The 56,435-nt window shown below is 65.3% G+C and carries 48 protein-coding genes and 2 pseudogenes (1 of these 50 running past the window's edge); 23 read left to right on the top strand and 27 right to left on the bottom strand.

Annotated elements, in window-relative coordinates; all coding sequences use genetic code 11:
* From AC1RDS_RS07150 to AC1RDS_RS07120, 7 genes are all read right to left on the bottom strand, one after another.
* Positions 1–1,028, bottom strand: partial view of an MFS transporter gene (locus AC1RDS_RS07150; RefSeq protein ID WP_348682776.1) — the 5' portion only. It extends 346 nt beyond the left edge of the window; the window shows 1,028 of its 1,374 coding nt (coding positions 1–1,028); the start codon lies at positions 1,026–1,028; its stop codon lies off the left edge, out of view.
* A gap of 77 nt (positions 1,029–1,105) precedes the next feature.
* Positions 1,106–1,882 carry a 1,6-dihydroxycyclohexa-2,4-diene-1-carboxylate dehydrogenase gene (locus AC1RDS_RS07145; protein ID WP_092697400.1) on the bottom strand — a complete coding sequence of 259 codons (777 nt, stop codon included), beginning with the start codon at positions 1,880–1,882 and terminating at the stop codon, positions 1,106–1,108.
* 14 nt (positions 1,883–1,896) lie between these two features.
* Positions 1,897–2,934 (bottom strand): benzoate 1,2-dioxygenase electron transfer component BenC, encoded by a 1,038-nt coding sequence (gene benC, locus AC1RDS_RS07140; protein ID WP_092697399.1) that lies wholly within the window; start codon positions 2,932–2,934, stop codon positions 1,897–1,899.
* Between the two features lie 17 nt (positions 2,935–2,951).
* Positions 2,952–3,440, bottom strand: a complete 489-nt coding sequence (gene benB, locus AC1RDS_RS07135; RefSeq protein WP_092697260.1) for a benzoate 1,2-dioxygenase small subunit — start codon at positions 3,438–3,440, stop codon at positions 2,952–2,954.
* Entirely contained in the window at positions 3,437–4,801 is a 1,365-nt protein-coding gene (locus tag AC1RDS_RS07130) for a Rieske 2Fe-2S domain-containing protein (RefSeq protein WP_092697259.1), read from the bottom strand. The genes benB and AC1RDS_RS07130 overlap by 4 nt, the downstream gene beginning before the upstream one ends.
* Before the next feature lie 115 nt (positions 4,802–4,916).
* Positions 4,917–5,852 (bottom strand): catechol 1,2-dioxygenase, encoded by a 936-nt coding sequence (catA, locus tag AC1RDS_RS07125; RefSeq protein WP_348682774.1) that lies wholly within the window; start codon positions 5,850–5,852, stop codon positions 4,917–4,919.
* 68 nt (positions 5,853–5,920) lie between these two features.
* Positions 5,921–7,117: a muconate/chloromuconate family cycloisomerase gene (locus AC1RDS_RS07120; protein WP_092697257.1), complete on the bottom strand. Its 1,197-nt coding sequence runs from the start codon at positions 7,115–7,117 to the stop codon at positions 5,921–5,923.
* Between the two features lie 142 nt (positions 7,118–7,259).
* Between AC1RDS_RS07120 and AC1RDS_RS07115 the strand changes: the two genes are divergently transcribed.
* A complete protein-coding gene (locus AC1RDS_RS07115; protein ID WP_092697256.1) occupies positions 7,260–8,234 on the top strand; it encodes a LysR family transcriptional regulator in 975 nt (324 codons plus the stop codon).
* A gap of 69 nt (positions 8,235–8,303) precedes the next feature.
* Here the strand turns inward: AC1RDS_RS07115 and AC1RDS_RS07110 are convergent, their stop codons facing one another.
* Positions 8,304–9,356: a recombination-associated protein RdgC gene (locus tag AC1RDS_RS07110; protein WP_092697398.1), complete on the bottom strand. Its 1,053-nt coding sequence runs from the start codon at positions 9,354–9,356 to the stop codon at positions 8,304–8,306.
* 300 nt (positions 9,357–9,656) lie between these two features.
* On the opposite strand from AC1RDS_RS07110, the gene AC1RDS_RS07105 reads away from it, so the two are divergent.
* Entirely contained in the window at positions 9,657–10,208 is a 552-nt protein-coding gene (locus AC1RDS_RS07105; protein WP_348682773.1) for a Spy/CpxP family protein refolding chaperone, read from the top strand.
* Between the two features lie 374 nt (positions 10,209–10,582).
* Positions 10,583–10,977, top strand: a pseudogene (locus AC1RDS_RS07100) (YkvA family protein).
* 525 nt (positions 10,978–11,502) lie between these two features.
* On the opposite strand, the gene AC1RDS_RS07095 reads toward AC1RDS_RS07100, so the two are convergent.
* The 3 genes from AC1RDS_RS07095 to AC1RDS_RS07085 form a co-directional block, all read right to left on the bottom strand.
* Entirely contained in the window at positions 11,503–11,685 is a 183-nt protein-coding gene (locus AC1RDS_RS07095; protein ID WP_348682772.1) for a hypothetical protein, read from the bottom strand.
* Between the two features lie 75 nt (positions 11,686–11,760).
* Complete coding sequence (locus tag AC1RDS_RS07090) at positions 11,761–12,870, bottom strand: 3-deoxy-7-phosphoheptulonate synthase (RefSeq protein WP_092697253.1); 1,110 nt, start codon at positions 12,868–12,870, stop codon at positions 11,761–11,763.
* 34 nt (positions 12,871–12,904) lie between these two features.
* Positions 12,905–13,846: a LysR family transcriptional regulator gene (locus AC1RDS_RS07085; protein ID WP_092697252.1), complete on the bottom strand. Its 942-nt coding sequence runs from the start codon at positions 13,844–13,846 to the stop codon at positions 12,905–12,907.
* A 107-nt stretch (positions 13,847–13,953) separates the two neighbouring features.
* Here AC1RDS_RS07085 and AC1RDS_RS07080 point away from each other — a divergent pair, with 107 nt between their 5' ends.
* The 5 genes from AC1RDS_RS07080 to AC1RDS_RS07060 are packed head-to-tail and all read left to right on the top strand — an operon-like array spanning position 13,954 to position 19,618.
* The gene (locus AC1RDS_RS07080; RefSeq protein WP_092697251.1) at positions 13,954–14,931 is read left to right on the top strand and encodes a Bug family tripartite tricarboxylate transporter substrate binding protein; all 978 of its coding nucleotides are present in this window, start codon (positions 13,954–13,956) and stop codon (positions 14,929–14,931) included.
* 5 nt (positions 14,932–14,936) lie between these two features.
* Positions 14,937–15,995 (top strand): 4-hydroxythreonine-4-phosphate dehydrogenase PdxA, encoded by a 1,059-nt coding sequence (locus AC1RDS_RS07075; protein WP_092697250.1) that lies wholly within the window; start codon positions 14,937–14,939, stop codon positions 15,993–15,995.
* Between the two features lie 53 nt (positions 15,996–16,048).
* The gene (locus AC1RDS_RS07070) at positions 16,049–17,221 is read left to right on the top strand and encodes an L-rhamnonate dehydratase (RefSeq protein ID WP_092697249.1); all 1,173 of its coding nucleotides are present in this window, start codon (positions 16,049–16,051) and stop codon (positions 17,219–17,221) included.
* 8 nt (positions 17,222–17,229) lie between these two features.
* Positions 17,230–18,159, top strand: a complete 930-nt coding sequence (locus AC1RDS_RS07065) for a dihydrodipicolinate synthase family protein (protein WP_092697248.1) — start codon at positions 17,230–17,232, stop codon at positions 18,157–18,159.
* A 10-nt stretch (positions 18,160–18,169) separates the two neighbouring features.
* Positions 18,170–19,618 (top strand): aldehyde dehydrogenase family protein, encoded by a 1,449-nt coding sequence (locus AC1RDS_RS07060; protein WP_092697397.1) that lies wholly within the window; start codon positions 18,170–18,172, stop codon positions 19,616–19,618.
* A 37-nt stretch (positions 19,619–19,655) separates the two neighbouring features.
* Here the strand turns inward: AC1RDS_RS07060 and AC1RDS_RS07055 are convergent, their stop codons facing one another.
* From AC1RDS_RS07055 to dinG, 6 genes are all read right to left on the bottom strand, one after another.
* Complete coding sequence (locus AC1RDS_RS07055) at positions 19,656–20,159, bottom strand: C40 family peptidase (RefSeq protein WP_348682771.1); 504 nt, start codon at positions 20,157–20,159, stop codon at positions 19,656–19,658.
* Between the two features lie 202 nt (positions 20,160–20,361).
* Positions 20,362–20,943, bottom strand: coding sequence for an NnrU family protein (locus AC1RDS_RS07050; RefSeq protein WP_348682770.1), 582 nt, complete (start codon positions 20,941–20,943; stop codon positions 20,362–20,364).
* Between the two features lie 142 nt (positions 20,944–21,085).
* On the bottom strand, positions 21,086–21,700 hold the full coding sequence (locus tag AC1RDS_RS07045) for a 3'-5' exonuclease (RefSeq protein ID WP_348682769.1): 615 nt from the start codon (positions 21,698–21,700) through the stop codon (positions 21,086–21,088).
* A gap of 92 nt (positions 21,701–21,792) precedes the next feature.
* On the bottom strand, positions 21,793–22,635 hold the full coding sequence (locus tag AC1RDS_RS07040; protein WP_287879595.1) for a DMT family transporter: 843 nt from the start codon (positions 22,633–22,635) through the stop codon (positions 21,793–21,795).
* A gap of 103 nt (positions 22,636–22,738) precedes the next feature.
* Positions 22,739–23,098 (bottom strand): zinc ribbon domain-containing protein YjdM, encoded by a 360-nt coding sequence (locus AC1RDS_RS07035; RefSeq protein WP_348682768.1) that lies wholly within the window; start codon positions 23,096–23,098, stop codon positions 22,739–22,741.
* A gap of 50 nt (positions 23,099–23,148) precedes the next feature.
* Positions 23,149–25,323 (bottom strand): ATP-dependent DNA helicase DinG, encoded by a 2,175-nt coding sequence (gene dinG / locus AC1RDS_RS07030; protein WP_348682767.1) that lies wholly within the window; start codon positions 25,321–25,323, stop codon positions 23,149–23,151.
* Positions 25,324–25,457: 134 nt separating this feature from the next.
* On the opposite strand from dinG, the gene AC1RDS_RS07025 reads away from it, so the two are divergent.
* Positions 25,458–26,363 (top strand): BRO-N domain-containing protein, encoded by a 906-nt coding sequence (locus AC1RDS_RS07025; protein ID WP_348682766.1) that lies wholly within the window; start codon positions 25,458–25,460, stop codon positions 26,361–26,363.
* Between the two features lie 123 nt (positions 26,364–26,486).
* Here AC1RDS_RS07025 and AC1RDS_RS07020 read toward each other — a convergent pair whose 3' ends face one another.
* Positions 26,487–26,888 (bottom strand): YkgJ family cysteine cluster protein, encoded by a 402-nt coding sequence (locus AC1RDS_RS07020; RefSeq protein WP_287879663.1) that lies wholly within the window; start codon positions 26,886–26,888, stop codon positions 26,487–26,489.
* 150 nt (positions 26,889–27,038) lie between these two features.
* Here AC1RDS_RS07020 and AC1RDS_RS07015 point away from each other — a divergent pair, with 150 nt between their 5' ends.
* Positions 27,039–28,304 carry a M20 family metallopeptidase gene (locus AC1RDS_RS07015; protein ID WP_348682765.1) on the top strand — a complete coding sequence of 422 codons (1,266 nt, stop codon included), beginning with the start codon at positions 27,039–27,041 and terminating at the stop codon, positions 28,302–28,304.
* Complete coding sequence (locus tag AC1RDS_RS07010) at positions 28,301–28,930, top strand: trimeric intracellular cation channel family protein (RefSeq protein ID WP_287879667.1); 630 nt, start codon at positions 28,301–28,303, stop codon at positions 28,928–28,930. The genes AC1RDS_RS07015 and AC1RDS_RS07010 overlap by 4 nt, the downstream gene beginning before the upstream one ends.
* 87 nt (positions 28,931–29,017) lie before the next feature.
* On the opposite strand, the gene AC1RDS_RS07005 is transcribed toward AC1RDS_RS07010, so the two are convergent.
* The 7 genes from AC1RDS_RS07005 to dnaA form a co-directional block, all read right to left on the bottom strand.
* On the bottom strand, positions 29,018–30,193 hold the full coding sequence (locus tag AC1RDS_RS07005) for a Wadjet anti-phage system protein JetD domain-containing protein (protein ID WP_348682764.1): 1,176 nt from the start codon (positions 30,191–30,193) through the stop codon (positions 29,018–29,020).
* Entirely contained in the window at positions 30,190–33,627 is a 3,438-nt protein-coding gene (locus AC1RDS_RS07000) for an ATP-binding protein (protein ID WP_348682763.1), read from the bottom strand. The genes AC1RDS_RS07005 and AC1RDS_RS07000 overlap by 4 nt, the downstream gene beginning before the upstream one ends.
* Positions 33,624–34,346, bottom strand: coding sequence for a DUF4194 domain-containing protein (locus AC1RDS_RS06995; RefSeq protein ID WP_287879673.1), 723 nt, complete (start codon positions 34,344–34,346; stop codon positions 33,624–33,626). The genes AC1RDS_RS07000 and AC1RDS_RS06995 overlap by 4 nt, the downstream gene beginning before the upstream one ends.
* Entirely contained in the window at positions 34,346–35,842 is a 1,497-nt protein-coding gene (locus AC1RDS_RS06990) for a DUF3375 domain-containing protein (RefSeq protein ID WP_287879675.1), read from the bottom strand. Before AC1RDS_RS06990 ends, AC1RDS_RS06995 begins: the two co-directional genes overlap by 1 nt.
* A gap of 12 nt (positions 35,843–35,854) precedes the next feature.
* Positions 35,855–38,479, bottom strand: a complete 2,625-nt coding sequence (gene gyrB, locus AC1RDS_RS06985; RefSeq protein ID WP_026435633.1) for a DNA topoisomerase (ATP-hydrolyzing) subunit B — start codon at positions 38,477–38,479, stop codon at positions 35,855–35,857.
* A gap of 126 nt (positions 38,480–38,605) precedes the next feature.
* On the bottom strand, positions 38,606–39,724 hold the full coding sequence (gene dnaN, locus AC1RDS_RS06980) for a DNA polymerase III subunit beta (protein WP_026435632.1): 1,119 nt from the start codon (positions 39,722–39,724) through the stop codon (positions 38,606–38,608).
* Between the two features lie 216 nt (positions 39,725–39,940).
* Positions 39,941–41,365: a chromosomal replication initiator protein DnaA gene (dnaA, locus tag AC1RDS_RS06975; RefSeq protein WP_051248733.1), complete on the bottom strand. Its 1,425-nt coding sequence runs from the start codon at positions 41,363–41,365 to the stop codon at positions 39,941–39,943.
* 353 nt (positions 41,366–41,718) lie between these two features.
* Between dnaA and rpmH the strand changes: the two genes are divergently transcribed.
* The 7 genes from rpmH (at position 41,719) to AC1RDS_RS06940 (ending at position 47,406) form a co-directional block, all read left to right on the top strand.
* Entirely contained in the window at positions 41,719–41,853 is a 135-nt protein-coding gene (gene rpmH, locus AC1RDS_RS06970) for a 50S ribosomal protein L34 (protein ID WP_005798102.1), read from the top strand.
* Between the two features lie 63 nt (positions 41,854–41,916).
* Positions 41,917–42,393, top strand: coding sequence for a ribonuclease P protein component (locus tag AC1RDS_RS06965; protein WP_092697234.1), 477 nt, complete (start codon positions 41,917–41,919; stop codon positions 42,391–42,393).
* The gene (gene yidD, locus AC1RDS_RS06960) at positions 42,390–42,683 is read left to right on the top strand and encodes a membrane protein insertion efficiency factor YidD (RefSeq protein ID WP_092697233.1); all 294 of its coding nucleotides are present in this window, start codon (positions 42,390–42,392) and stop codon (positions 42,681–42,683) included. Before AC1RDS_RS06965 ends, yidD begins: the two co-directional genes overlap by 4 nt.
* Positions 42,680–44,383 (top strand): membrane protein insertase YidC, encoded by a 1,704-nt coding sequence (gene yidC / locus AC1RDS_RS06955; protein ID WP_348682762.1) that lies wholly within the window; start codon positions 42,680–42,682, stop codon positions 44,381–44,383. The genes yidD and yidC overlap by 4 nt, the downstream gene beginning before the upstream one ends.
* Before the next feature lie 81 nt (positions 44,384–44,464).
* Positions 44,465–45,886, top strand: a complete 1,422-nt coding sequence (mnmE, locus tag AC1RDS_RS06950) for a tRNA uridine-5-carboxymethylaminomethyl(34) synthesis GTPase MnmE (RefSeq protein WP_348682761.1) — start codon at positions 44,465–44,467, stop codon at positions 45,884–45,886.
* A gap of 80 nt (positions 45,887–45,966) precedes the next feature.
* Complete coding sequence (locus AC1RDS_RS06945; RefSeq protein WP_092697230.1) at positions 45,967–46,458, top strand: Crp/Fnr family transcriptional regulator; 492 nt, start codon at positions 45,967–45,969, stop codon at positions 46,456–46,458.
* 108 nt (positions 46,459–46,566) lie between these two features.
* Positions 46,567–47,406 carry a hypothetical protein gene (locus AC1RDS_RS06940; protein WP_348682760.1) on the top strand — a complete coding sequence of 280 codons (840 nt, stop codon included), beginning with the start codon at positions 46,567–46,569 and terminating at the stop codon, positions 47,404–47,406.
* Here AC1RDS_RS06940 and AC1RDS_RS06935 read toward each other — a convergent pair.
* Positions 47,375–47,747: pseudogene (locus AC1RDS_RS06935) on the bottom strand (purine phosphoribosyltransferase family protein); the annotation flags it as partial. The gene AC1RDS_RS06940 and the pseudogene AC1RDS_RS06935 sit on opposite strands and share 32 nt — an antisense overlap.
* Positions 47,748–47,849: 102 nt before the next feature.
* Between AC1RDS_RS06935 and AC1RDS_RS06930 the strand changes: the two are divergent.
* On the top strand, positions 47,850–50,906 hold the full coding sequence (locus tag AC1RDS_RS06930; RefSeq protein WP_348682759.1) for an EAL domain-containing protein: 3,057 nt from the start codon (positions 47,850–47,852) through the stop codon (positions 50,904–50,906).
* A 208-nt stretch (positions 50,907–51,114) separates the two neighbouring features.
* On the opposite strand, the gene AC1RDS_RS06925 is transcribed toward AC1RDS_RS06930, so the two are convergent.
* The gene (locus tag AC1RDS_RS06925; RefSeq protein WP_092701635.1) at positions 51,115–53,100 is read right to left on the bottom strand and encodes a monovalent cation:proton antiporter-2 (CPA2) family protein; all 1,986 of its coding nucleotides are present in this window, start codon (positions 53,098–53,100) and stop codon (positions 51,115–51,117) included.
* A gap of 48 nt (positions 53,101–53,148) precedes the next feature.
* Between AC1RDS_RS06925 and AC1RDS_RS06920 the strand changes: the two genes are divergently transcribed.
* The 4 genes from AC1RDS_RS06920 (at position 53,149) to AC1RDS_RS06905 (ending at position 56,215) form a co-directional block, all read left to right on the top strand.
* On the top strand, positions 53,149–54,144 hold the full coding sequence (locus AC1RDS_RS06920; protein ID WP_092701632.1) for a KpsF/GutQ family sugar-phosphate isomerase: 996 nt from the start codon (positions 53,149–53,151) through the stop codon (positions 54,142–54,144).
* A gap of 123 nt (positions 54,145–54,267) precedes the next feature.
* The gene (locus tag AC1RDS_RS06915; RefSeq protein ID WP_492226739.1) at positions 54,268–54,816 is read left to right on the top strand and encodes a KdsC family phosphatase; all 549 of its coding nucleotides are present in this window, start codon (positions 54,268–54,270) and stop codon (positions 54,814–54,816) included.
* Entirely contained in the window at positions 54,813–55,406 is a 594-nt protein-coding gene (gene lptC / locus AC1RDS_RS06910; RefSeq protein ID WP_092701626.1) for an LPS export ABC transporter periplasmic protein LptC, read from the top strand. Before AC1RDS_RS06915 ends, lptC begins: the two co-directional genes overlap by 4 nt.
* A gap of 26 nt (positions 55,407–55,432) precedes the next feature.
* Positions 55,433–56,215 carry an SDR family oxidoreductase gene (locus AC1RDS_RS06905; RefSeq protein WP_348682758.1) on the top strand — a complete coding sequence of 261 codons (783 nt, stop codon included), beginning with the start codon at positions 55,433–55,435 and terminating at the stop codon, positions 56,213–56,215.
* Positions 56,216–56,435 lie beyond the last annotated feature (220 nt).

Genomic DNA, 56,435 nt, shown 5'->3' with positions numbered 1-56,435 from the left:
AACAGGGGCATGGGGCTGTTGAAGCCCAGCAGCGCAATGGCCACGGTACCCACGGCAAAGAACGCCAGCACCACCTTGGGCAAGCTGAAGCGGTCGCCCAGCCAGCCCCCGGCAATGGCACCGGCCATGCCGCCAAAGTTCAGCGCCAGCAGGAACGACAGGCTGGAGCCCAGGCTGTAGCCCGCACCCGCCATCAGCTTGGGCAGCCACGAGCCCAGCGCGTAAACCATGAGCAGGCAGCAGAAAAACGCCAGCCAGATCATGAAGGTGCCTACCGCGCGTCCGTCCTTGACCAGGTCGAGCATCGGAACGCCAGCGCCCTTGGCGTCGACAGCCACCAGACGTGCGTCGGCGTCGATCTTCACATCGGGGCTCACCCGGGCCAGCATGTCGCGGGCCTGCTTGTCCTTGCCCTGGCGCACCAGAAAGCCCACGGACTCCGGCAGCTTCCACATGATCAGCGGCAACAGCAGCATGGGCACGGCGGCAGCAAAGAACATGGCCTGCCAGCCGAACCGCGGCAGCATGTAGATGCCCAGCCCGGCCGACAGCATGCCGCCCAGCGAGTAGCCGCTGAACATCAGCGCCACCAGGGTGCTGCGGGCACGCTTGGGCGCGTATTCGTTCATCAGCGCCACGGCATTGGGCATGAGGCCGCCGCAGCCCAGCCCCGCGATGAAGCGATAGATGCCGAACTCGGTGGGTGTCGTGGCAAAGCCATTGAGGAAGGTGGCGAGGCTGAACATCACGAAGCAGATCGCGATGCCCTTCTTGCGGCCGATGCGGTCGGCCAGAGGTCCGAAGATGAAGGCACCAAACATCATGCCAAACAGCGCATAGCTGCCCAAGGCCCCCGCTTGCACGGGCGTCAGGCCCCACTCGGTCATCAGCACGGGCAGCACCACGCCGTAGATGAACAGGTCATACCCGTCAAAGATCAGCAGCAGGGCGCACAGCGCCACCACCATCCAGTGAAACCGGGTAAAGCGGGCATTGTCAATGATGGGATTGATTTCAATTGTTTTCATGTTTGTCTCCTCAAAAAGGATGGGCAGACGCCCCAGGCCCCCACCGACAAGCGGCGTGCCCCGGACGCACACTGGGATCAGCCCTGGTCGCCACCGCCCACGGGAATCACCGTGCCGGTGATGTAGGAGGCCTCGTCCGAAGCCAGGAACAGGATGGCGCTGGCCTGCTCATCGAGCGTGCCGTAGCGCTTCATGAGCGTGCTGTCCACCGTCTGGTCCACGATCTGCTGGTACCAGGCCTGCTCTTTCTTGCCGGGCTTGGCGCTGTTGCGCGGAATGCGCCGTGGCGGCGCTTCGGTGCCGCCCGGGGCCACGGCGTTGATGCGGATGCCGCGCTCGCCGTTCTCGAAGGCCAGGCAGGCCGTCATGGCATTCACACCGCCCTTGGCCGCACCGTAAGGCACGCGGTTGACGCTGCGCGTGGCGATGGACGACACGTTGACGATGGCGCCCTTTTTCTTCTTGAGCATGTAGGGCAGCACGGCGCGGCAGCCCCACAGCGTGGGAAACAGCGAGCGGCGCACCTCGGCCTCGATCTCCTCGGGGCCGTAGTGCTCGTAGGGCTTGGTCCAGATGGTGCCGCCCACGTTGTTCACCAGCACGTCGATGCGGCCAAAGGCCTTGTGCGTGGCTTCTGCGGCCTGCAGTGCGCCCTCGAACTTCTCCAGGTCGGTCTCGATGGCGATCACGCGGGTGGTTGCGGCCAACCGGTCACGCAGTTCAAGCACCAGGGGTGACCGGTCCACCAGGGCCAGCGTGGCGCCCTCCTGGGCGGCACGCTCGGCCACGCGCTCGCCAATGCCTTGCGCGGCGCCGGTGATCAACATCACCTTGCCTTCAAATCGCTTGTTCATGCCTTGCTCCTGGGTCACGCAGCCGCAGCCACGGGCGCGGCAGCCTGGGTGGGGGTGAACTTTTCGTAATGGAAGCTGGCGGGCGCGATGCCCGCCGCCTTGAAGTGGCGCTGCACGGCATCGACCATGGGCGGCGGGCCGCACAGGTAGACATCCACATCCCCTTCGTACAGGGCCTGGGGCGGCAGGTGGTCGGTGACGTAGCCCTGGTGCGGATGCGCGGTGGCGGCATCGGCCACGCAGGTGCCGAACGTGAAGCCGGGGATGCGGCGTGCATAGTCTTCCAGGCGGTCCACCATCACCAGGTCCTGGTCGCGGGTCACGCCGTACAGCATGTGGATGGGCTGCGCGCAGCCTTGCACCGCCAGCGTCTCCAGCATCGACAGGAAGGGCGCCAGCCCGGTGCCTCCGGCCAGGAACAGCAGCGGCCGCGTGACGGGGCGCAGGTAGAAGCTGCCCAGCGGGCCGGTCATCTCCAGCTTGCTGCCGGCCTGGGCCCCCGTGAGCCAGCTGCTCATCAGGCCCTCGGGCACATGCTTGATGAGGAAGGTCATGCGGCGCGCGCCGGTGGCCGAGCTGAACGAGTACGAACGATGCAGCCCGCTGCCGGGCACACCGATGTTCACGTACTGCCCGGGCAGGAAGCCCGGGGCGTCCTCGGGCACATCCAGCGCCAGCTCGTAGGCGGCGTCGCTGTAGCGTTCCACTGCAGCCACGGTGCCGCTGAACTTCGCCGTGCCGGTCTTGCAGGCCGTGGACGCTACCGGGACCGCAATCACGCAATCGGAGCGGGGCACCATCTGGCAGGTCAGCACCAGCCGCTGCCCCGCCTCATCGGCGGTCAGCGCGTCTTCGATGTAGTCGTCACCCAGGTCGTAGTCCCCGCTCTCGGCGCGGCACTTGCAGGTGCCGCACACGCCGTCGGAGCAATCCATGGGCAGGTTGATGCGCTGGCGGAAGGCGGCATCCAGGACTTTCTCCTGGGCGCCGCAGGCAATGAAGCGGGTCACCCCGTCTTCGAAATTCAGGGCAATGTTGTAGCTGCTGCTCATCATGTTCTCCTGGCTGGTCAGACGTGGTACACGTCGATGACCTGGCGGATGTAGTCGTTCTTCAGCACGATCTTCTTGCGACCGATGAGGAAGCTGCCTTCCTGGCGGCGCAGCGTCACGAACATCGTGCCGAAGAACGCGTCGGTGGCCTTGTAGCGGTGGCTCATCGTGTGGAAGTTGTAGCGGACATCCACCTCGGTGCCGCGGTCTGCCAGCACCTCGACGTTGAGCACCGCGTGGCCCGTGCGGGCCTCGGGCGTGGAGGCGCCGGAGCGTTCCGTCTTGATGCGGAACACGCGGTCTTCCAGGCCATGGCGGTTGCCGTAGTAGATCAGCGAAATCTGGCTGTGCGGGTCTTCGGTGATGCGGTCATCGTCGTCCCAGGCAGGCATCCAGTACTCGACATCCTCGGCGTACAGATCCAGCCATTCGTCCCACTGGCGGTCGTCCAGCAGGCGGGCTTCGCGGTACAGGAAGGTGCAGATGGCGTTGTAGTCGGCGGTCATGCTGCGTCTCCCTGGCGCTCCGTTGCCACAGCCTTGCGCATCTCCTGCGCCCAGTACTCGTGCTGGCACACGAACAGGCCTTCGTCTTCGCTGCGCTCACCACTGAGCAGGGGCTTGAGGCCCATCTTGCGGGCGTTCTCGTCAGGCCCATCAATCCACAGCGGCGCGCCGCGGCTCAGGTCGTTCCACGGTGCGGCCTTGCCGGCGTAGCCGTTCTGGCAGGAACGGAACTCTTCCAGGTCATCAGCCGTTCCCATGCCCGACACGTTGAAGAAATCCTCGTACTGGCGGATGCGGGTGGCGCGGTCTTCCGCGCTTTCGCCCTTGACGGCGAAGCAGTAGATGGTGATTTCGGTCTTGTCCACACTGATGGGCCGCGCCACGCGGATCTGTGTGGAGAACTGGTCCATCAGGTACACGTTGGGGTACAGGCACAGGTTGCGCGTCTGCTGGACGATGAAATCGGCCTTGTCTTCGCCCAGGCGCTCCTTCAGTTCTTCGCGGCGGTTGTAGACCGGGCGCACTTCAGGATTCATGGTGTTGGTCCACAACAGGATGTGACCGTTCTCGAAGCCGTACACGCCGCCCGTGCTCTTGCTCCAGCCGTTGGCGTCCACGGCCTTGGTGCCGCCTTCCTTGCGGCGGCCCATGGTGGCGGCATAGTTCCAGTGCACCGAGCTCACGTGGTAGCCGTCGCAGCCGTTTTCCATCTGCAGCTTCCAGTTGCCGTCGTAGATGTACGAGGAATTGCCGCGCAGCACTTCCAGGCCTTCGGGGGCCTGGTCCACGATCTGGTCGATGATGACGCGGGTCTCGCCCAGAAAATCATGCAGGGGCTGCACGTCGGCATTCAGGCTGCCGAACAGGAAGCCCTTGTAGCTTTCAAAGCGCGCCACTTTTTTGAGGTCGTGCGAGCCTTCCTTGTTGAACTGCACCGGGTACTCGGTGGTCTTCTCATCCTTGACCTTGAGCAGCTTGCCGGTATTGTTGAAGGTCCAGCCATGGAAGGGGCAGGTGAAGCTGCCCTTGTTGCCATGCTTCTTGCGGCACAGCATGGCGCCGCGGTGGGCGCAGGCATTGATCACTGCGTTGAGCTGGCCGTCCTTGCCGCGCGTGATGACGATGGGCTGGCGGCCGATGTACGTGGTGAAGTAGTCGTTGATCTCGGGGATCTGGCTTTCGTGCGCCAGGTAGACCCAGTTGCCTTCGAAGATGTGCTTCATCTCCAGCTCGAAGAGATCGGGGTCCGTGAAGATGTCTCGGCGGCAGCGGAAGACGCCGTTTTCCTTGTCGTCCTGCAGAGCGCCTGCTATCAGGGCTTCAACATCAGGGCGCTCAGCGATGGCAGCAGTGGTGTTCATGGTGGGATTCCTCAGGGTGTAGCTGTCCCCCCGCCGCACGCGGCGCGGCAGTGCAGGGGGCGAAAGCAAAAGGGAGCGGGGTCGGCCGGGTGGCAAAGCACCCGGCCTTGGTGGATCAGGCCGCCAGGCGTGGGCGGTCCACGAGCTGGTTGTCCACGCCGTTGACCAGCGCGCTGAGCGTGAAGTCAAAGACGATTTCTGCAAACGGACCGTCCACGCCTTGCGCCTGGATGCTGGCGGCATCGGTGCGCTCGACCACGGCAGGCACCAGGCCTTCGCGGGTGGCGTAGGCGAAGTCATCGTTCACCAGCGGGTCGCCATCGATGTTGATCTGCGTGGTCAGCTTGCGGTGGCCGTCGGCCGTCACGAAGAAGTGGATGTGGGCGGGGCGGTTGCCGTGGCGGCCCAGCTGGTTCAGCAGGGCTTGCGTGGGGCCGTCGGGTGGGCAGCCGTAGCCCTTGGGCACGATGCTCTGGAACTTGTAGCGGCCCTGTGCGTCGGTGATGATGGTGCGGCGCATGTTGAAGCCCTGCTGCTCGCCCGTGGGGTCGTAGTGCGAGTAAAAGCCCTTGGTGTTGGCATGCCACACCTCGACCTTGGCATTGGACAGGGGCTTGCCGTCGGCGCCGTACACCGTGCCGTGCATGACCAGCGTGTGGCCTGCCTTGTCGCTGCCGTCGTCCAGGCGGGCAAAGCCCTGCGCTTCGGGGGCACCGGCCACATACAGCGGGCCCTCGATGGTGCGAGGCGTGCCGTTTTCGATCCCCAGTTCCTTGTCCTTCGCGTCCATGCGCATGTCCAGGAAGCGGTCCAGGCCCAGGCCGGGCGAGAGCAGGCCGGCTTCGCCGCGGGCGCCGAGGGTGTTCAGGTAGGCAATGCCGGCCCAGTATTCGTCCGAGGTGATGTCCAGGTCGTCGATGGCCTTGAACAGGTCCGACAGCAGGCGGTGCACGATCTGCTTGGCACGTGCATTGCCGCCGGCTTGACTCAGGCCGCTGGCCAGATGCAGGAAGTCCTGTACTTCGGGGGTGTTGAAAATATGGGTGGCCATGGTTATCTCCTTGGATCGTGGAATGAATGCGGGAACCGAACAGGGAAAGTGAAAGACGCGTGCAAGGCTCAGTGCGCGGTGGCGGCGGGTTGCGCCACCCCCACGGCACTGGTCCGTTTCCGGTCGCGACGGAAGTGCTGGACACGGTCTTCGTCCAGCGCCATTCCAAGGCCTGGCGTCGTCGGCACCGCCAGCTGGAAATCTCGGTACTGCAGGGGCTCTGCCAGAATTTCTTCGGTCAGCAACAGAGGGCCGAACAGCTCGGTGCCCCACTGCAAGGTGCGGAAGGTGGCGAACGCATGGGCCGATGCCATGGTGCCCACAGCACCTTCGAGCATGGTGCCGCCATACAGCTCGATGCCAGCGGCATCGGCAATGGCCGCCACCTGCAGGGCTTCGAGCAAGCCACCCGATTGTTCGATCTTCACGGCGAACACGTCGGCACCGGCCATGCGCGCCAGCGCAAACGCAGAGGCAGGCCCGGTGAGGGATTCATCCGCCATCACGGCAATGGGGTAGCGCCCCTTGAGTCGCGCCAGTGCGTCCACAGACGCCACGGGCTGCTCCACCAGATCGCAACCGGCATCGACCAGGCCCGCCAGACCGTGCTGGGCATCGAGCTCGCTCCAGGCCATGTTCACATCCACGCGCACCGAGGCACGATCACCCAGTGCCTTCTTGATGGCGGCCACGTGGGCCACATCGTCGGCCACGGCGCGGCGTCCGATCTTGAGCTTGAAGATGTTGTGGCGGCGCTGGGCCAGCATGCGTTCGGCTTCGTTGATGTCCTTGGCCGTGTCGCCCGATGCCAATGTCCAGGCAATGGGCAGGCTGTCGCGCACACGGCCGCCCAGCAACTGCGACACCGGCAAACCCGTGCGGTGGCCCAGTGCGTCGTACAAGGCCGTCTCGATCGCGCACTTGGCAAACCGGTTGTCCTTGATGGCCTTGTTGAGCCGAGCCATGATGGCCGGCACGTGGTTGGCATCGGCACCGACCAGCAACGGTGCGAAATAGGTGTCCACCGCCAGCTTCATGCCCTCTGGCGATTCGGCGCCGTAGGCCAGGCCGCCGATGGTGGTGCCTTCGCCCACGCCCACCGTGCCATCCGAGCAGTACAGGCGCACCAGCATCAGAGTCTGGCCGTTCATCGTGGCCATCGATAGCTGGTGGGGGCGGATCGTGGGCAGGTCCAGCAGAAGGGTCTCTACCCGCTCGACAACGGCCAGGCTGGTGCGGGATTCAGGGCGTGTTGTGTGTTGCATGGTCCGAATTGGACCGCGCGCCCCTCAAACGATCCAACACCAAATATGTCTTGTTCAATACCCTGTTGGTATAGTTAAAAATTCCATCCATAAGAATCAACAACTTATGGCCGAACCATCTGAAAACCTATGGTTTACCCTAATGGATATCCGCCAGCTCAAATATTTTGTGGCCGTTGCCAATGCACGCAACTTCACGCGTGCATCAGAACTGCTGCACATCGCCCAACCGCCGCTGAGCCGCCAGATACAGCTGCTGGAGGAAGAGCTGGGCGTCAAACTCATTCTGCGCAACACCCGTCCCCTGCGGCTGACTGAGGCGGGGCGGGTGTTCTACGAGCAGGCGTTGCAGATCATCAACCGGTTGGACCAGCTCAAGACCACCACCCGCCAGCTCGGGCTGAACGAGAAGCAGACCTTGTCCATTGGATTTGTGGCGTCCACCTTGTATGGCGGCCTGCCCATGCTGGTACGCCAGCTGCGCCACCGCTACCCGGATGTGGACATACACCTGGTGGAGCTGACATCGCTCCAGCAGTTTGCCGCGCTGAAGTCCGGCCGCATCGATGTGGGTTTTGGGCGCATACGGGGCAACGACTCCACCGTGGCGCGCACCATCCTGCGCGAGGAGCGGCTGGTGCTGGCCCTGCCGCCCGACTCCCCCTTGGCGGGGGAATCCAGCCGCATTGCGCTCAGCGCGCTGGAAGGGCAAAAGCTCATCGTCTACCCCAAGGAGCCCCGGCCCAGCTTTGCCGACCATGTGCTGAGCCTGCTCAACGACTATGCCGTACGGCCATCTGAAGTGCACGAGGTGCGAGAGATCCAGACCGCCCTGGGGCTGGTGGCCGCAGAATCCGGGCTGTGCCTGATCCCCGCATCAGCACGCTTGCGCAGCGATTTGGTCTACCGCCTGATTGACGACCCGCGCATCACCTCGCCGATCATCATGAGCCACCGGCTCAACGACAACGCTTGGTACATCCCTGCCATCAAGGAAACGGTGGCGGCCATGTATGCCGAGAACCCGCCCTGGCTGGACGTGGAGCACAGCGTGTTCCCAGGTGCGACGGCATCGAAGGCAATGCCCGCGGCCGGGCGGCGACGGCCGACCTCTTGAGCAACCCGGGAAAGCTGCCACACGCGTCCCAGGCAGTGCCGCTGCGGTACGGATGGTGGGGCAATGAAATCAGAACGGCGCCGACTCCGGGTCGGTGTCCACCGGCGCTTCTTTGGGCCCGGTCACCATGCCACCGCCGGCTGCTTTGCGTGCAGGTGCGGATGGCGCAGAAGATGGCGCGGACTGTGGCACCGGTGCGCCTGCGGCCATCGCCTGCGCCGCGCTGGCCACGCCGCTCTCGGCCTCGCCGCCCAGCGCTTCGATCAGATCGGGGATGAGCTTGACCAGCTCGCCCGTGGCAATGGCCACGTCGGTGTCGAAACCGCCATCGTCGGCCTTGGTGCCTTCGAACACCGTGTCGAGAAACGAAACTTTCTTGATCTGCAGGCCTTCGGTCAGCATGAAGGACACGCGGTCGTCCCAGGTCAGCGCCAGCTTGGTGGGCAGCTTGCCGGCGGCGATATGGGCCTGCACCTCCTCGATGTCGAGCGGGTGGCGGGCGTAGCGCACCACGGCCTTGGCCTCGTCGGCGCTTTTGAGCTCGCATTCGCGGTCCACGGTAAAGCCCACGGGCGGCTCCTGTGTGGCCAGCCAGTGCGACATGGCGGCCTGCGGGCTGGTGGCAGTGTGGATGAGCGAGACCGACAGGCCGGGCAGTGATTCGACCAGCAGGGTCACCACCTCGTCGGCGCGGCCTTGGGCTGAGGTGTCGAGCACCAGCAGGCGCGACGCGGTGTCGATCCACACCCACATCGAGCCCTGCTTGGTGAAGGCCATGGGCAGCAGGTCGAGCTTGGCCTCGTCCTTGAGTTCCTTGCTTTCCTTCTTGCCGGGCTTGCGGCCGGTTTCCTGCTCGATGCGTTCGGCCTTTTCCTTGACGCGGCGGGCCAGCACGCTGCCGGGCAGCACCTTGGATTCGACCATGAAGCGCAGGATCCACTGCCCCCCGACCGATTCGGCCAGCGGGCCATGCGCATCACCGCGCGGCGGCACCCAGCCCAGGGACTTTTCCTGGGTGGCACCACATTCGAGGAAAGGCATCTTGGCCAGCGCCTCTTCCACCTGCGTCAATTCCACCTGCCATTGCGGCGCAATGCGGTACACGATCATGTTCTTGAACACGGACAACCTTTGTTTCTCTAGCCAATCCAGGGCACAGGCGATATTGTCGGGGGTCGGCGGGTCGCCTGGCCCGTGCAGCGGCGGTTTTTACTATTGTTTTAATAGCTTTCGGTGCTTATTTAAAAGGCTTTATCTGCCATTTTTAGGTGAAATCCATACAGCAGGGGCACCGGGCTTCTTCCTGCAACTTTACACAGGCGTATCAATCCCACACAGGCGTGTTACACGGGCCGCGCACACTTGCCTTCAACCGCTGGAACGGTCGTACCAGCGGACCAACCCAACGAAAGGGCTTTCGCCATGTCTTTCTTCCAACGCCGTATTGCCGCCGCCGCCGTGATGGCGGCCCTCACCTTTCCCGTGCTGGCCCAACCAGCACCCTCTGCGCCCCCAGCCGCCGGTGCAGCGGCCGAACAGGCGCGCAAGCCGGGCGACTGGCAAAAACGCCACCAAGCCTATATGGCCAAGCGTGCCGAAACCATGAAGGCGCAACTGAAACTGACCCCCGCGCAGGAACCGGCCTGGGCCACCTTCACCGCCGCCATGCAACCTGGTGAACGCCCCGCCCGCCTGGACCGCGCCGACATGCAAAAGCTCACCACACCCGAACGCATCGACCGCATGCGCGCCCTGCGCGCCCAGCACGCCGCCGAAGCCGACCGCCGCGGCGAAGCCATCAAGACCTTCTATGCCACCCTGACGCCAGAGCAGCAAAAGACCTTCGACACCCAGGCCGGACACATGCGCGGCAAGGGTGGCAAGGGCGGATACCGCGGCGACTGGGGCTATGGTCCTGATGGATACGGCATGATGCGCGGCGGCGACATGCCCATGGGAGGCCCTGGCCGATAAGGCCTGCGACAGCCATCCCCCCACGGATCCCCGCGAGCCCGGTGCTTTGGAAAGCACCGGGCTTTTTTCATTGTGGACAAGCATGGGGACAGTTCTGGAACAACCGGGCGGTTATCCACAGAAAAATCGGGAAGCCGGAAGTTGTTATCTGCCAGCACCAGAGTTCAGGGGGCACTGCGCACATGGTTCCAGCCAACGCAACTGCGCGCCAGCATTCATAAAAATGGCTTTGTCCACAAAAAATGGCGCCCTCTACTACTACTGCTATTTATATATAGAACCATAGAAGAACAACCAAAACCTTCTTTGCGCCGCTGCAGTTGTGTTGAATGGCATAAAAATGGGAGCCTTCTTCCCCTTCCCCTGAAAAACCTGTGCACCTTGCGAGCCATCTGAAAACCTGGGCCAAAAGCGTCCAACGGGACGGCGTCACCCTTTGGTTTGCCGCGCGCCACCCACGGGCACCCTGGTATGCCAAGGCACTGGGCGTCTTCGTCGTGGCCTGAGCCCCACCGACCTGATTCCGGACTTCATCCCCGTGCTCGGCTACCTGGACGATGTGCTGCTGCTACCGGGGTTGATCTGGCTGGTGATCCGGCTGATGCCGGCGCCGGTGCTGCAGCAATGCCGCACACAGGCCGATCTGTGGATAAAAACCAAGGGCAGCAAGCCCACCAGCCGTATCGGTGCGGTGCTGATCGTGGCCGTCTGGATCGGCGCCAGCCTGGCGCTGTGGCACGGGTGGATCAGGCCCTGGCTGGCTGCATAGGGTCTGACAGTCCATTTTGCTATTGAATGAATAGCTTATTGCGCTTCATGGACGGGCGCTATCCACCGATTTTCATCGAAATTTCCTGAACCACGGCCCGCAAGAACAAAACTGGGGATAGTTCTGGCACAACCGGGGGCTTATCCACAGAAATTGGCCCTGACCCGGTTTTATCCCCGTGCGCAAGACAGCGGCAGCAGGGCGCGGTCCACAGGGTTTGGCGCGGCGCAAGTGGCTGTCAGGCCAAGGCAAAAGTCACTTGTCCACAGAAAATGCCGCCCTCTACTACTACCACTATGTATTTATAGAAGTCTTTTATTGATAACAACAGAGCAACGCCGCGCCGTTTTCTGCGCGCCTGAACCAGGGCAGACAATGGCTCCACGGGAAAAACAGGCAAAAAAAACCGCAGACCAGGCTGCGGTGAGTTCGCTCAATCGGGAAAATGGTCGGCTTCAGGGGGCAACAGGGCCCAGGAAGGCCCCCAGAAGGTCCGTGGGCGAACAGGTAGCCCTTGGGGATGGCTCACTCCCCAAAGTCCAGCAGATCGCGTTGCCCGGGCGATCCAAGGCCCTCGGCGATCACGTCCGCCCCCAGTCTGCGCGACGGGGCAATGATGGTGTCCACAATGGCGGCATCGTTGGGGCCGGCGAGCAGGTCGTGCACAAAGCTCTGGTCAATCTGGGATTGACTTTGCGGGTGCGGCATGCCCCAAGGGTATTTGCAACTAAATGTTGGTTCTACGCCGCGGGGCTGTTTTCCGGCGCCCCGCCCGGGCACCGGCTATGCGGCGTTTTTCTGGCGCCGTGCCCGCACCGCGGCGGCCAGGCCTTCGAGCACCGGCACGGTCTGCGCCAGGCTGATGCAGGCGTCGGTCACCGAAACCCCATGCTGCAGCGGCTGGCCGGGCACGATGTCCTGGCGGCCCTCTTGCAGGTGGCTTTCGATCATCAGGCCCGTGATGCGTGCATCGCCGGCGGCGATCTGCTGGGCCACCTCGGCGGCCACGGTGATCTGGCGCTGGTGCTGCTTGCTGCTGTTGGCGTGGCTCACGTCGATCATCACCTGCTCGCGCAGGCCCGCCGCCTTGAGCAGGGCGCAGGCGGCGTCCACATCGGCCTTTTGATAGTTGGGCTGCTTGCCGCCGCGCAGGATGACGTGGCAGTCGTGGTTGCCGCGCGTTTCAAAAATGGCGGCCTGGCCCATCTTGGTCATGCCCATGAAGGCGTGCGGCGCCTGCGCGGCCTGGATGGCATCGCTGGCCACCTTCACGCCACCGTCGGTGCCGTTCTTGAAGCCCACGGGGCACGACAGGCCGCTGGCCAGCTGCCGGTGGCTCTGGCTCTCGGTGGTGCGCGCGCCAATCGCGCCCCAGCTCACCAGGTCGCTGATGAACTGCGGGCTGAGCAGATCCAAAAATTCGGTGCCCACCGGCAGACCCACGGCCAGCACATCCAGCAGCAGCTGGCGCGCCAGCTCCAGCCCTTCGTTGATGGCAAAGCTGCCATCGAGGTGCGGGTCGTTGATGTAGCCTTTCCAGCCCACGGTGGTGCGCGGTTTTTCAAAATAGACGCGCATCACCACGATCAGGTCGTTGCCCAGGGCATCGGCCTGGGCCTTGAGTGCGTGCGCGTATTCCATGGCCTGGCCATGGTCATGGATGGAGCAGGGCCCCACCACCACGACCAGCCGGTCGTCCTGCCCCTGCAGCACGCGCGAGATGGCGGCGCGGCTGCTTTCCACCAGGGATTGCGCGGCGTCGGGCGTGGGCAGCCATTCCTGCAGCAGGGCCGGCGTGATGAGCGGGCGCACGGCCTTGATGCGCAGATCGTCGATGCGCGTGGTGTCGTGGGTTGAGGGCAAGAACGTGTCGGGGTATGCGTGGTGGGTCATAGCCTGCGATTGTCGCGCGGCAGAAGCCCGCGAATCAGGCCGGTGCCGCGCGGTGCAGCAATGCCAGAAACTGCTCGGCCGGCCTGCTCAACGGCCGGTCGTTGCGCACCAGGCTGCCATAGGCATCGAGGGTGCGGTGCAGTCGATACGGCAGCACGCGTAGCAGGCCGTGTGCCGCGTTCAGGCGTGCCACGGTCTCGGGGATCACGGCGACCAGTGTGGAGCGCCGGATCAGGTTGATGGTGGTGAGGATGGAGCCGGTCTCGACCAGCCCGCGCGGCAGCGGCCGCTGGTGGTCGCGGAATTCCTGCTCGATCAATTCGCGCATGGGGCTGCCAGGCGGCTGCAGCACCCAGGCGTAATCTTGTAGCGCCGCGAATGTGACCTGGCGCTTGCGTGTCAGCGGGTGCTCGTTTCCCACCACGACGGACAGCCCTTCGTCGTCGATCGGGCGAAAGTCGTAGCCGCCGTCAAGCTGGCCAGCCTGGCGTCCGACCACGACCTCCAGCACGCCCTCGCGCAACTGCTCCAGCAGCAGGTCGCTGGTGTCCACTGCCACCTCGATCGCGAGCAGCGGAAACTGCGTCTTGAGTTCCAGCAGCGCCTCGGTCAGGCGACCGGGTGATGCGGCCATGATGCTGCCGACCGCCAGGCGCCCGGCGCTGCCCAGCCGCAGTTCGCCGAGTTCGCGGTTCAACGCTTCCATGCTGCCGCGGATGTTGCGAAAGTAATCCGTCACGCGTTCGCCTGCGGCGTTGAGTTGCAGGCCGCGGCCCACTCGCTCGAACAGCGGCAGGCCCAGCGCGTCTTCCAGCTCGTGCAGCATCTTGGTGGCTGCCGGTTGTGTCAGGCCGAGCTGCGCTGCCGCGCCGCGCAGCGTGCGTTGTGCGTCGATGGCGAGGATCAGCGCAATCTGCCGCATGCGCAGCCGGTTGAGCAGCTGCGGTGTGCTTTCCTGCCGGTCGATGGAGCCCATGAATGATTACTTTAGGTTATTGATAGATCAAGAATTTTCAGTTTACGGCAATCAATAGCCTGCCTACGATGGGTACCTGCATTTGACGATATCCACAGGAGACAAGCATGCAAAGACGAAAAATGGCCGCTGCGGTGGCGCTGGTGGCACTGCTGCCATGGAGCGCCATGGCGCAAAACGGCAACGGGGCCGACTGGCCGGCCAAGCCGGTGCGCCTTCTGGTGGGTTCCGCTCCCGGTGGCGGCACGGATGCCATGGCGCGTGCCGTGGCCGACCGCCTGGCGCCGCTGCTCAAGCAGCCCGTGGTGGTGGAAAACCGCCCCGGTGTTTCCAATACGCTGGCGGCCGACGTCACCGCCAAGTCCACCGATGGGCACACCATGGTCATGGGCGTGGTCACGGCCCATGCCATTGCGCCACACCTGCTCAAGCTGAACTACGACAACAACAAGGATCTGGTGCCCGTGGCCTTCGTGGGCTCCGTGCCCAACGTGCTGGTGGTGGGCAATGGCTTGCCCGTGCAATCGGTCAAGGAACTGGTGGCCCTGGCGAAGAAGGAGCCAGGCAGGATCAACTACTCCAGCAGCGGTACGGGAAGCACCCAGCACATCGCCGCCGAAATGTTCAAGGACGCGGCTGGTATCGACATCACGCATGTGCCCTACAAGGGCAGTTCGGCTGCGCTGGTCGATCTGGTGGGGGGGCAGGTGCAGATGAGCTTTGACACCATGCCATCGGTCATTGGGCAGATCAAGAACGGCAAGCTGCGCGCCTTGGCCGTCACCACACCACAGCGCAATGCGCAGCTGCCGGGCGTTCCCACCATGGCAGAGGCCGGCCTGTCTGGCGTGCAGGCGAGCGCCTGGTATGGCGTCTACATGCCATCCGCAACATCCAAGGCGGTGCAGCAGCGCGTACATGACGAGGTCAACAAGGTACTGGCCATGCCCGAGACACGGACGCGTCTGGAGGCCGTGGGCGCCGAGCTCGCACCCATGGCGCAGGCCGATTTCATCAGCTTCCACAACGCTGAGTACAAGCGCTTCGGCGACATCATCCGTAAGAACAACATCAAGATCGACTGAGATTCATGCCCGCGTCCACCCTTCCCGTCGTCGCCCTGACCCTGGGCGACCCTTCCGGCATCGGCGCCGAACTCATCGCGCGCCTGCTGGCCAAGCCAGAGGCCGCCCAGCAGGCCAATCTGGTGCTCATCGGCGATCCCTGGCTGTGGGAACAAGGCCAGCGCATCGCCGGCGTGCAGGTAGCGACCACCACGCTTGCCAACCTGGCTGCGGCACGGGCTCGTGCCGACTCGCAGCTGCCTGCCTTTGTGGCGGTCGACACCCTTGCCTCCTCCGATGTGGTGTGGGGCCAGGTTGGCGTGGCGGGCGGCCGCTCGGTGCTGCAGATACTCAACCAGTGCATGGATGCCGCCCTGGCTGGCGATATCGACGCGATCTGCTTTGCGCCCCTGAACAAGCAGGCCATGAAGATGGGTGGCCTGCGCCACGAGGACGAACTGCACCATTTTGCCGAATACCTGGGCGTGACCGGCTACTTCTGCGAGTTCAACACGCTGGGCAATCTGTGGACCTCGCGCATCTCGTCGCATGTGCCGCTCAGGGATGTGGCCAGCTACCTGAGCCAGGAGCGCATCGCGCAGGCGGCCGAGCTGATTTACAACGCCCTGCGCGCCAGTGGCATGGCAGCGCCGAAGGTGGCGATCGCCGGGTTCAACCCGCACAACGGCGACGGTGGCACCTGCGGGCGCGAGGAGATTGACACCATCGGCCCCGCCGTGGCCGCCCTGCAGGCGCGCGACTGGCCCAGTGAGGCACCGTTTCACGGCCCCTTCCCGGCCGACACCATCTTCTTGAAAGCTCAGGCCGGCGAGTACCAGGCCATCGTGACCATGTACCACGACCAAGGCCAGATCGCCATCAAGCTGCTGGGCTTCTCGCGTGGCGTCACCGTGCAGGGCGGTCTGCCGATTCCCATCACAACGCCCGCCCACGGCACGGCCTACGACATCGCAGGGCATGGCAAGGCGAACGTCGAGGCCACCTGGCAGGCTTTTCTGATTGCCTGCCGCATGGGTGCAGCCCACCACGGTGTGACCCCCGGACCCGCTGCGACTGCCGCCTGACGCCCGGGTGGCCCTGGCCGCCTTTTCTTTCTTTTTTAATCACCGAGGTCTGTATGAAGATCAAGTCCGTCCGCGCCCGCGTCTACGAATGGAAGGGCAAGACCGTTCCGCCGCAAGGCAATTTCTGCTCCAACGCCATGGACCTGGTCTATTCCAAGACCGAGTCCATGAGCACCTTCCGCTTCCACTCCTGGACGGTGGTGGAGATCGAGACCGACGACGGCATCGTCGGCCTGGGCAACGTGGCCCTGGCGCCGCGCATCGCCAAGGCCATCATCGACGAGTACCTCGCGCCCCTGGTCGTGGGCCAGGACCCGTGGGACTACGAGTACCTGTGGCAGCGCATGTACCGCGCCACCCACGCCTGGGGCCGCAAGGGCGTGACCATGGCCGCCATCTCGGCGGTGGACCTGGCCATCTGGGACATCCTGGGCAAGAGCGTGAACAAGCCGGTGTTCAAGCTCCTGGGCGGGCGCACCAAGGAGAAGATCCCCTGCTACTACAGCAAGCTCTACCGCACCGACCTCAAGGCCATGCAGGAGGAAGCGCAGAAGTTCAAGGACCAGGGCTTCAAGGCTTTCAAAATGCGCTTTGGCTACGGCCCGGCCCACCTGCAGGTGGGCGTGAAGGAAAACCTCAAGTCCGTCGAGGCCGTCCGCGAAGTGATTGGCTACGACAATGACCTGATGCTCGAGTGCTACATGGGCTGGAACCTGGAGTACGCCAAGCGCATGCTGCCCAAGCTGGAAAAATTCGAACCGCGCTGGCTGGAGGAACCGGTGATCGCCGACGACATCGACGGCTATGCCGAGCTGAACCGGCTCACCAGCATCCCGATCTCGGGTGGCGAGCACGAATTCAGTCTCTATGGCTTCAAGCAGCTGCTCGACAAGAAGGCCGTGAGCGTGGTGCAGTACGACACCAACCGCGTGGGTGGCATTACGGCCGCGCACAAGATCAACGCACTGTGCGAGGCCCACTCGGTGCCCGTGATTCCCCATGCCGGCCAGATGCACAACTACCACCTGACCATGAGCACGCTGGCCTCGCCCATGGCCGAGTACTTCCCGATCTTCGACGTGGAAGTCGGCAACGAACTGTTCTGGTACATCTTCGACGGCGAACCGATCGCCGACAACGGCTTTCTGCAGCTCGACGACCACAAGCCCGGCCTGGGCCTGACGCTCAAGGCCGAGTACCTCGACCAGTTCAACATCATTGAGTGAGGACTGCCATGCCCGGACTCTCCAATCCGCGCTACCGCGGCATCTTCCCGGTCGTGCCCACCACCTTCCACGAAGACGGCACGCTGGACCTGGCCAGCCAGAAGCGCTGCCTCGACTTCATGATCGACTCGGGCGTCGATGGCCTGTGCATCCTCGCCAACTTCTCCGAGCAGTTCCTCGTCTCCGACGAGGAACGCGAGATCCTCACGCGCACCTGCCTGGAGCATGTGGCGGGCCGCGTGCCGGTGATCGTGACCACCACGCATACCGCTACTCGCGTCTGCGCCGAGCGCAGCCGCCGCGCGCAGGACATGGGCGCGGCCATGGTCATGGTCATGCCGCCTTACCACGGCGCGACCTTCCGTTTTGGCGAGGCGCAGGTCCAAGCCTTCTATCAGGGCGTTTCCGATGCCATCACCATCCCCATCATGGTTCAGGACGCGCCGGCCGCAGGGACGCCGTTGTCTCCGGCCTTCCTGGCCCGCATGGCCCAGGAGATCGAGCAGGTCAGCTATTTCAAGATGGAAACTGCAGGTGCCGCGAACAAGCTGCGCGAGCTGATCGCGCTGGGCGGCGAGGCTATCGAAGGCCCCTGGGACGGCGAGGAAGCCATCACCCTGCTGGCCGACCTGGACGCCGGCGCCACCGGTGCCATGACCGGCGGCGGCTTTGCCGATGGCATCCGCCCCATCATCGAGGCGCACCGCAAGGGCGACAAGGACAAGGCCTTTGTCGAGTACCAGCGCTGGCTGCCGCTGATCAACCACGAGAACCGCCAGGCCGGCTTCCTGGCCGCCAAGGCGCTGATGCAGGAAGGCGGCGTGATTGCCTGCGAAGCGCCGCGGGCCCCCTGGCCGCCGCTGCACCTCGAGGTGCGCTGCCAGCTGATCGATATTGCCCGCCGCCTGGACCCGCTGGTGCTGCGCTGGGCGCGCTGAAAGAATGAACATGCCCACCTATGACAACCTGATTGGCGGCCAATGGGTCACTGGCACATGCACTACCTCCAACATCAACCCCAGCGACCTGTCCGATGTGATGGGCGAGTACGCACAGGGTGACGCCAGCGATGTGAACGCCGCCGTTGCCGCCGCTGTGGCGGCGTTTCCGGCCTGGAGCACCTCGGGCATCCAGGCACGACACGACGCGCTGGACAAGATCGCCAACGAGATCCTGGCACGCAAGGAAGAACTCGGTGACCTGCTGGCCCGCGAGGAAGGCAAGACCCGTCCCGAAGGCATTGGCGAGGTGGCGCGTGCCGGCCAGATCTTCAAGTTCTTTGCCGGCGAATGCCTGCGCCTGGCCGGCGAGACCCTGCCCTCTGTGCGCCCCGGCATTGGTGTGGAGATCACGCGCGAACCCATCGGGGTGGTCGGCCTGATCACGCCGTGGAATTTCCCCATCGCGATTCCGGCCTGGAAGATCGCCCCGGCCCTGGCCTTCGGCAACTGCGTGGTCCTGAAGCCCGCCGACCTGGTGCCTGGCAGCGCCTGGGCACTGGCCGAGATCATCCATCGCAGCGGCATTCCAGCAGGTGTGTTCAACCTGGTCATGGGGCGCGGCAGCGTCATTGGCAGCGCCCTGGTGCAGAACGCCGATGTGGCGGCCATCAGCTTCACCGGCTCGGTGGGCGTGGGCCGTGGCATTGCCGAGGCCTGCGTGAAGTCCGGCAAGAAGGTGCAGCTGGAGATGGGCGGCAAAAACCCGCAGGTGGTGCTGGACGATGCCGATTTGCAGCAGGCGGTGGAGCTGTCCGTGCAAAGCTGCTTTTATTCGACCGGTCAACGCTGCACGGCATCGAGCCGATTGATCGTGACCGACAGGATCTACCCGGCCTTCATAGCCGCCCTGCAGGAGCGCATGGCCCGCATCAAGGTGGGCGATGCGCGCGCCACCGGCACCGACATGGGCCCGGTGGTCAGCCAGGCGCAGCTGGAGCAGGACCTTTCATATGTGGAAATCGCCAGGCATGAAGGTGCCGTTGTGGCCGCCGGCGGCGACCGCGTGGCCTGCCACACGGACAGTGGCAAGGCGGGCTTCTTCATGGCCCCTACGCTGTTCGTGGACACGACCCCCGCCATGCGCATCAATCGCGAGGAAGTTTTCGGCCCCGTGGCCAGCGTGATCCGCGTGCGGGATTACGACGAAGCCTTGGCCGTGGCCAACGACACGCCGTTCGGCCTGTCGGCCGGCATTGCCACCACCAGCCTCAAGCACGCCACGCATTTCAAACGCCATGCACAGGCGGGCATGGTGATGGTCAATCTGCCCACGGCCGGCGTGGACTACCACGTGCCCTTTGGGGGCCGCAAGGGCAGCAGCTATGGCCCGCGCGAGCAGGGCCGCCATGCGCAGGAGTTCTATACCAGCGTGAAGACGGCGTACACCTTGGCCTGAGCGTAGGTGGCGCGGCTGTTGCAATCGGAGGCGGTTTTCAGGGTCTGCGAAATGCTGTTTTCTGGCGCGCCCAGTACCCCGAGCTGAACTGGTCCAGCCGCACCGTGCCGCCCGTGGATGGAGCGTGCACGAAACGCCCTTCTCCCACATAGATGCCGGCATGTGTGGGGGCAGGGCCTGCGCCAAACACCACCAGGTCGCCGCTGCGCAGATCGCCGTTGGCAATTGGCTGGCCCCAGCCATTGAGCTGCGCCACCGTGCGCGGCGGCGCGGTGCCCACGCGGTGGCGGTACACGTAGCCAATGAGACCGCTGCAGTCAAAACCTGCATCGGGCGTGTTGCCGCCATAGCGGTAGGGCGTGCCCACCAGGCCCAGCGCGTGGATGGCGATGTCGTGCGCCTGGTCATCCGACAGCTGCGACGCTGCGCTGCGCAGCAGTGCCGATGATGAAGACGACGGAGCCGTGCTGCAGCCGACCAGCAGCAGGGCACAGGCCAGTGCTAGGCCCTGCAGGGCCTGCCGTCTGGTGTGGTTATGCATGGAAAAAATCGGCATAAAAAGGGCCTTGACCGCTGGACGGAAAAGCACTGGAGGCTATTGAACAAGTAGCATCTTATGGTTTCAACCGGGCGGGTGTGAAGCACAGGCCCACGCCCACCGCAATCAGGATCAGCACGATGGCTGCGATATTGCCGGGCATGGAAGAACTCCTCAGGGTGGGAGGTGGTGGTCCGCAGGCTGCTTACCGCCCCAGGGGCGAAACGCCGATCAGCAGTGCATGGGCCCAGAAAGCAAAACCCGCCCAGGCCACTGCACCCACCAGCAGCGTGGCGCCCGTGCCCGCAGCGGTGCCGGGGGCAACCACCGTGCCCTGCGCCCGGTCGCGCTGGCGCGCCGCGCGAAAGTCGAAAACCGCCCACAGCAAAAAGCTGCCAAACAGCAGCACGTCGGCCAGGTTGCCGTTGGACAGGAGATGCGCCAGCGCCCACACCTTCACGCCCAGCACCATGGGGTGGTGCAGCCGGGCCTTGAGGGCATTGCGCGGTACATAGGCGGCGGCCAGCAGGATGAAGGCGATGAGCGTGAGCAGCGACGCGGCGTGGCGCATGCCGATCGGCGGCACCCACAGCACCACGGTCTGCTGCCGCGCCAGGCCATAGCCCCAGACGATGAGCGCCAGGCCCAGGGCGGACACCAGCGAGTACAGACCTTTCCACGGCAGCTCGCCCATGCGCGCCAGCGTCTGCGTGCGCCAGCCATCGGCCACGATGCGCACCGAGTGCACGCCCAGGAACAGCACCAATCCGAGAACCAGGTACGGCATATGCGGCCTTTCTGCGGAAGAAGTGGCGCGATTATGAACAAGCAGGGTGACGAAGCCTATTTTGAGATAAACAAGGCCCGTGGTGCCCGATGGATAAGCGCCAACAGCTATCGAAAACAGAGTAACCCTGCGATGCGGGTGTTCAGCCCCCGGCGCCGTGCTGCGCCAGCAGCTTGCCCACCGCGGGCCGGGCGCAGCGCTGCAGCGCCATCAGCAGCGCATGGCCGGGCTCTGGCACGCCCCAGCGCGTGCGCAGGTCGTGCTGCATGCGTGCCAGCAGCGCGGCGGCCATCTCGGCATCGGCCAGCGCCCGGTGCGCCTGGCCCGTGCGCGGCAGGCCGTGATAGTCCACCAGCGTGCCCAGCTTGTGGCTGGGCGCCTGCGGGTACAGGCGCCGCGACAGCAGCACCGTGCACGCAAACGGCTGCGGGGCGGGCAGCCCGGCCAGGGCCAGCTCGGCTTGCCAGAACTTGCTGTCGAACGCCGCGTTGTGCGCCACCATGGGCGCATCGCCCACAAAGCGGGCGGCGTCCTGCATCACCCCGGCTGCAGCGGGCGCAGCAGCCACCATGGCATTGGTGATGCCGGTCAGCTGGGTGATGAATGGCGGAATCCATGCGACGGTTTTCATCAGGCTCTGGAACCGGTCCACCACCTGCCCGTTCTCCAGCAGCACGATGGCCACCTCGGTGGCGCGTGCGCCCTGGCCGGGCGAGATGCCGGTGGTTTCAAAGTCGATGACGGCGATGGGGGGCATGGAAGAACGGAGGATGTGCAAACAACGGGGCAGCGCAGGGGGCCGGAAGGATTGTGCCGCCGCGCGTGGCAAGGTGCTGCGGGCCCGGGCCTTCAGGGCTTGCGCTTGTTCCATATGACCAGGGCGATCCCGCCCAGGATGGCCACCGAGGCCAGCACGAGCCGCAGCGTTGCGGCTTCATCCAGCAGCAGCACGGCACCGAACGCCGCCAGCACGGGGACGCTCAGCTGCACCGTGGCGGCCTGGGTGGCGCGCAGCCCCGGAAGGGCCGTGTACCACAGCGCATAGCCCATGCCCGAGGCCAGCGCGCCCGATGCGGCGGCATAGCCCAGGCCTGCGCTGCTCCAGGCGGCGTGCTCCCATGCCACGGCGCTCAAAAGCAGCGCCATGGGCGCCGCGCGCAAGAAGTTGCCTGCGGTGATCTCGATGGGGTTGCCCCCGCCCCGGCCGCGCAGCGAGTAGATGCCCCAGGCCGCCCCCGCCGCCAGCATCAGCGCGGCACCGGCCATCGGGGGCGCCGACATGCCAGGCATGAGCAGGCCCGCCAGGCCGCCGAAGGCCAGCCCCATGCCCCCCAGCTGCGCAGGTGCCAGGCGTTCGCCTTTCAGCCAGGCATGGCCGATCATCGTCGCCTGCACGGCGCCAAACAGCAGCAGCGCACCGGTGGCGGCCGGCAGGCTCAGGTAGGCATAGGAAAAACCTGCGGCATACACAAACAGCGCCACGGCAGAAAGCCAGTTGCCGGCCCGCCAGGCCTGCTGTTGGCGCAGCGCCACCAGCAGCCACAGCGCGACGGCCCCTGCGACCAGGCGGACCGTGGTGAAGGTGGCCGCGTCGATCGGCGTGTGTTGCAGCGCCGCGCGGCACAGCAAGGAGTTGCCCGCAAAGGCGAGCATGGCCAGCACGGTCAGGGCGGCGAGGCGCGTGGGGGACATGGTGTCTGTTCACCTGGGGTGAGCGCACGAAGACCCATCATCGCGCATGCCCCCCGTTCTGTCGATGCCGGCGCGCTGCGGCACCGGATGTATTCACGCCTGCTCAGGCCTTCTTCAAGAACTCCGACTTGAGCAGCATGCTGCCCAGATCGGTCTTGCAGTCCACGTTGTGGCCGTCGGCGCCATCGACCAGGCGGATGCTCTTGATCTTGGTGCCCTTTTTCAGCGTGGACGACGAGCCCTTGACCTTGAGGTCTTTCACCAGGATCACGGCGTCGCCATCGGCCAGGGGGTTGCCATTCGCGTCGCGCACCACGCCGTCGCCCGCATCGGCGGCATCCGCGTCGGTGGTGTCTGCCACCTGGGGCCATTCAAACGCGCAGTCGGGGCACACGTAGTTGCTGCCGTCGGGGTAGGTGTTCTCCTGGCCACATTGGGGGCAGGCAGGCACGGTGTGGGGCATGGGGTTCTTTCTGGTTATCGTGGTGAAAAAGGCTGGCGACTTTACAGCGGCTACAGCGGTGCGCGTTGTTCCAGCGCAAACGGCGGCAAGCCCTTGAGCAGGCGCTGGCCGTAGCTGGTGCGCACCAGGCGCTTGTCGTAGCAATACACATGCGCCTGGTCGTCTTCGGTGCGGATGGCGCGGCCCACCCATTGCGCCAGACGGATGGCGGTGGCGGGCACCACCAGCTCGCTGAACGGGTCGCGCCCCACGGCACGCAGCCACTCGGCGCGGGCCTCGCCCACGGGGTCGTCGGGCGGAGCAAAGGGCAGCTTGGTGATGAACACCGATTCGCACAGCCGCCCGGGCAAGTCCAGCCCCTCGCCAAACGACTGCATGCCGAAGATGACCGAGGGCTCGCCGTTTTCCACGCGCTCGCGGTGGCGCTTGAGCAGCTGTGTGCGCGGCAGCGCGTTCTGCACCAGCACCACGCTGCGCATGGCAGTCGGCAGCGCATCCACGGCCTGGCGCATTTGCTCGCGCGATGTGAACAGCACCAGCGCGCCGTATTCCACGCGCGCAATGTCGTGCAGCAGCGCATCGACCATCTCGCCGGTGAACTGCGCGGCGTTCTTGGGGTCGGCGCGCGTTTCGGCGGCAATCAGCGTGCCCTGCGCGGCGTAGTTGAAGGGGCTGGGCACTTCGAGCGTGGTGGCCGCCTCGTCGCCGTGCAGGCCCGCCTCGCGCAGGAAGAAATCGAAGTTGCCGCAGCTGGTGAGCGTGGCCGATGTCAGCACTGCACAGCGCACAGCGCTCCACAGGTGGTTGCGCAGCGTGGTGCCGGGCAGGATGGGGCTGGCATGGGCCTTGACGACGATGAAGTCACCATCCACTTCCAGCGTGAACCACTTGGCGGCGGGCACGAAGCTGCGGTCGGCGCCCTCGGGCGCGTCCTGCAGCAGCAACTGGGCCGTGGCGTGCAGCTCTTCGAGGCGCGGCGCCAGCATGCCGATCTGCGCGTACAGCGTGGACAGGCGCCTGGCCTCGTCGGGCTTGTCGCGCATCTCGGCGCGCAGGGCCTTGCTGATGGCGCGCAGGGCTTCCAGAAAGCCATCGGCACTGGCGGCCAGCAGGCCCAGCGGGGCAATGAGCGGCTCGGGCAGCTCGCCGCGCGGCACGCGCACGCGGGCCGGGCCCCAGGTGTCCTTCTGGCTCTTGAGGTTGTCGCCATACACATCCATCACGATGCGCGCCAGGTCCTGCAGCGTCTGCCGCAGCTGGGCCGCGTGCTTGGGGATGTCGGCAATTTCCTCCACCTCCAGCAGCGCGCCAATGCGCAGGCCCCGGCTCGACAGCCGCTCGATCCAGGTGATGCGCGACAGGTCCATGCTGCACGCAAACTGGTCGAGCGCCGTGGCGGGCAGGTGGTGGGCTTCGTCCAGCACCAGGAGGCAGTTGTCCAGCTCGGGCAGCACGCGCGCGCCCAGCGACGACAGCAGCAAATCATGGTTGGCCACGATCACCTGCGCGCCCACCAGCTCCTTGCGCTTGTCGTAATAGGTGCACTGGCTGAAGGCCGGGCAGTGCTTGCCGGTGCACGATGCGCCCTCGGCCGCCACGGGGCTCCACACCTCGGGCTCGGGCGGTGTATCCAGGCTGTCGCGGTCGCCATCCCAGGCGCCCTTGGCCAGGGTTTGCGCCATGGTCGAATAGAACTGCATGCGCGCCTCGGTCTCCTGGTGGGAGCGCCTGGGGCGCGCGGTGGCGGCCTCTTCGGGGAAAAGGTCGTCATCGTCCTCGCCGTGTGCCTCGCCCGTGCCTGCCAGGCGGTCGAGCTTGAGCTTGCACACATAGCGCCCACGCCCCTTGGCCAGCGCAAATTTGAAGGGCTGGGGCATCAGCGCCGCCAGCGCGGGCAGGTCCTTGTGGACCAGTTGCTCCTGCAGCGCCACCGTGGCGGTGGAAATCAGCACCCGCGTGCCCCGCGCCAGCGCCAGCGCAATGGCGGGCGCGCAATACGCCAGCGACTTGCCCACGCCCGTGCCCGCCTGGATCACGGCGATGGCGCGCGTGGGCGCGGCTTCGCCACTTTCTTCATCCACCTTGCCCAGCGTGGCGCTGCTGAAGGTGCGCGCCACCTGCGCGGCCATCAGCCGCTGGCCCGCGCGGCTGCGGAAACCCTCGGTGGCCTGCACCACCGCATCGAAAGATTCAAGGGCCTGCGCGGCCCATTCTGGTGAGGACATTGGATATAAAAATGCGCTTTAGAGCCTGATATATAAGCGCTATAAGCTATCTATTATGTAGCATTTTTAGGTGGATAGATGGGTAATACTGGTTATTTATACAGTAATATCCGAAGAACGATGCTGGAGCGCCCATGACAACCCTGCCTGCAGAATTTGATGCTCAGTCCATCCGCCGCGTGTACGACGAGAGCACGGAAACCTGGTGGTTTTCCGTGATCGATGTGGTTCAGGTGCTGACGGACAGCGAGAACGCCCGCGACTACTGGTTCAAGATGAAGCTGCGGGTCAAGTCAGAAGACGGGGCTGAACTGTCGACATTTTGTCGACAGTTGAAATTACCGGCTGCAGACGGCAAGCAGCGGTTGACCGATGTGGCCACCGCAGAAAGCTTGCTGCGTATTGTCCAATCCATCCCTAGCCCCAAGGCCGAGCCCATCAAGCTCTGGCTGGCTAAAGTGGGCTACGAGCGCATGCAGGAGATGGCCGACCCTGCCCTCTCGCTAGCCCGCGCACGCCAGACCTGGCAGCAGCACGGCCGCAGCGACAAGTGGATTCAGCAGCGCATGACGGGCCAGGAAACCCGCAACAAGCTTACCGACTATTGGAGCGAGCACGACATCAAGGCGGGCAGCGAATTTGCCATCCTCACCAACATCATTCACCAAGAATGGTCGGGCCTGAGTGCGGCGCAGCACAAGGAAAAGAAGGGGCTGACCAGCCACAACCTGCGCGACCATATGAGTGAGGCCGAGCTGATCTTTACCGCCCTGGCCGAGCTATCGACCCGCCAGATTGCCGAGAGCGTGCAGGCCACCGGCATTGCCGAAAACAAGACCACCGCCCAAAGCGGTGGCCGCATTGCGCGCCAGGCCCGCCAGCAGCTCGAGAGCCAGACGCGCCAGTCGGTCGTGACAGGCGCCAACTACCTGCCACCGCCACCGCCCAAGATGCCGAAATTTGCCCCGAGCACGAAGATACCTGCACCAACGGCACCGACGTCGGCGAAGGCGAAGCCCGCCAGAGCCAAGAAGGCATAGCGATCCGCCCCCAGCAATGGCGGGCGCGGACTGAAACAGCGCTTCGTGGCAGCTATGGTGCGGAGGTGTGCGTGACCACACGGTTGCCACTGGAGGAATCAGCCGTCGCAGCTATCCTCGCCATCATGCCGCGCGGCGCCCATACGCACAAAAGCCCGGCTTGGGGCTCTTCTTTTGCGGGTGCAGCCGGCAGGTGTCGGGCCGCTGCTCGTACACCGTGCAGCGCCGCGTGGTGGCGTCAAGAAAATGGCAGTCCCCACTGGCCCGCCGCGCCATCGTGAACACCACGTTCTTGTGGTTGAAGTGGTCAATCAGCCGCGCCTTTTGCAGCCGCTTGGCAATGTGCCGGGGCTCTTCGTGCTCGGCCTCGAACGCATCCACCAGCCCCAGCCGCACCAGGTCCGACAGCTGCACCTCCAGAGGCATCGTGCAGCAGTTGGCCGCGCAGGTGTCGCACAGGCCTGCGCGGTAGCGGGTCCAGGTGTCCAGGCGGTCAACGTTGACGATGGAGATGGGGGATTTCATGGCAGCCAATGGTGGATCGAAATGCAGCGTGTGGGTTGCGCGATTGTGATGGGATCTGCGACAAACCGCGAGTGCGACGCCGACACGGAGACGCTGGCTGGCGTTGACTGAATCCCGCATACTGGCGCTTCCACAATCGCAGGAGCTGCCATGAATGCTCTCTTCCAAGCCATTGCAGACCCCGGCAACGCTTTGTTTGGGGATCTCGAAAGCATCTACCAGGACCTGCACCAGCACCCCGAGCTGTCGATGCAGGAGGTGCGCACCGCCCAGGTGGCGGCGGACTACATCGAGGCGCTGGGTTTTGAGGTGACCCGCAAGGTCGGCATCACCGGCGTGGTGGGGGTGCTGCGCAACGGCGAAGGCGCCACGGTGATGCTGCGCGCCGACATGGACGCGCTGCCCATGGCCGAAAACACCGGCCTGCCGTACGCCAGCACCGTGCGCGCCAAGGATGAAGACGGCGTGGAAGTGGGCGTGGCCCACAGTTGCGGGCACGACATGCATGTCACCTGGCTGATGGGGGCCGCACGCGTGCTGGCCGAGCACCGCGATGCCTGGAAGGGCACACTCATGGTGGTGTTCCAGCCGGGCGAAGAAGTGGGCAGCGGCGCGCGCAGCATGGTGGACGACTGGGGCACGGACCGCTTTCCCAAGCCCGACATCATCTTGGGCCAGCATGTCATGGTGGGGGCTGCGGGCACCGTGAGCTACCGGCCGGGGGTCATTCTGTCCGCAGGCGACAGCCTGAAAATCCGGCTGTTCGGGCGCGGCTCGCACGGCTCGCAGCCGCAGACGTCGATTGATCCGGTCATCATGGCCGCCGCCACCACGATGCGCCTGCAGACCATCGTCTCGCGCGAGATATCGCCGCTGGACAGCGCCGTGCTCACCATCGGCTCACTGCAGGCCGGCACCAAAGAGAACATCATCCCCGACGAAGCCACCATCAAGCTCAATGTGCGCACCTACGACGAAGACGTGCGCGAGTACATGCTCAAGTCGATCCGGCGCATCTGCTGCGCCGAGTGCGATGCCTCCGGCACCGAGCGGCCGCCCGAGTTCACCACCCTCAGCCAGTACCCCCTGACCGAGAACGACGCCGCTGCCACGCAGCGCGTGGCCGATGCCTTCAAGGCCCAGTTTGGCGACAACGCCCTGCAGGCCGCACCGGCCTCGGCCAGCGAAGACTTCAGCGTGTTCGGCCGGTCCTGGAACGTGCCTTACGTCTTCTGGTTCGTCGGCGGCACCGATGCCGCCGTGTTTGCACAGGCCAAGGCGGACAAGCAGGTCAACAAGATCCCCAGCAACCATTCACCCCAATTTGCTCCGGTGATACACCCCACCCTGGAAACCGGGCTGCAGGCCATGCTGAGCGCTGCCTTCGCCTGGCTGTGCCCTGCGCCCAAGGCATGACGGAGCGCGAAATCCTGGTCCTGATGGACCTGTGCGGCACCTTCGCCTTTGCCGTCAGCGGGGCGGTGGCCGCCGGGCAACGGCGGCTCGACCTGTTCGGTGTTCTGGTCATCAGCCACCTGACCGCCTGCGGCGGCGGGTTCATCCGGGACCTGAGTCTCGGGTCGCTGCCGCCGGTGGCCATTTCCGACTGGCGCTATCTGGCCGCATCGGCGCTGGCTGCCGCCCTGGCCATCTGGGCGCGCCCGCTCATCGACCGCCTGCAGCGCCCCATCGTTTTCTTCGACTCGTTGGGGCTGGGTTTCTTCGCCGTCACGGGCGCGCAAAAGGCGCTGGCGATGGACCACAACCCCGAGGTCGCCATTGTTTTGGGCGTGGTGACCGCCGTGGGCGGCGGCGTGGCCCGCGACGTGCTGCTCAACCGCGTGCCCGTCATCCTGGGCAAGGAAATCTATGCGGTGGCGGCGCTGGTCGGGGCGTCCATCCAGGTGCTGGGGCAACTCATGGATTGGAAGTTCGCCATTACCCCCTGGTTCGGGGCCCTGATTTGCCTGGCCATCCGCCTTCTGGCGTTGCGCTATTCGTGGAGCCTGCCCATCGTGGGGCGGCGTGGGGACACGCGGTAGCGGCCCGCCATGGTGAGCGTGGGCGGCGCCTCGCGCAGGCGGTTGCCAGCCCCTGTACAGAGCTATGGCGGGGAACGGCGGTGTTGCTCAGGGTGAAGCAAGCCATTGGGTGATGGCCTGGGCCACCAGGGGCGCAGGCAGAAACTCCTGTTCCAGCCGCCCCTGGGGCAAAACCCGCAGTTGCGCGTCGAGCGCAATTTCCTCGGGCAACAAGCCGGTTGATGCAAGAGCATGCACGGGCTCCGCCACGGCCAGGTCCGCATGTGCATGGAAGGTGGCGCTGTCCATCAACAGGGCAGTGAGCTGCGGCAGGTGGCTGCGCGCCATGGCCAGCATGCGCAAACCCCAAGTGTCCAGGTCGCCCCAGTAAGCCACGCGGCGATCACGCATCCACGGTGCGGCGAGCCAATCGAGGTGGAGCCCCGCACCGAGGATGGCGACGGTCTCTGGCAGCGGCTGGGGCAACTGGTGCAGGCAGCGCTCGTTCTCCACCAACAGGATCTGGCGGCCGAGCAATGGTGTGGTCATCAGCTCACTGGCCGACACGCGCTGGCGTGCAAAGGGAAGCAGACCGGGCGCCAGCGGCGCGATGAGCAGCCAGTGGTCGCCCTCGGGCAGCGCGCCCAGAAAGTCGGCCAGGCCCTGGCGGCTGGCCTCGCCGTCAAAGCGCTCGTCGAGCAGTGCGGTGACCAGGCCGGCGTGGCGTTCGAAGAACTTGCTGTCATTGCCTGCCACGGCCAGCGCGCGCAGCGGTTTGCCCTGCGCACAGCCGGGGGCAAGGTGCAGCGCGATCTGCGCGGCGGCGATGGCGGCGTCGGCCGGTGTCTCGCGCCACTGCGCCAGGCGGCGTACCAGCAGGCGCTGAAAGCCGGGCGGTGCGACCCCCGCGATGATGGCCCGCAGGCGGGCGTAGTCGGTCTGGATCTGCGCATGGTCTGGGGCCTTGAAGTGGCCGATGGCAGCCATGCACTCCGACGGCCTGGCCAGCTGCCAGTGCGTGGGCACGGCGATGGCGTCGCTGCTGCCGCGGTAGCGCTTGTCCTGCCATTGCACCTGGCCCAGGCCCAGCTGCTGTACGCCGCGCCACTGCTGTAAATGCTGGCGCAGCGCGGCGGCATCATCCAAAAACACGGCAGCGCCGGGCGGGCCGATGGTCAGCACCAGCGGCCAGGCGTCCGGGCCACCCAGCAACTGGTGCTCGCGCCAGTCGGCGCTGTGCCATTGCTGGGCCAGCCGCGCGGCCAGTTCCTGGGGCGATTTCATGGGGGCGATGAAGCGCCGAACATATCGCTCGCATCGCTTGAAGCGGGCGCGTCCCCCGCCAATGCACCCGTGGAACTGGCTTTGCCAGGCCACTGGGTACGTCCCCCTCCCGCAGGCGAGGGGGAAGGCGCCGAAAGCGACACAGGGGGTGCTTTTCTGAATGCGTCGATCTCTTCCCAGCGCAGCGATGCCAGCGTGGCCTGCGCGCCGCGCCGGTGCACCACGACGGCGCTGCGCGTGTGGTTGCGCAGCAGGCGCACCTCCTTGTTGGGCGTGACAAACAGGGCGTGCAGGCCAAACTCGCGCAGCGCCTGAATGATGCGCGCCGCCACGGCCTGCGAGCTTTTGGAGAAGGCCTCGTCCAGCACGATGGTGCCAAACACTGGGCGGCTGGCGCCGTCGGGGCACAGCGCGTAGCTGAGCGACGCGGTCAGCACGTAGCTGGCGATGATCTCCTTCTCGCCGCCGCTGCCGCCCTGCGAGCCGGTGCGCCGCTCCAGCATCTGGCCGCTGGCGCGGTCCAGCACCAGCACGGCAAATTGCAGCCGGTAGCGCGCGTCCAGCAGCGCCTGCGCGGCCTTGCTGCGGCGGTTGCCGGCGTGGGTTTGCAGCATCTCGACGATGGCGCGCAGTGCCCTGTAGTGGCTGTGGCCGCCGTCATCGCGCAGGCGCTCGGTGCGCAGCTGTGCCTGGGCACGGGTCAGGTCTTGCAGGCTTTGGTGGATGACGGCGCGCGGCTCCAGCTGCAGGTAGCGGCCGGGCTGAAAGTCCACGCGCTGCAGTGTGGCGTTGAGCTGGGCGATGCGGTCCTCGATGTCGGCCACTTGGGCGGCGATGCCGTTGAGCAGTGTGTCCACGCCCTGCTGCGAGGTGTCGTTGAGGTACTCCTGAAACCGCGCCCGTTTTTGCGGCAGGGCTTCTTCTTCCAGCGTTTGCAGGCGTTGCAGGTAGTGGGGCAGTGCCTCCACCTCCTGTCCATGGTTGGCCAGCGCGCCCCGGTCTTCGCCCTTGGCTTTGCCCATCTGGCGCACGATGTCCTGGTGCAGCGTGGCGAGTTTTTTGCTGGTGTCGGCGGTTTTGGCTTGCACGGTAACCCCCGCATCGCGCTCTTGCGCCTCCAGGTTGTCGCCATCGAGCGTGGGCAGGCGGTGGCCGCTGCTGATTAACGTTGCGGCAAAGTCTTCGTCGATCGCTGGTGCGTTTGCGCTGCGCGTTTGATAAGCACCATGGCGCTTCTGTGCTGCGTCCAGCAAGGTTTCGTCTTGCGTTTGCGCCGCTTGCAGTTCGCGCAGTTGCCCCTCGGCAGTGCGGGTCTGGGACTGCGCGGCCTCCCAGCGCTGCTGGGCCTGTGCGGTGTCCGATTCCGGGCGGAGCAGCGCCTGCAGTTGCTGTTCTTTGTGCTGCAACTGCGCATCAGCGGCAGCGGTGTCCAGGTCTTCCCGGCGTAGCGCTTGCAGCGCAGCCCACAGTTGGCGCCGCTCTTGCGCCTGGCGTTGGATGGTCAGGATTTGGTTCTTTTTGGTCTCCAGGGCTTGATGGTCAATCGCAAGTAGCTGCTTTTGTTGTAGCAAATGTGCCAACCGGTCGCGGTTGTCAAACCCCGTCATCCAGTCTTGGTCCAGCCGCTTTTGGTCTTGTTTGTCGAAATGGCCAGATTGGCTGGACATCAGGCCCTGCGCCGTCATCGCGTGGGGTGTGCGCTCCAGGGTTTGCACGTCGGGCACGCAGTGTCGGTCCAGCCCGGACAGCAACTGGCGCAGCGTGTTCAGGTGCGCAGTGGGTGCCGTGGGTTTCAGGTTGAGCTTGCGCGCAAAGCCTTCGGTGAGGAATGGGGCGGGCGCGGCGTCACGCACTTCCAGCAGGCGCACATGCAGCCGGTTGTGCCGCTGGTTCACCCACTGCAGCGCAGCGCGCATCGCAACGTGGGGCACCAGAATGCGCAGCCGGTGGCTGCCCAGCGCACGCTCGATGGCGCCGCGCCAGGCTTGCTCGGTGTTGCGTACCTCGACCAGTTCAGCGATAAAGGGCAGATCGCTTTCCGGCAAGCCCAGGTGGTCGGCCAGATCGGTGCGAAAACTTTGATGCTCCACCGGCAGGTTGGAGTCGGGGCGCTGGCGCACCGCGTCGACTTCGGCCTGGGTGTCGTTCAGGCGCGTTTTGGCGTTGTGGGCCTGGGCGATGGCGTGTTCGGCGCTGGCCTGCAACGCGGCCTGGTGCGCATCGATCTGCTCCATCGCCGCTTGTGCGTTGGCCTGGTGGCTGCTCAGGTCGTCCACGGCTGCGTTGGGGTCCAGCCCCAGGTTGCGTGCCAGTGTCTGGTATTGCGCCAGCTGGTGCTGGATGCGTGCCAGCTCCTTGCGCGCCAGCTGGATGTTCTCTTGCAGCGTTTGGATGTCGGTACCACCCGCTTGCAGGTACAGGCCATGCAAGTCCTGCTCTTGCTGGCGTGCGGTGCTGGCGCGCTCTTGTGCTGCCTGCAATGCCTCGCCGCGTGCGGCGATGTGCGCATGCAACTGCGCCACGCGCTGGCCCCACCATTGCACGCCCTGCGCGGCAAACCAGTGCGGCAGGTGCTGCTGCAGTGCCTGCCAATGCGCCATTTGCCGGGCCTGCTGCTGCTCGCGCGTTGCCAGGTCGCGCAGCGGCAGCAGCGCGACATACTGCGCGTTGGCCAGCTCCAGATCAGCGTGGATGGAAGCCAGCTCGGCAAAGCCATCCACCAGCTTTTGCGCGTCTTCAAAGGCGGAATGGTCGTCCAGCACCAGCTCGCGAAATATCTCGTCGATGCTGTTGAGCTGCTTGAGCCCCGCGGCGCGATTGAGCAGCGTGAAGGCGTTGGCGCCCACCTCGAAAAAACTGTGCAGCTTGGCCAAATACGCCGTCTTGTTGTTGACGAACATGTGCAGGCCGTCGCTGTCCTTGGCCAGCCGCGCCAGCGCCTTGGCGCCGCCGCTGTGCTGCTCTTCCAGCCACAGGTCCAGGCCGTGGCCCGCGCCCTGCGCAAAGAACCAGCGCTTTTGCATGTCGCCCGCCGACTGGCTGCTGCCGTCAAACCATAGCAGCGCACCGAGCCAAACCGTATCAGCACCTTCGCCAGCAGCCGCACCACCACGCACCAGTCGCGCCGCGATGCCCGTGGCGCAGGCGCCCTGGCGCGCAATGTGGTCGCCGCTGTCGTTGCCCTGGCCGCTGGCGCCGCGCACGTAGCTGACCAGGTCGCGGTCGCTTTCGTGCCCGCCGGTCGATGCCAGGTTGTAGCGCGGGGTGGCGCACAGCACCGTCATCAGCGCATCGACCAGCGTGGTCTTGCCGCTGCCGGTGGGGCCAATGATGGCGCTGTTGCCCGGGTCGATGGTCACCTGGTGGCGCCCGGCAAAGGCGCCCCAGTTGTACAGGTGCAGCTCTTGCAGGATGTAGGGGGCGTCGGCGCTCATGGGGTGGCCCCGCCCGCGTCGCGCAGGCGCAGCAGCAGCGCCTGCAGGTTCTCGGGGTTGAGCAGGTGCACGATCATCGGGCGCACGGTGATGCAGTCCTGCGCATCCACCTCGGACACCATGCCGTGGCCGCGCAGGTTTTCCAGCAGCTGGCCCAGGCGCTTGCGCTCTTGCATATCGCTGCCCGTGCTGCCCAGGTAGGTTTCGAGCTGCGGCAGCAGGCTGTCCACGGTGAGGCGCACCCGCGTGCCAGTGCCGCTTTCCTGCTCGCGCTGCAAAAACTCGCGCCGCAAGATCGCCAGCAGCAGCGACTGCTCCAGTGTCAGGCGCTGGCGGCGCATCAACGGGTGCGTCCAGTCGTCTTGCTCGCTTTCGTCGGAGTCTTCGTTTTCATAGCCGGGAACCACGGCCAGAAACGCCAGGCCGCGAACGTCGTCCACTACCACGCGCAAATCCAGCGGCTCCAGCAGCGCATCGAGCTGCGCCGTCTGCCCGGCAATCAGACCAAACAGTTGCGGCTTGGTGGCAGATTCCAGCCAACCCTGCGCCAGCAAAACCTGCAACGTCTTGCGCACGCTGGGGGCAGTTCTTTGGGTAAAATCGGCCTCTGGCGCTTTATTTACCTGCGCTATCTGCTCTTCTTTTTGAAGCGTCTGTGAATGCGGCTGCTGCGTGATCTGCGCCGCGATGCGGTCAAAAATATCCTGCTCCTGCGCCATCACAGCTCCCAGTTCATTTGCGCCAATTGCGCGCCATCGAGGGCCACGCGCGGCACGGTAAAGCGCCATTGCTGGCCGCCGTCCCGCGTGTCGATCTGCTCCTCGCCCGGCTCAAGCGCCACGCCCGCCTCGCGCGCCATGGCCAGCCACAGCGCCAGGGTTTCCAGGTCGTGCTCGCCGGGCGGCAGCGCAGCGGCCAGCTGGGCCAGCGTCATGGGCTGGCCGCTGGCCGCCAGCACCTGCAAGGTGTCATCCAGCAAGGCCTGGCGGTCCAGCCCTTCAAAGGCCTGCCAGAACTCGGCCTCCATCTGGCCCAGGTCGGCGTATTCGGTGGTCAGCAGCAGCGCCGTTTGCCCGCCGCCATCCAGCGACTTGGCACGCAGCCGCTCCACCAACGGAACACTGCCCAGCGCCACGCCTAGCGGCGGCAGCGGTGCGGTTTGGCGGCGCACGGCCTGGCGCTGCCAGTTCACGCGCAGGGCCTGCTCCAGCACCTCGTTGAGCAACTGGCCCACGCGCTGGTTCTCGGCCGCCTGGCCGGTCTTCATGAACTGGCTGACCTCGCGCTCGCTGCGTGCGCGCACGGCCTGCACCACCTTGGCCTCTTTGATGAGCTGCTGCACCAGCAGGCGCAGCGTGCTGTGCTGCAGGCCATCGAGTGCCGTGCCTGCCGCCGGATGTTCCAGAATCTGGCGAATGCGCTGGCGCATCTCGGTCAGCTCCGTCTGGTGGGACAGTTGCTGGTGGAAGCTGTCGAACACACGGCCCTCCTGCGTGTTGAGCAGGTTGGCGTGGCCGTCCAGCAGCTGGTCCATCACCGCGCCGCGGTGGTGGCGGGCACTGATGATGGCTTCGCGCAATGCACGGTCAGCATCGCGCCAGGAGTCTTCCACCCGCCGAAAGTCGGCCCGCAGGCTGGTGGCCAGCGCATACACCTCGCGAATGCCCTCGACGGCCTGCTCGGGCGTCAGGGTGGTGATGCGGCCCGCCTGCACATCATCAAGCTGCTGCTGCAACTCGGCCATGCGGCGCTGCAGGTGCTCGGTGCGGCTTTGCGGGTCGGGGTTGAGCGCGGCGGCCAGGTTGTCGATCTCGCGCTGCACCACGGCCAGGCGCGACGCGGTGGAGGTCATCATGCGCCCGTCGAGCTGCGCGATGAAACGCAGCGCGGTCTTGAGCGCGTCGGTCTCAAACACGCGGCCTTCGCGCTCCACCACCAGCCCGCGCCGAATCCAGTCGCGCACCTCGCGCCGGGCCTGGTTCAGGGTGTCGGCACTGTCGATCTCAAAATCTGGGTCGTTGGCGTGCGCCGCCAGCATGTCCGCCAGCGCCTGCACCGCTGCGTCAAACGCCACGCCATCGCGCTGGTGCTCGAACAGTGCATCCAGGCAGCTCAGCACCAGCGGCGCCCGCCGCGAGGCCAGCAGCAGCCACGCGGGGTGCTGCTGGCGGGTGGCGATGTATTTTTGCGTGCGCTGCTGGTTGAGGGTGGACATGGTCCGTGCGGGTCACACGTCGATGTTGCCCGCCCGCAGCGCATTCGTCTCAATAAAGTCCCGCCGTGGCTCCACCTCATCCCCCATCAGCATGGTGAACACCCGATCCGCCTCGATCGCATCGTCGATCTGCACGCGCAGCAGGCGGCGCACGTTGGGGTCCATGGTGGTTTCCCAGAGCTGCTCGGGGTTCATTTCGCCCAGGCCTTTGTAGCGCTGGCGGCTGGTGGTGCGCTCGGCTTCGCTGATCAGCCACTTCATGGCCTGGCGGAAGTCGCCCACTTTTTCTTCCTTCTGCTTGTCGCCTTCGCCGCGCATCACCTTGGCGCCTTCGCCCAGCAGGCCGCGGAAGGTTTCGGCGGCCTCGGCCAGGGCGGCGTAGTCGGCGCCCTGCACGAAGTCTTGCGTGATGACGCTGCTCTTGATGTTGCCGTGGTGGCGTCGGCTGATGCGCAGCAGGGGCTTGTCGGTGCGGGCGTCGAATTCGCCGGCTACTTCGGCGGGGGCACCGGTGGTGTTGAGTTCGCGCAGCTTGGCTTGCAGGGCCACGGCGCTGGCCTCGGCTTCGGCGACGGTGTCGAGCTGGAGGCTCACGCCGTCGGCAATGGCGCGCAGGGCTTCTGCGTCCATGAAATTGCCCAGGCGGGCGATCACGCTCTCGGCGATCTGGTGCTTGCGGGCCAGTTCGGCCAGGGTCTCGCCGGTCAGTGTTTGCGGGTTGGCGCCGCCGGTGGTCACGCTGGCGTGGTTCAGCGCAATGCGCAGCAGGAAACCGTCGAGTGCGGGTGCGTCCTTCAGGTACAGCTCTTCCTTGCCGGCCTTCACCTTGTACAGCGGCGGCTGCGCGATGTAGATGTGGCCGCGCTCGACGAGCTCGGGCATCTGGCGGTAGAAGAAGGTCAGCAGCAGGGTGCGGATGTGCGCGCCGTCCACGTCGGCGTCGGTCATGATGATGATGCGGTGGTAGCGCAGCTTGGCCACGTCGAAATCGTCGTTGCCGGTGCTGCCGCCGGCCTTGCCGATGCCGGTGCCCAGGGCCGTGATGAGCGTGAGGATTTCGTTGCTGGTGAGCAGCTTTTCGTAGCGGGCTTTTTCCACGTTCAGGATCTTGCCGCGCAGCGGCAGGATGGCCTGGAACTTGCGGTCGCGGCCCTGCTTGGCGGAGCCGCCGGCGGAGTCGCCCTCGACGATGTAGATCTCGCACATCGCCGGGTCTTTTTCCTGGCAGTCGGCCAGCTTGCCGGGCAGGCCCATGCCGTCGAGCACGCCCTTGCGGCGCGTCATTTCACGGGCCTTGCGGGCGGCTTCGCGGGCGCGGGCGGCTTCGACGATCTTGCCGCAGATGATCTTGGCGTCGTTGGGTTTCTCTTGCAGGTAGTCGGTGAGCAACTTGCCCACGATGTCTTCCACGGGGGCGCGCACTTCGCTCGACACCAGCTTGTCCTTGGTCTGGCTGCTGAACTTGGGCTCGGGCACCTTCACGCTCAGCACGCAGCACAGGCCTTCGCGCATGTCGTCACCGGTGACTTCGACCTTGGCCTTTTTGGCCAGCTCGTTTTCTTCGATGTATTTGTTAATGACACGGGTCATCGCGGCGCGCAGGCCGGTCAGGTGGGTGCCGCCGTCACGCTGCGGGATGTTGTTGGTGAAGCACAGCACCTGCTCGGTGTAGGCGCTGTTCCACTGCATGGCCACTTCCACGCCGATGTGCGTGCCGGGGATGCCGCCATAGGTCTCGGCGGGGCGCTCGCCCGCCGCGTAGAACGAGGTGGGGTGCAGCACGGTCTTGCCTTTGTTGATGAATTCGACAAAGCCGCGCACACCACCGGCGCCCGAGAAGTCGTCTTCCTTGCCGCTGCGTTCGTCCTTGAGGCGAATGCGCACGCCGTTGTTCAGGAAACTCAGCTCTCGCAGGCGCTTGGCCAGGATCTCGTAGTGGAACTCGCTGTTTTCCTTGAAGATCTCGGTGTCGGGCAGAAAGTGCACTTCGGTGCCGCGTTTTTCGGTGTCGCCGATGACTTTCATGGGCGACACGTCGACGCCGTCCACCTGTGCGGTGATGCGGTTTTGTACAAAGCCCTGGCTGAAGTCCAGCACATGTACCTTGCCTTCGCGGCGCACGGTCAGGCGCAGTTTCTTGCTGAGCGCGTTCACGCAGCTTACGCCCACGCCGTGCAGGCCGCCCGAGACCTTGTAGCTGTTCTGGTTGAACTTGCCGCCGGCGTGCAGTTCGGTGAGCGCGATCTCGGCCGCCGAGCGCTTGGGCTCGTGCTTGTCGTCCATCTTCACGCCGGTGGGGATGCCGCGGCCGTTGTCGGTGACGCTGATGGAGTTGTCGGTGTGGATGGTGACCACGATGTCGTCGCAGTGGCCGGCCAATGCCTCGTCGATGGAGTTGTCCACCACCTCGAACACCAGGTGGTGCAGGCCGGTGCCGTCACTCGTGTCGCCGATGTACATGCCGGGGCGTTTGCGCACGGCCTCCAGGCCTTCGAGGATGGTGATGGCGCCTTCACCGTAGCTCTCGCTGGCACCGGCCTGGTTCGTGTCGATCTTTGGCACGACGGGCATTGCGGGCTCACCATTGCCGGTGGAGCCGTTCTCGGTGGGCTCGGGTTGCGTGTTGTCAGCGGTCATGGTGGGCCTTGGGATCCGTGGAAACCGGTGGTTTCCAATGTGTTCAATGATGAAAATTGCCTCTAGCGCTTATTTGGTAGCGCTATTGGCTATCAAAACAGTAGTGTTCTGCAGCGGGGGATGGCGTCAGATGCGCATGGGCATGACGACGTACTTGAAGTTGCTGTTGTCGGGGATGGTCAGCAGCGCCGAGCTGTTGCCGTCCGACAGCTCCACCTTCACCATGTCCTGCCCCATGTTGGCCAGGGCATCGATGAGGTAGGTGACGTTGAAGCCGATTTCGATGGTGTCGCCACCGTAGTCGATGTCGAGCTCGTCCACGGCCTCTTCCTGCTCGGCGTTGTTGCTGGCCACGCGCAGCGTGCCGGGCTCCAGGTTCAGGCGCACGCCCTTGAACTTGTCGCTGGTCATGATGGCCGTGCGCTGCAGGCTGGCCAGCAGCGGCGCGCGGCCCAGGGTGACGCTGTTGGTGTGGTTGCGCGGAATCACGCGGTTGTAATCGGGGAACTTGCCTTCGACCAGCTTGGTGACGAACTCCATGCCGCCGAAGGTGAACTTCGCCTGGTTGTTGGCGAATTGCATCTCGATATGGGGCTGGTTGTCGCCGCCCGCGTCCGACAGCAGGCGCTGCAGTTCGATCACCGTCTTGCGCGGCAGGATCACTTCCTGCTTGGGCACTTCCACATCCAGTGTGGCGCTGGCGAAGGCCAGGCGGTGGCCATCGGTGGCCACCAGGCTCAGCTGCTTGCCCTCGGCCACGAACAAAATGCCGTTCAGGTAGTAGCGGATGTCCTGCACCGCCATGGCGAACGACACCTGGGAGAGCAGGTCCTTCAGCACTTTCTGCGGCACGCTGAACGCGGGGCCGAAGGCGGCCGATTCCTGCACCAGCGGAAAGTCTTCGGCGGGCAGGGTCTGCAGCGTGAAGCGGCTCTTGCCACCCTTGAGGATGAGCTTGGACTGGGCCGATTCCAGGCTCACTGTCTGGTCGCCGGGCATGGTGCGCAGGATGTCGATGAGCTTGCGCGCACCCACCGTGGTGGTGAAGTCGCCGGTGTCGCCACCGAGCTCGGCCGTGGTGCGGATCTGGATTTCGAGGTCGCTGGTCGTCAGCTGCAGGGCGTTGCCCGTCTTGCGGATCAGTACATTGGCCAGGATGGGCAGGGTGTGGCGGCGCTCGACGATGCCGGAGACCGATTGCAGAACCGCGAGAACCTTGTCTTGTGTTGCCTTCAGGACGATCATGTCAACCTCTTGTGGTTTTTGGGACGGTGTGTGGACAGCAGCACCGGTGGTGCCTCCCCCCTGCCGCACAAACCGCCATTTTGCCCTCTTGCAAGGGCATTGCTGCTACAGACGCATTTTCCGGTTATCCGGTGCGATGGAGACCCTCCCGGCCTCTGGGACCGGCATTGCCCAGGCGAGGGACGCCGCCGAGGGCAACTCAGGGTGTGCTCCATGTCAACCCTTGAGTGTTTGCTCCAGCACATGCAGCTGCTGGTTCAGTTCGGTGAGTTGCTGGCGCTCGCCCGAAATCTTGCGCACGGCATGCAGTACCGTGGTGTGGTCGCGACCGCCGAACAGCTCTCCGATCTCGGGCAGGCTCTTTTGCGTCAGCTCCTTGGCCAGGTACATGGCAATCTGGCGCGGCCGGGCAATGCTGGCCGGGCGCTTCTTGCTGTACATGTCGGCGACCTTGATCTTGTAATAGTCGGCCACCGTTTTCTGGATGTTTTCCACAGAAATCTGCCGGTTCTGGATGGACAGCAGGTCGCGCAGCGCCTCGCGCGCCAGCTGGATGGAGATTTCCTTCTGGTTGAAGCGTGAATAGGCCAGGATCTTGCGCAAGGCGCCTTCGAGCTCGCGCACGTTGGAGCGCACGTTCTTGGCCACGAAAAAGGCCACTTCCTCGGGCATCTCGGTGCTTTCGGCGCGCGCCTTGTTGATCAGGATGGCCACGCGCATTTCGAGCTCGGGCGGCTCGATCGCGACCGTCAGGCCCGAATCGAAGCGCGACACCAGGCGCTCGTGGATGTTGGCCAGGCCTTTCGGATAGGTGTCCGACGTCATCACGATGTGTGATTTTTTGGCCAGCAGCGCCTCGAATGCGTTGAAGAATTCTTCCTGCGTGCGGTCCTTGTTGGCAAAAAACTGCACATCGTCGATCAGCAGCAGATCCAGCGAGTGGTAGCGCTCCTTGAATTCATCGAAGGTGCGCCGTTGGTAGGCCTTAACCACATCCGACACAAACTGCTCGGCGTGGATGTAGAGAACTTTGGCGTCGGGCCGGTCGGCCAGCAGGCGGTTGCCCACCGCATGCATCAGGTGGGTCTTGCCCAGGCCCACGCCGCCATAGATGAAGAGCGGGTTGTACAGATGCCCGGGCATGCCCGCCACATGCATGGCGGCCGAGCGCGCCATGCGGTTGGCCGTGCCTTCCACCAGGGTCTCGAAAGTCAGGGCGGCATTGAGCCGGTTGCGGAATGCACCGGCCGGCGTTTCGTCGTTGTTGCCAGAGGATGGTTCAGACAGCGCTGTGGTGCTGGATTGTTCAGGGGCTGCTGGTCGTACATAAGTACGGGCAATGGCTTCGCGCTGAGCGAGCGCTAACTCCAGTGTCACGGATTGACCGTAGAGGCCTTCGAGCAGCGCGGCAATGCGGCCTGCATACTGCGCCCGAATCCAGTCCAGCTTGAAACGGTTGCCCACCAGCACGGTGACCTTGGAGAAGTCTTCGGCCACCTGGGCGGTCAGGGGCTTGATCCAGGTGTTGAACTGTTGCTCTGGCAGGTCTTGGGCGAGCTGTTCAACGCAGGCCTGCCAGAGGCCCTGGCCGGCATCGGCGCCGGGCTGGCCTGTGGGGCTGCGATGGGATTCCTCGGTCATTTCAGGGGGCATTCTTGTTGTGGATAGAGGAACGGTTCGAGGCGGCGGATTGTAGCTTGTCAAGGAGTTATCCACAATTTGAGAGGCCACTTCGGGCCAGGTGCCGGCGTGCTCCCGGAACGGGTTTTGCGCGCCTCGCCAAAGGCCCACAACACAATGGGCATTGCCAGCCAGCGCCAAGCCTGCGATAATTTCGGGTTTCCCTGAATGCGTTCAGGGTGATTTGACCCGGCGCGCCGTTATTTCTGCCCCGCGAGTCTTTGGTTGTGTGCGATCCCCGCTAGGGGCGCTGCGGCCGCAGATGGCGGGGTTCAAGAGCAGCAGTCCGGAACTGAGCCTCAAGGAATAGCAAAATGAAACGTACTTACCAGCCCTCCAAGACGCGCCGCGCGCGCACCCATGGTTTCCTCGTCCGCATGAAGACCCGCGGTGGCCGTGCCGTGATCAACGCACGCCGCGCCAAGGGCCGCAAGCGCCTGGCCGTCTAAGGCCGTTACGGTCTTGGACCTGCTCCCCGGTTTGCGCCGTCAGGTTCCAAACGGGGTGCTTGCATGCAACGGCTGAAAACCCGTCCGCAGTTCCAGGCGGCCATGGCGGGAGGCACTGTCTCCCGCACGGCGCACTTTGCGCTGCACCGTCTGGTGCTGGACGCTAAGAAGGCTGCCGTGACAGGCATTGCTTCCACAGGGCCCGACTCCTTGCCATCCGTGCAAGGGTCGCAGGCCCTGTTTGGCGTGTCCGATGTCTGGTTGGGTGCCATGGTGCCCAAGCGCTGGGCGCGCCGTGCCGTGACGCGCAACACCATCAAGCGGCAGATCCATGCCGTGGCGGCCTTGTTCGAGGCCCGTTTGCCGCAGGCGGCCCATGTCGTGCGCTTGCGGGCCACGTTTGATCGCAAGCAGTTTCTCAGTGCCACGTCCGACCCGCTCAAGCAGGCCGTGCGGGCCGAGCTGCTGCAGCTGTTTGGGCACGCCGCACGGCGCCCTGTCGTGGCACAGGTGCCAGCACCGGCGCAGGTGGCTCCATGATGCGTGCGTTGCTGATCGGCGTGGTCAAGGGCTATCGGCTGTTCCTCAGCCCCTGGCTGGGTTCGGCCTGCCGGTTCGAGCCGACCTGTTCGGCCTATTCGCTGCAGGCGCTGGAGCGGCACGGCGCTGCGGCCGGCAGTTACCTTACAGTGCGCAGGCTGGTACGCTGCCACCCCTGGTGTGACGGGGGCCATGACCCGGTCCCGCAACAATTGCCGCGCAGCATGCGGCTTTTTTCGCGGCTTTCTCCTTCCAACACCCAACCATCCTCACCAAAGAAGTCTTCATGAACGACATTCGCCGCACCATTCTGTGGGTGATTTTTGGCTTTTCCATGGTTCTGCTGTGGGACAAGTGGCAACTGCACAACGGCAACAAGGCCACTTTCTTCCCCTCCGCCCCGGCGGTGACTGCGCCTGCTGCCACGGGCCCTGCGTCCAGCGCCACGGGTGCCGCCAGTGTCCCGGTCGCCAACGCACCCGTTGCCGCTGCGCCGCAGGGTGTCACTTCCGTACCTGGCCAGCCGGCGCCTGCAGCGCCCGCCGTGCGCGAACGCGTCGAAGTCACCACCGACGTCTATCGCCTCACCTTCGACAGCGAAGGCGGCTCGCTCACCCATGCCGAACTGCTCAAGCATGTGGACATGGCCGACAAGACCCGCAACTTCGTTCTGTTCGACGAAAGCGCTGCGCGGGTGTACGTGGCCCAGACGGGCCTGATCGGTGGCGACTTTCCCACGCACAAGACCGTGATGACGGCCGTGCCCGGTCCGCGCGAACTCAAGGATGGACAGGACGAACTGAGCATCCGCTTCGAGTCGCCCGTTCAGGGCGGCGTGAAGCTGGTCAAGACCTGGACCATCAAGCGCGGCGCCTATGACATCGCGGTGAAGCATGAGGTTGTCAACACCGGCAATGCGGCCGTTACCCCCCAGCTGTACCTGCAACTGGTGCGTGATGGCAACAAGCCGCCGGGCGAATCCTCGTTCTATTCCACCTTCACCGGCCCGGCGGTCTATACCGACGCCAAGAAATACCAGAAGGTCGAGTTCAAGAAGATCGAAGAAGGCAAGGCCGAGATCGAAAAGACCGCCACCAACGGCTATGTGGCCATGGTGCAGCACTACTTTGCCAGCGCCTGGCTGCTGGGCGACGGCATCCAGCGCGACCTGTTCATGCGCAAGGTGGACGCCAACCTGTATTCGGTGGGCATGATCACGCCCGTGGGGGAAATCGCGCCGGGTGCCAGCAAGTCGGTGCAGGCGCAATTGTTTGCCGGCCCGCAGGTCGAGACGAGCCTGGAAAAACTCGCCCCCGGCCTCGAACTCGTCAAGGACTACGGCTGGCTCACTATCCTGTCCAAGCCGCTGTACTGGCTGCTCGACCAGCTGCACAAGCTGCTGGGCAACTGGGGCTGGTCCATCGTGGCGCTGGTGCTTCTGCTCAAGATCGCGTTTTACTGGCTCAACGCCAAGGCCTACGCCAGCATGGCCAAGATGAAGGCCATCAACCCCAAGATCACGGAGATGCGTGAGCGCCTGAAGGACAAGCCCCAGCAGATGCAGCAGGAGATGATGCGCATCTACCGCGAGGAAAAGGTCAACCCGATGGGGGGCTGCTTCCCCATCATGATCCAGATCCCGGTGTTCATTGCGCTGTACTGGGTGCTGCTGTCCAGCGTCGAGATGCGCAACGCGCCCTGGATCGGCTGGATCCGCGATCTTTCCACGCCAGATCCGTTCTTCATCCTGCCCCTGCTGATGACGGCCAGCTCGCTGCTGCAAACCGCGCTGAACCCCGCTCCGCCCGATCCGATGCAGGCCAAGATGATGTGGTTCATGCCGCTGATCTTCAGCGTGATGTTCTTCTTCTTCCCGGCCGGCCTGGTGCTGTACTGGCTGACGAACAACATCCTGTCGATTGCGCAGCAGTGGATCATCAACACCCGCATGGGTGTGCCTCCGCAGTTCAACCTGCCGAAGTTCAAGTGACCTTGCGTCGCTGAACCCCGGGTTCCCCAAGGCCGCGCAAGCGGCCTTTTTCATTTCCATCCACCCTGTACAGTCGCCACCATGCTTGCTCGCCACCATGACCCCATCGTTGCCATCGCCACTGCCCCGGGGCGCGGGGCCGTCGGCATCGTGCGTGTCTCGGGGCGCGGGCTGGACACGCTGGTGCAGGCCCTGTGCGGCCGAGCGCTGAAACCCCGCGAGGCCACCTACCTGCCCTTTCGCGATGCGCAGGGCCAGGCCATCGACCAGGGTCTGGCGCTGTTTTTCCCCGGCCCGCACAGCTACACCGGCGAAGACGTGCTGGAGCTGCAGGCCCATGGCGGCCCCGTGGTGCTGCAGCTGCTGCTGGCGCGCTGTCTGGAAGCCGGTGCCGCCCTGGAGGCTGCCACGGGCATGCCTTGCCTGCCCAGCCTGCGGGTGGCGCAGCCTGGTGAGTTCACCGAGCGCGCGTTCCTCAACGACAAGATCGACCTGGCCCAGGCCGAGGCGATTGCCGACCTGATCGATGCCAGCACGGAGGCGGCGGCCCGCAGCGCCAGCCGCTCGCTGACCGGTGCATTCTCGGCAGAGATCCACGCCCTGCGCGACGCGTTGATCCATCTGCGCATGCTGGTCGAGGCCACGCTGGATTTTCCTGAGGAAGAAATCGACTTCCTGCGCAAGGCAGATGCGCGTGGGCAGCTATTCCAACTGGAGCAAACGCTGGCGCAAGTGATGCAGCGTGCCCGCCAGGGTGCGCTGCTGCGCGAAGGCATCAAGGTGGTGATTGCCGGTCAGCCCAATGCCGGCAAGAGCTCGCTGCTCAATGCATTGGCGGGCGCCGAACTGGCCATCGTGACGCCGATTGCCGGTACCACGCGCGACAAGGTGCAGGAGACCATCCAGATCGAGGGCGTGCCGCTGCATGTGATCGACACTGCCGGCCTGCGCGACAGCGACGATGAGGTGGAGCGCATCGGCATCGCCCGTGCCTGGGACGCCATTGCGGCCGCCGACGCGGTGCTGTTCCTGCACGACCTGGCGCGCTGGGATGCCTTCGAGTACAGAGCTGCCGACGCAGACATAGAAAGCGCACTGGGCCAGAAACTGCTTTCATCCGTGCCTGTGATCGATGTGTGGAACAAGGTCGATTGCGTGCCCAGTGCCCTGCCGCCCCAGGCCGCAGGGCGCGCCGCCGTGCACCTGTCGGCCCGCACGGGCGAGGGGCTGGATGCCTTGCGCCGCATCCTGCTGGAGGTGGCGGGCTGGCAGTCGGCGCCGGAGGGCGTGTACATCGCCCGCGCGCGGCATGTGCAGGCGCTGGGCAGTGTGCAGGCGCATCTGGCGCAAGCCGCAGCGCAGCTGGATGCGCGCGGCCCCGCGCTGGATCTTCTGGCGGAGGAGCTGCGGCTGGCCCAGAACGCGCTGAGCACCATTACCGGCGAGTTCACCTCGGACGACTTGCTTGGTGTCATCTTCTCCAGCTTTTGTATCGGTAAGTAACAGCATCGGTCGGCATTTGTTGTAAACATACGTAAAGAGTGCTTGTGCCTGCTCTGTTACAAGGTTAGTTTCGGCAGACCATGAATGCCATTACGCCCATTTCATCCAAGATTGATCTCACTGGTCTGCTCAATGCGATTGCCCAGGCCAGCGCAGAGGACAGCATGACCAATCCCCTGACGCCAGCGCAGTGGGAAACCCTCTCGGCCTACCTGCAGCCCTATGCCTTGCCGGCAGGGCATGTGCTGTTTTCCCAGGGGGCGTCCGACAGAACCCTTTACCTGGTCGAAAGTGGCAGCCTGAGCGTGCATTACCAGGACGAGAAAGAACGCCTGCGGCTGGCGATCGTGGGGCCGGGTTCGGTGGTGGGAGAAGGTGGCTTCTTCTCGATGCGCCCGCGCAGCGCCACCGTGCAAGGGGGTGTCCCGACCAAGCTCTGGAGCCTGACAGCGTTGCGCTTCACCGAACTGTCCAACCGCCAGCCCGCCATTGCCCTGGGCCTGGCCATGGCCGCTGGCGCCGTGCTGGCCAAACGGCTGGGTAACCGCCGCCGCCGCGTCGCGGCCACCTGACGCCGGGGGGGCTTCGGGCGCCTGTCACCGCGATGTGTGGGGGGTGGCGGGAGTGTGCCGGGTAAACTCGATGAGATCGTTTACCGGTGCTATCCCAGAAAGCAAACCATGTCCCTGTTCAGTTGGTTTAGCCGCAAAGCCCAAACCTCCAAGCACCGTTCGGCCTTGGAGCCTTCGGGTTTGCTCCATGGGGATGCCGCCGTCCCCATGGCTGCGGGACGCAAACCGGCCCTTGACGCCCGGCCAGCGGACCATGCGGCGAACCGCAAGAGCGAGCGCATGGAACGGCGGGAGCTGCTCTATACCGTGGTGCGCGATGCCATGGTCCGCGCCGGTGTGCTGTCGGCCAGTTACAAGTTCAAGGTGTTGTCGCTGGACCAGCGGGGCCGGCAGTTTCTCGTCATGATGGACCTGGCCCGCGAGTTTGGGGGAGAGACCGTGCGGCTCAGCGAGATCGAGGCGCTGGTGGCCCAGACTGCCAAGGCGCGCTACGACATTCTGGTGACGGCGGTCTACTGGCGTATCAACGACCATGTGGCGGTGGGTCTTCCGCAACAAGGCCTTGCGCCACAGGGGGTTTCGCTGTCTGCGGTGGTTTCCGCGGCCCCCGTGGCGCCGGCCATGCCGGTACGGACGCCTTCCGTGCGCCCGGTTGCCCATGCCGCGCCACCAGTGCCGCCGGCCCGCCCCGCTGCTGCCCCCGCGGCGCGCACCGCGCAGCGGTTTGATCCGATCGAGGCCGATGAAGTGGCTGCGTTCAAGCGGGCGCTGTCGGATGCCGCCAGTGTCCGGGCCACGCCTGCTGCGGCCACCAAACCGGGCGTTCCGGTGCGGTCAGGCCCCCTGCTGGCACCGTCACGGCCGTCCGGTTTTGAAGACACGGTGATGCAGGGTGCAGACGGGCCCTTTCCCGATCTCAGCAGTACCCAGTACGGCGATCTGAACTGAAACACGGGCGCCGGCCGGGATCGGCCGCCCATACCCCCTGGCCCCCTACGCGCAGACGTTGGGATCCGCCCAGCTCCGGCAAGTCCACGATGGCGGCACCTCCGGTGACCGTGGCACCGGGTTTTTGCAGCAGTTTCTTGCCGGCCATCTGGTACCACCGGTGGCAATCAGTCGTCGATCAGCAGCTCGCGATCGCCCGCCTTGACGGCGTCGGTGGGCAATTCGTCCGTGGCGCCACCGTATTCGAGCTCGTAGGTTTCCTCGACGGTGGTGAACGGCAGCTTGCCTTTCTTGCGGATGGGCGCGAAGCCCACATTCAGCTGGTAGGCCGCCACGGCCCCGCCGCGGCGCAGTCCGCGCCAACCCCATAATGGGTAACTCTTGTTTCTCCTTGTACCGCATCGGCTTTGCGGCTGCATGCGGTGCGCATCCCGGATCGGCCCATGCCCATCTCTGTTCTCTTGATCGATGGTGATTCTGTCTATGCACAGTCCGTGGTCCATGCGCTGGTGGATCCCGGGCTGGGCTGGACCGTCGAAGTGGCGTCCACCCTTGCGCAAGCCCGCGGGATACTGGCCCGCCGCCAGACCGATGTCGTGCTGGCGGCGCGCAGCATGGCAGACGGCACGGCCTTTGATGTGCTGGAATGGCTTGGCGAGGTGCCGGCCCTGGTCATCGTGCTCCCGGGAGAAGAGATTGAGGCGGCACGGGCCATGCGGCACGGGTTCAGTGATTTTCTGGTGCAGACACCGCAACGCGATCATCTCTTGGCGCTGCCCGCACAGATCGAGGCGGTGCTGGAGCGCAGCACGGGCGTGCGGGCTCGCCAGACTGCCGAGGCCATGCTGGCGCGTCAGCACCGCTTGCTGCAGGCCATCTCGAAAGTCCAGGCCCTCTTCATTGCCGGCACCGCCCCTTGCGCTGCGTTCGACGCGGTGCTGCAGGAGTTGATGGCATTGACCGACAGTATGTTCGGCCTGGTGGGGCAGGTGCAGCACTCGCCCGAGGGGCAGCCGTTCCTGCGGGTGCATGCGATGACCGATCTCAGCTGGGACACCGCTTCGCGAGCCCACCATGCCCAGCATGTCCAGGACGGAATGGTTTTCGACAATCTGGATACGCTGATGGGTGCTGCGCTGCGCACGGGCGAGCCCGTCATCAGCAACAGTCCCGGCACCGATCAGCGCCGCGCCGGGGTGCCGCAGGGGCATCCGGTGGTCGCAACCTATCTGGGCTTGCCCATCCATGCCGCCGGGGCGCTGGTCGCCATGGTCGGGTTGGCCAATCGCCCAGGGGGCTACTCCAGGGCGGATGCACAGTTTCTGCAGCCGCTGCTCAACACGGTGGGCCAGCTGGAGCTGGCCCGCCGGGCTGAGCTGGCGCGCAGCGAAGTCGAATCCCAGCTGGCCCGCACCAGTGCACTGCTGGCCGAGAAGACCCGGGCGCTCGAAAGCACGCTGGCCAGCGTTTCCCAGGGCATCACGAATGTGGATGCGACGGGACGCATCCGTGTCTACAACCAGCGTTATCTGGAGCTGCTCGATTTGCCGCAAGCGCTGCTGGAAACGCAGCCGCTGGTGGACGAGGTGGTGCGATTCCAGGCCGAACGGGGGGATTTCGGCCCCGATTTCGGACTGGTCGAAGCACCCGCACGGGCCTATGTGGCATCTGGGCATACCGGTGGGCGTATCGACGGGCCCGATGTGCCCGCGACCTATATCCGCAAAACCCGCGCCGGGCGCTTCCTGGAAGTACGCACCCGGCGCCTGGAGGCGGGGGGCCGCGTGCGCACGTTTACGGATGTGAGCGACTACCTGGGCACGCTGCAGGCGTTGCGCGAGAGCGAGGCGCGCTGGCGCAGCCTCACCCACCTTTCCTCGGACTGGTATTGGGAGCAGGATGCCGACTTCCGGTTTGTCCGGTTTGACGGCAGGGCCGAGCGCGATCGGGGTATCCCGGATGAAATGCACTATGGGCTGACCCGCTGGGAACTGCCCGAGACTGCCGTGGCGCCGGGGCAGTGGCGCAAGCACCGCAAACAGCTGCAAGCCCACGAGGTCTTTCATGACTTCGAGATGCAGCGCACCACCGCCGACGGCACGCTGATCTGGGTGTCCATCAGTGGTGAACCCATTTTTGATGCCGAAGGCCGGTTCACCGGCTATCGCGGTGTTGCGCGCAACATCACCGAACGCAAGAAGGCAGAGGCCGAGATTGAGCGCCTGGCGTTCTACGACGAACTCACGGCCTTGCCCAATCGCAGGCTCTTGCTCGACCGGCTGGAGCACGCCACCCTGGGTGGCGCGAGCGACGGATGCCATGGCGCCTTGCTGTTTCTGGACCTGGACAACTTCAAGGCCATCAACGACACCTTGGGCCACGAATGGGGTGACCGCCTGCTGGTTCAGGTGGCCGCGCGCCTGCAGGCCTGTGTGCGGGCGGTGGATACCGTGGCACGCCTGGGAGGTGACGAGTTCGTGGTGATTCTTCAGCACCTGCACGGGGTGGAGTCCGAGGCGGCCATCGAAGCGGAAGCCATTGCGCAGAAGATCATCGCCGCGCTGAATGCGCCTTTCGAGGTGGATAACCGCGAGTTGCACAGCACGCCGAGCATCGGCATTGCGCTGTTCCGGGACGCGCAGCAGCCGGTGCATGAACTGTTGCAGCGGGCTGACCTGGCCATGTACCAGGCCAAGGCCCTGGGCCGCAACACGCTGTGCTTCTTCGATCCCGCCATGCAGGCGGCCGCCAGCGCGCGGGCTGCGCTGGAAGGGGATATCCGGCATGGCCTGCAGCACAACGAATTCCTGCTGCACTACCAGCCCGTGGTGAACGCGGCGGGCGATGTGCTGGGAGCGGAAGCCGTGGTGCGCTGGATGCACCCGCAGCGCGGGATGGTGCCGCCGGACGATTTCATTCCACTGGCCGAGCAGACCGGGTTGATACTGCCGCTGGGGCGGCGGGTCATGCGCCTGGCCTGTGACCAGCTGGCGCTGTGGGCGGCCCAGCCCCGCACCGCCGGCTGGAGCGTGGCGGTGAACGTCAGTGCGCAGGAGTTTCGGCACCCCCAGTTTGTGCAGCAGGTGCTGGATACCTTGCGCGAGTCCGGTGCCCGCCCCGACCGGCTGAAGCTGGAGCTGACCGAAAGCCTGATGCTGCACGACGTGGAAGACAGCATCCTGAAAATACAGGCCCTGGGCACCCTGGGTGTGGGGTTTTCGCTGGATGATTTCGGTACGGGCTATTCATCGATGGGCTATCTCAAGCGCCTGCCGATTGACCAGCTCAAGATCGACCAGAGTTTTGTGCGCGACGTGCTGACCGACCCCAACGATGCGGCCATCGCCTGCACCATCATCACGCTGGCCAGCAGCCTGGGGCTGGATGTGGTGGCCGAAGGGGTGGAAACCGAGGGGCAGCGTGCATTTCTGCTGCGCAACGGCTGCCAGCAGTTCCAGGGCTACCTGTTCGGGCGGCCCGAGCCGGCGGAATTGCTCTAAATTGCTATTGAATATATAGCTATTGACGCTTGATATATAAGAATTAGAGCGATATTTCATTCAAATTCTGGCGCCAACCCCAGCAACTGGCGCGCCCCCAGCCAGGGATGCCGAGCAAGGGCCGCCCCGCAGCGAGGGCATCGTCTCCCTTCCCGGCGAAGCCGAGAGAAGGGGGAAGGCGCGCAGCGCCTCAGGGGGATGGCCCCAGCTACCCCCGCAGCAATTTGTCCTCGGCCAGCGCCAGCGCTGCCGGGTGCCCCGACAGCACCAGCGTGTCTCCCGCTGCCAGCAAGGCTTCGGCCACTGCGGCACCCGGATGGCCGTCGCCCCGCCGCAGATTGACCACCTGCACCCCCATGGCGGGCAGTGCCAGTCCGCCCAGCGGCTCTCCGATGACTTTGGCCCCGGGCGGCAGCGTGATGGTGGACAGGCGCTCCTGGTCGCGCTCGTTCACGGTGTCGTCGTCGGCACCATGGAAGTAGCCGCGCAGCAGCTGGTAGCGCGCATCGCGCTGGTCCTGCACCAGCCGCAACACCCGGCGCATGGGCACCCCCACCAGCGCCAGCGCGTGGCTGGCCAGCATGAGCGAGCCCTCGATGGCTTCGGGCACCACCTCGGTGGCACCGGCGGCCTGCAGCTTGTCCAGGTGCAGGTCGTCCTGGGTGCGCACCACCACGGGCACCTGCGGCGCATGGGTCCGCGTGCTGGCCAGCACCTTGAGCGCCGACGGCACATCCAGGTAGGTCACCGCCACCGCGCTGGCGCGCACCAGGCCGGCGGCCATCAGCGCCTGCAGGCGGGTGGCATCCCCGTAGACCACCGAATGGCCGGCGGCGGCGGCCTGGCGCACGCGGTCGGGATCCAGGTCGAGCGCCATGTAGGGGATGCCTTCGCGGTCCAGCATCCGGGCCAGGTTCTGGCCGCAGCGGCCAAAGCCGCAAATGATCACATGCTTGCTGGTGTTGATGGACTTGCGTGCGATGGTGGTCATCTGCAGCGACTGCTGCAGCCAGTCGCTGGCCACCAGCCTCATCACGATGCGGTTGCTGTACATGATGAGAAACGGCGTGGCCAGCATCGACAGCACCATGGCCGCCAGAATGGGGTTCATCAGCGCCGGCTGCACCAGGCCGTTGCTCTGCGTGAGCGACAGCAGCACAAAGCCGAACTCGCCCGCCTGCGCCAGGTACAGCCCCGTGCGCAAGGCCACCCCGGTGGTGGCGCCCATGGCGCGCGCCAGCACCAGGATGAGCACCAGCTTGAGCAGCAGCGGCACCGTGACCAGCACCAGCACCAGCGCCCAGCGGTCCACCAGGATATGCCAGTCCAGCATCATGCCGATGGTGATGAAGAACAGGCCCAGCAGCACGTCGTGGAACGGGCGGATGTCGGTGCCCACCTGGTGCCGGTATTCGGTCTCCGAAACCAGCACCCCGGCAATGAAGGCGCCCAGGGCCAGGCTCAGGCCTGCCAGCTCGGTCAGCCAGGCCAGCCCCAGCGTGATCAGCAGCAGGTTCAGCATGAACAGCTCGTCGCTCTTGCGACGCGCCACCTGCGTGAGCCACCAGCGCATCAGGCGCTGGCCTCCCGACAGCAGCAGGCCCACCAGCACCACGGCCTTGAGCAGGGCCAGCCCCAGGGCCGTCAGCAGGTGGTCGGGCGATGAGCCCAGGGCCGGAATCAGCACCAGCAGGGGCACCACTGCCAGGTCCTGGAACAGCAGGATGCCCATCACGCGGCGGCCATGCTCGCTTTCGAGTTCGGAGCGCTCGGCCATCAGCTTGACGACGATGGCCGTGCTGCTCATGGCCAGCACGCCTGACAGCGCCAGGGCCGACTGCCAGTGCATTTCCCACACACCGCCCACCAGGCGCGCCAGCGCCAGCGCCAGAGCGGTGACCACCAGCATGCTCAGCCCCACCTGCAGCAGCCCCAGGCCGAACACCTGGCGGCGCATGGCGCGCAGCTTGGGCAGGCTGAATTCCAGCCCGATGGCAAACATCAGGAACACCACCCCGAACTCGCCGAGGTGGCGCACGCCTTCCGAGTTCTGGGCCAGCGCCAGCGCATGGGGGCCGATCAGCACCCCGGCGGCCAGGTAGCCCAGCATGGGCGGCAGCTTGAGGCTGCGGCACGCCACCACGCCCAACACTGCGGCCAGGAGGTACAGCAAGGTCAGCGCGAGTGAGGACATGGACCGATGCTATCCGAGCCCGTGCACCCCGGTCGATAGAATCCGCGCATGACTTCCGCCGCCCATTTCCCCCTTGATCCGGATCAGGTCCTGCGCCTGGCGCGGGAAACGTTTGACATCGAGGCCGCTGCCCTCACGGGGCTGGCGGCACGCCTGGACGGCAGTTTCGTGCAGGCCGTGCAGCGGGTGCTGCATACCGCGGGGCGCGTGGTGGTCATGGGTATGGGCAAGAGCGGCCATATCGGGCGCAAGATCGCGGCCACGCTGGCGTCCACCGGCACGCCGGCATTCTTTGTGCACCCCGCCGAGGCCAGCCACGGCGATCTGGGCATGGTGACGGCGGAAGACCTGGTGCTGGCCATCTCCAACAGCGGCGAAAGCGGCGAGCTCACGGCGCTGCTGCCGGTGCTCAAGCGCCTGGGGGTGCCCCTGATCGCCATGACGGGCGGCCCGCACTCCACGCTGGCCCGCCACGCCGACCTCACGCTCGACTGCAGCGTGGAGCGCGAAGCCTGCCCGCTGAACCTCGCGCCCACGGCCAGCACCACTGCTCAACTGGCCATGGGCGATGCCCTGGCCGTGGCCCTGCTCGATGCGCGCGGCTTTCGTCCGGAAGACTTTGCCCGTTCGCACCCCGGCGGCGCCCTGGGCCGCAAGCTGCTGACGCATGTGAGCGATGTCATGCGCTCCGGCGACGCCGTTCCCCGGGTTCTGCCCGAGGCCTCGTTCAGTGCGTTGATGCGGGAGATGAGTGCCAAGGGGCTGGGCTGCGCCGCCGTGGTCGATGGCGCGGGGCAGGTGCAGGGGATCTTCACCGACGGTGACTTGCGCCGCCGCATCGAAGCGGGCGCCGACCTGCGCACGGCCACGGCCGCCCAGGTCATGCATGCCACACCCCGCCGCATTGCGCCCGACGCCCTGGCCGTCAATGCCGCCGAAATGATGGAAACCCTCGGCATCACCAGCGTGCTGGTGGTAGGTGCCGACGGCACGCTGGAAGGCGTGGTCCACATCCGCGATCTCATGCGCGCGAAAGTCATATGACCCCCCTGAGCCGCTGCGCGCCTTCCCCCCTGAGGGGGACGCACCCGGTGGCCCGGCAAAGCCGGTTCCACGGGTGCACTGGCCTAGACTGTGACTGTCCCCTTTGCCATGCCCTTTGTTGAAATGACCCTGCCCGTACTGCAATTTCCTCCCGAGCTGCTCCTGCAGGCGCAGGGCGTGCGCGTGGCCTTTTTTGATGTGGACGGGGTGCTGACCGATGGCGGCCTGTACATCAGCGAAGCCGGCGAAACGCTCAAGCGCTTCAACACCCTGGACGGGCACGGTCTCAAATTGCTGCAAAAGGCCGGCATCACCCCGGCCGTGATCACCGGCCGCGATTCGGCCCCGCTGCGCCTGCGGCTGCAGGCGTTGGGTGTCGAGCATGCCGTGTTCGGTACCGAAGACAAGCGGCCCGCCGCCGAGCAGATGCTGGCCAATCTGGGACTGGACTGGACGCAGGCGGCCGCCATGGGCGACGACTGGCCGGATCTGCCCGTCATGCGCCGCTGTGCCCTGGCCTGTGCACCCGCCAATGCCCATGTGGAGGTGCGCCATGTGGCCCACCACACCACCCAGGCGCGCGGCGGAGAGGGCGCTGCGCGCGAGTTCTGCGACCTGCTGCTGGTGGCCAGTGGCCGCTATGCAGCCCTGCTGGCGGGCTACACCCTATGAGCCCCTTGCTGCGCCAAGGCTGGGAGCGGTTCACGCTGTATCTCCCGATCATCCTCATGGGACTGCTGGCCATGGGCACCTGGTGGCTGGTGCGCAATGCCCCCGCGCCCCTGCCACCAGCGAGCGAGCCCAGCCAACTGCACGAGCCCGACTATTTCATGAAGGGATTTTCGGTCAAGAGCTTTGATGCCACGGGGCGCATGCAAAGCGAGGTGACGGGTGACGTGGGGCGGCATTATCCCGACTCCGATACCCTGGAGATCGACAACGTGCGCATGCGATCGGTGACGCCGCAGGGCGTGCTCACCGTGGCCACGGCCCGTCGCGCCCTGAGCAATGGCGACGGCTCGGAGGTTCAGCTTTTTGGCAACGCGGTGGTCACGCGCGAGGTCCAGCCGCGCCTGGAGTTCCGTGGCGAATTCCTGCACGCATTTACCCAGGCCGAGCGTGTTCGTTCCGACCAGCCCGTCGTGCTCACGCGTGGCAACGACCGGTTCACGGCCGATGCCATGGAATATGACAACCTGGACCAGGTGCTCCAGCTGCGCGGGCGTGTGCGGGGCGTGCTGATGCCCGCTGCGACGCGATAGCTGGCCCGCAGCACCAGGCGGCCCCCATGACGGCTCCTCTTGTTTTCATCACGGGTGCCTCCAGCGGCATTGGCCAGGCCCTGGCCCTGCGCTTTTACCGGCAAGGCTACCGGCTGGCGCTGGTGGCACGGCGCACAGCAGAGATCAAATCATGGGCTGGCGCTCAAGGTATCAGCGCCGATAGCTATGAAATTTATTGTGCTGATGTGTCCGTACCCGCCAGCATCATGGCGGCAGGCCAGGATTGCATCGCGCGCCAGGGGTTGCCCGACGTGGTGGTTGCCAACGCCGGCATCAGCGTGGGCATGGACACCGCCGTCCGTGCCGACATCGATGTCATGGCGCGCACCTTTGCCACCAACAACATCGGCATGGCGGCCACCTTCCAGCCGTTTGTGGAGGGCATGGTGCAACGCCGCGGCGGTACCCTGGTGGGAATCGGCAGCGTGGCGGGAATTCGCGGTTTGCCAGGGCATGGGGCGTATTGCGCCAGCAAGGCGGCGGTCATCAGCTATTGCGAGAGCCTGCGCGGCGAAATGCGCCCGCATGGGGTGCGCGTGGTCACCATTTCACCGGGCTATGTCGACACACCGCTCACGCGCCAGAACCGCTATGCCATGCCGTTTCTGATGCGTGCCGATGATTTTGCCGACCGCGCGTTCAAGGCCATCGCCGCGGGTGCGCGCTACCGTGTCATCCCCTGGCAAATGGGCGTGGTCGCCAAGCTGCTGCGCATGCTTCCGAACGCGGTGTTCGACCCCCTGCTGGCCGGCCGTCCCCGCAAGCAACGCCAGGGCGCAGAGCCGTAGCTGCGGTGGGCGGGAGCAGGGCGGTCTTTGGAATGGCGTGCCGGTTACGGAAAGCTGGGCGCGCTGGCGCGAACATCCCAAGTTTCCGGCCATGAAAAAAGCCCCCGAAGGGCAATGCCAGTCAGTTAAGCCCTGACTGGCATTTTTTTTGGTGGGTACTTGCTGCGTGTCGATCGCTTGACCTCGCGCGGGAAGCTTCGATCAGGTCGTCGAGGCGGGA

Source organism: Acidovorax sp. GW823-FHT02H02 (genome assembly GCF_058797075.1).
The sequence above is the reverse complement of the archived record's forward strand: the minus strand, read 5'-3'. Positions and strand labels throughout refer to the sequence as shown.

Excerpts from the sequence above, each read along its gene's own strand:
- AC1RDS_RS07145 (WP_092697400.1), bottom strand. The coding sequence starts at position 1,882 with ATGAACAAGCGATTTGAAGGCAAGGTGATGTTGATCACCGGCGCCGCG.
- benC (WP_092697399.1), bottom strand. The coding sequence starts at position 2,934 with ATGAGCAGCAGCTACAACATTGCCCTGAATTTCGAAGACGGGGTGACC.
- benB (WP_092697260.1), bottom strand. The coding sequence starts at position 3,440 with ATGACCGCCGACTACAACGCCATCTGCACCTTCCTGTACCGCGAAGCC.
- AC1RDS_RS07130 (WP_092697259.1), bottom strand. The coding sequence starts at position 4,801 with ATGAACACCACTGCTGCCATCGCTGAGCGCCCTGATGTTGAAGCCCTG.
- catA (WP_348682774.1), bottom strand. The coding sequence starts at position 5,852 with ATGGCCACCCATATTTTCAACACCCCCGAAGTACAGGACTTCCTGCAT.
- AC1RDS_RS07120 (WP_092697257.1), bottom strand. The coding sequence starts at position 7,117 with ATGCAACACACAACACGCCCTGAATCCCGCACCAGCCTGGCCGTTGTC.
- AC1RDS_RS07115 (WP_092697256.1), top strand. The coding sequence starts at position 7,260 with ATGGATATCCGCCAGCTCAAATATTTTGTGGCCGTTGCCAATGCACGC.
- AC1RDS_RS07105 (WP_348682773.1), top strand. The coding sequence starts at position 9,657 with ATGTCTTTCTTCCAACGCCGTATTGCCGCCGCCGCCGTGATGGCGGCC.
- AC1RDS_RS07095 (WP_348682772.1), bottom strand. The coding sequence starts at position 11,685 with ATGCCGCACCCGCAAAGTCAATCCCAGATTGACCAGAGCTTTGTGCAC.
- AC1RDS_RS07090 (WP_092697253.1), bottom strand. The coding sequence starts at position 12,870 with ATGACCCACCACGCATACCCCGACACGTTCTTGCCCTCAACCCACGAC.
- AC1RDS_RS07085 (WP_092697252.1), bottom strand. The coding sequence starts at position 13,846 with ATGGGCTCCATCGACCGGCAGGAAAGCACACCGCAGCTGCTCAACCGG.
- AC1RDS_RS07080 (WP_092697251.1), top strand. The coding sequence starts at position 13,954 with ATGCAAAGACGAAAAATGGCCGCTGCGGTGGCGCTGGTGGCACTGCTG.
- AC1RDS_RS07075 (WP_092697250.1), top strand. The coding sequence starts at position 14,937 with ATGCCCGCGTCCACCCTTCCCGTCGTCGCCCTGACCCTGGGCGACCCT.
- AC1RDS_RS07070 (WP_092697249.1), top strand. The coding sequence starts at position 16,049 with ATGAAGATCAAGTCCGTCCGCGCCCGCGTCTACGAATGGAAGGGCAAG.
- AC1RDS_RS07065 (WP_092697248.1), top strand. The coding sequence starts at position 17,230 with ATGCCCGGACTCTCCAATCCGCGCTACCGCGGCATCTTCCCGGTCGTG.
- AC1RDS_RS07060 (WP_092697397.1), top strand. The coding sequence starts at position 18,170 with ATGCCCACCTATGACAACCTGATTGGCGGCCAATGGGTCACTGGCACA.
- AC1RDS_RS07055 (WP_348682771.1), bottom strand. The coding sequence starts at position 20,159 with ATGCATAACCACACCAGACGGCAGGCCCTGCAGGGCCTAGCACTGGCC.
- AC1RDS_RS07050 (WP_348682770.1), bottom strand. The coding sequence starts at position 20,943 with ATGCCGTACCTGGTTCTCGGATTGGTGCTGTTCCTGGGCGTGCACTCG.
- AC1RDS_RS07045 (WP_348682769.1), bottom strand. The coding sequence starts at position 21,700 with ATGCCCCCCATCGCCGTCATCGACTTTGAAACCACCGGCATCTCGCCC.
- AC1RDS_RS07040 (WP_287879595.1), bottom strand. The coding sequence starts at position 22,635 with ATGTCCCCCACGCGCCTCGCCGCCCTGACCGTGCTGGCCATGCTCGCC.
- AC1RDS_RS07035 (WP_348682768.1), bottom strand. The coding sequence starts at position 23,098 with ATGCCCCACACCGTGCCTGCCTGCCCCCAATGTGGCCAGGAGAACACC.
- dinG (WP_348682767.1), bottom strand. The coding sequence starts at position 25,323 with ATGTCCTCACCAGAATGGGCCGCGCAGGCCCTTGAATCTTTCGATGCG.
- AC1RDS_RS07025 (WP_348682766.1), top strand. The coding sequence starts at position 25,458 with ATGACAACCCTGCCTGCAGAATTTGATGCTCAGTCCATCCGCCGCGTG.
- AC1RDS_RS07020 (WP_287879663.1), bottom strand. The coding sequence starts at position 26,888 with ATGAAATCCCCCATCTCCATCGTCAACGTTGACCGCCTGGACACCTGG.
- AC1RDS_RS07015 (WP_348682765.1), top strand. The coding sequence starts at position 27,039 with ATGAATGCTCTCTTCCAAGCCATTGCAGACCCCGGCAACGCTTTGTTT.
- AC1RDS_RS07010 (WP_287879667.1), top strand. The coding sequence starts at position 28,301 with ATGACGGAGCGCGAAATCCTGGTCCTGATGGACCTGTGCGGCACCTTC.
- AC1RDS_RS07005 (WP_348682764.1), bottom strand. The coding sequence starts at position 30,193 with ATGAAATCGCCCCAGGAACTGGCCGCGCGGCTGGCCCAGCAATGGCAC.
- AC1RDS_RS07000 (WP_348682763.1), bottom strand. The coding sequence starts at position 33,627 with ATGAGCGCCGACGCCCCCTACATCCTGCAAGAGCTGCACCTGTACAAC.
- AC1RDS_RS06995 (WP_287879673.1), bottom strand. The coding sequence starts at position 34,346 with ATGGCGCAGGAGCAGGATATTTTTGACCGCATCGCGGCGCAGATCACG.
- AC1RDS_RS06990 (WP_287879675.1), bottom strand. The coding sequence starts at position 35,842 with ATGTCCACCCTCAACCAGCAGCGCACGCAAAAATACATCGCCACCCGC.
- gyrB (WP_026435633.1), bottom strand. The coding sequence starts at position 38,479 with ATGACCGCTGACAACACGCAACCCGAGCCCACCGAGAACGGCTCCACC.
- dnaN (WP_026435632.1), bottom strand. The coding sequence starts at position 39,724 with ATGATCGTCCTGAAGGCAACACAAGACAAGGTTCTCGCGGTTCTGCAA.
- dnaA (WP_051248733.1), bottom strand. The coding sequence starts at position 41,365 with ATGACCGAGGAATCCCATCGCAGCCCCACAGGCCAGCCCGGCGCCGAT.
- rpmH (WP_005798102.1), top strand. The coding sequence starts at position 41,719 with ATGAAACGTACTTACCAGCCCTCCAAGACGCGCCGCGCGCGCACCCAT.
- AC1RDS_RS06965 (WP_092697234.1), top strand. The coding sequence starts at position 41,917 with ATGCAACGGCTGAAAACCCGTCCGCAGTTCCAGGCGGCCATGGCGGGA.
- yidD (WP_092697233.1), top strand. The coding sequence starts at position 42,390 with ATGATGCGTGCGTTGCTGATCGGCGTGGTCAAGGGCTATCGGCTGTTC.
- yidC (WP_348682762.1), top strand. The coding sequence starts at position 42,680 with ATGAACGACATTCGCCGCACCATTCTGTGGGTGATTTTTGGCTTTTCC.
- mnmE (WP_348682761.1), top strand. The coding sequence starts at position 44,465 with ATGCTTGCTCGCCACCATGACCCCATCGTTGCCATCGCCACTGCCCCG.
- AC1RDS_RS06945 (WP_092697230.1), top strand. The coding sequence starts at position 45,967 with ATGAATGCCATTACGCCCATTTCATCCAAGATTGATCTCACTGGTCTG.
- AC1RDS_RS06940 (WP_348682760.1), top strand. The coding sequence starts at position 46,567 with ATGTCCCTGTTCAGTTGGTTTAGCCGCAAAGCCCAAACCTCCAAGCAC.
- AC1RDS_RS06930 (WP_348682759.1), top strand. The coding sequence starts at position 47,850 with ATGCCCATCTCTGTTCTCTTGATCGATGGTGATTCTGTCTATGCACAG.
- AC1RDS_RS06925 (WP_092701635.1), bottom strand. The coding sequence starts at position 53,100 with ATGTCCTCACTCGCGCTGACCTTGCTGTACCTCCTGGCCGCAGTGTTG.
- AC1RDS_RS06920 (WP_092701632.1), top strand. The coding sequence starts at position 53,149 with ATGACTTCCGCCGCCCATTTCCCCCTTGATCCGGATCAGGTCCTGCGC.
- AC1RDS_RS06915 (WP_492226739.1), top strand. The coding sequence starts at position 54,268 with ATGACCCTGCCCGTACTGCAATTTCCTCCCGAGCTGCTCCTGCAGGCG.
- lptC (WP_092701626.1), top strand. The coding sequence starts at position 54,813 with ATGAGCCCCTTGCTGCGCCAAGGCTGGGAGCGGTTCACGCTGTATCTC.
- AC1RDS_RS06905 (WP_348682758.1), top strand. The coding sequence starts at position 55,433 with ATGACGGCTCCTCTTGTTTTCATCACGGGTGCCTCCAGCGGCATTGGC.